Origin of the sequence: Mycobacterium sp. KBS0706 (assembly GCF_005938675.2) — a bacterium.
Taxonomy (GTDB): domain Bacteria; phylum Pseudomonadota; class Alphaproteobacteria; order DSM-16000; family Inquilinaceae; genus Inquilinus.
On record NZ_VCCH02000060.1, the window covers coordinates 1 to 54,497 of the forward strand.

Annotated in this window: 50 protein-coding genes; 29 read left to right on the plus strand and 21 right to left on the minus strand. The window is 67.1% G+C overall.

The window, feature by feature from the left end; genetic code table 11:
- The 3 genes from FFK22_RS43225 to FFK22_RS27210 form a co-directional block, all read left to right on the plus strand.
- The coding region (locus FFK22_RS43225; RefSeq protein ID WP_186002676.1) for a PHP domain-containing protein at positions 1 to 650 on the plus strand (650 nt) is incomplete at its 5' end.
- A 45-nt stretch (positions 651 to 695) separates the two neighbouring features.
- On the plus strand, positions 696 to 968 hold the full coding sequence (locus FFK22_RS27205) for a hypothetical protein (protein WP_138890915.1): 273 nt from the start codon (positions 696 to 698) through the stop codon (positions 966 to 968).
- 14 nt (positions 969 to 982) lie between these two features.
- Positions 983 to 2,329 (plus strand): nicotinate phosphoribosyltransferase, encoded by a 1,347-nt coding sequence (locus FFK22_RS27210; protein WP_221938887.1) that lies wholly within the window; start codon positions 983 to 985, stop codon positions 2,327 to 2,329.
- Between the two features lie 19 nt (positions 2,330 to 2,348).
- On the opposite strand, the gene FFK22_RS27215 is transcribed toward FFK22_RS27210, so the two are convergent.
- Complete coding sequence (locus FFK22_RS27215) at positions 2,349 to 3,170, minus strand: universal stress protein (RefSeq protein WP_138890914.1); 822 nt, start codon at positions 3,168 to 3,170, stop codon at positions 2,349 to 2,351.
- 285 nt (positions 3,171 to 3,455) lie between these two features.
- Here FFK22_RS27215 and FFK22_RS27220 point away from each other — a divergent pair, with 285 nt between their 5' ends.
- The 4 genes from FFK22_RS27220 to FFK22_RS27235 all read left to right on the plus strand — a co-directional run bounded on the left by FFK22_RS27220 (position 3,456) and on the right by FFK22_RS27235 (position 6,217).
- Complete coding sequence (locus FFK22_RS27220) at positions 3,456 to 4,322, plus strand: RMD1 family protein (RefSeq protein WP_138890913.1); 867 nt, start codon at positions 3,456 to 3,458, stop codon at positions 4,320 to 4,322.
- Between the two features lie 24 nt (positions 4,323 to 4,346).
- A complete protein-coding gene (locus tag FFK22_RS27225) occupies positions 4,347 to 4,880 on the plus strand; it encodes a Spy/CpxP family protein refolding chaperone (RefSeq protein WP_138890912.1) in 534 nt (177 codons plus the stop codon).
- Between the two features lie 81 nt (positions 4,881 to 4,961).
- Entirely contained in the window at positions 4,962 to 5,399 is a 438-nt protein-coding gene (locus FFK22_RS27230; RefSeq protein ID WP_138890911.1) for a universal stress protein, read from the plus strand.
- Between the two features lie 221 nt (positions 5,400 to 5,620).
- On the plus strand, positions 5,621 to 6,217 hold the full coding sequence (locus tag FFK22_RS27235) for a chemotaxis protein CheB (RefSeq protein ID WP_186002677.1): 597 nt from the start codon (positions 5,621 to 5,623) through the stop codon (positions 6,215 to 6,217).
- Positions 6,218 to 6,300: 83 nt separating this feature from the next.
- Here the strand turns inward: FFK22_RS27235 and FFK22_RS27240 are convergent, their stop codons facing one another.
- The 5 genes from FFK22_RS27240 to FFK22_RS27260 form a co-directional block, all read right to left on the minus strand.
- On the minus strand, positions 6,301 to 6,537 hold the full coding sequence (locus FFK22_RS27240; protein ID WP_138890909.1) for a hypothetical protein: 237 nt from the start codon (positions 6,535 to 6,537) through the stop codon (positions 6,301 to 6,303).
- 327 nt (positions 6,538 to 6,864) lie between these two features.
- Positions 6,865 to 7,281, minus strand: a complete 417-nt coding sequence (locus tag FFK22_RS27245; protein ID WP_138890908.1) for a hypothetical protein — start codon at positions 7,279 to 7,281, stop codon at positions 6,865 to 6,867.
- A 105-nt stretch (positions 7,282 to 7,386) separates the two neighbouring features.
- Positions 7,387 to 8,061, minus strand: a complete 675-nt coding sequence (locus FFK22_RS27250) for a phosphoribosyltransferase (protein ID WP_138890907.1) — start codon at positions 8,059 to 8,061, stop codon at positions 7,387 to 7,389.
- A gap of 78 nt (positions 8,062 to 8,139) precedes the next feature.
- Positions 8,140 to 10,221 carry an NAD(+) synthase gene (locus FFK22_RS27255; RefSeq protein ID WP_138890906.1) on the minus strand — a complete coding sequence of 694 codons (2,082 nt, stop codon included), beginning with the start codon at positions 10,219 to 10,221 and terminating at the stop codon, positions 8,140 to 8,142.
- Positions 10,222 to 10,363: 142 nt separating this feature from the next.
- Positions 10,364 to 11,317 carry a 1-phosphofructokinase family hexose kinase gene (locus tag FFK22_RS27260; RefSeq protein WP_221938888.1) on the minus strand — a complete coding sequence of 318 codons (954 nt, stop codon included), beginning with the start codon at positions 11,315 to 11,317 and terminating at the stop codon, positions 10,364 to 10,366.
- A 317-nt stretch (positions 11,318 to 11,634) separates the two neighbouring features.
- Here FFK22_RS27260 and FFK22_RS27265 point away from each other — a divergent pair, with 317 nt between their 5' ends.
- Positions 11,635 to 12,000, plus strand: coding sequence for a hypothetical protein (locus FFK22_RS27265; RefSeq protein ID WP_138890905.1), 366 nt, complete (start codon positions 11,635 to 11,637; stop codon positions 11,998 to 12,000).
- Between the two features lie 66 nt (positions 12,001 to 12,066).
- On the opposite strand, the gene ftsH is transcribed toward FFK22_RS27265, so the two are convergent.
- Positions 12,067 to 13,941, minus strand: a complete 1,875-nt coding sequence (gene ftsH, locus FFK22_RS27270; RefSeq protein ID WP_138890904.1) for an ATP-dependent zinc metalloprotease FtsH — start codon at positions 13,939 to 13,941, stop codon at positions 12,067 to 12,069.
- A 203-nt stretch (positions 13,942 to 14,144) separates the two neighbouring features.
- On the opposite strand from ftsH, the gene FFK22_RS27275 reads away from it, so the two are divergent.
- Positions 14,145 to 14,573 (plus strand): universal stress protein, encoded by a 429-nt coding sequence (locus FFK22_RS27275; RefSeq protein WP_138890903.1) that lies wholly within the window; start codon positions 14,145 to 14,147, stop codon positions 14,571 to 14,573.
- Here the strand turns inward: FFK22_RS27275 and FFK22_RS27280 are convergent, their stop codons facing one another.
- Both FFK22_RS27280 and FFK22_RS27285 read right to left on the minus strand, forming a co-directional pair.
- Entirely contained in the window at positions 14,574 to 16,310 is a 1,737-nt protein-coding gene (locus FFK22_RS27280; protein ID WP_186002678.1) for an ABC transporter ATP-binding protein/permease, read from the minus strand.
- Positions 16,307 to 17,074, minus strand: a complete 768-nt coding sequence (locus FFK22_RS27285) for a dienelactone hydrolase family protein (RefSeq protein ID WP_138890901.1) — start codon at positions 17,072 to 17,074, stop codon at positions 16,307 to 16,309. The genes FFK22_RS27280 and FFK22_RS27285 overlap by 4 nt, the downstream gene beginning before the upstream one ends.
- A gap of 101 nt (positions 17,075 to 17,175) precedes the next feature.
- Here FFK22_RS27285 and FFK22_RS27290 point away from each other — a divergent pair, with 101 nt between their 5' ends.
- A complete protein-coding gene (locus FFK22_RS27290; protein ID WP_221938889.1) occupies positions 17,176 to 17,859 on the plus strand; it encodes an Hsp20/alpha crystallin family protein in 684 nt (227 codons plus the stop codon).
- Between the two features lie 28 nt (positions 17,860 to 17,887).
- Here the strand turns inward: FFK22_RS27290 and FFK22_RS27295 are convergent, their stop codons facing one another.
- The 7 genes from FFK22_RS27295 to FFK22_RS27325 all read right to left on the minus strand — a co-directional run bounded on the left by FFK22_RS27295 (position 17,888) and on the right by FFK22_RS27325 (position 24,565).
- On the minus strand, positions 17,888 to 18,985 hold the full coding sequence (locus tag FFK22_RS27295; protein WP_138890900.1) for an ABC transporter ATP-binding protein: 1,098 nt from the start codon (positions 18,983 to 18,985) through the stop codon (positions 17,888 to 17,890).
- A gap of 62 nt (positions 18,986 to 19,047) precedes the next feature.
- Positions 19,048 to 19,428, minus strand: coding sequence for a hypothetical protein (locus FFK22_RS27300; RefSeq protein WP_138890899.1), 381 nt, complete (start codon positions 19,426 to 19,428; stop codon positions 19,048 to 19,050).
- A 58-nt stretch (positions 19,429 to 19,486) separates the two neighbouring features.
- On the minus strand, positions 19,487 to 20,206 hold the full coding sequence (locus FFK22_RS27305; protein WP_138890898.1) for a helix-turn-helix domain-containing protein: 720 nt from the start codon (positions 20,204 to 20,206) through the stop codon (positions 19,487 to 19,489).
- Between the two features lie 373 nt (positions 20,207 to 20,579).
- Positions 20,580 to 21,587, minus strand: coding sequence for a zinc-dependent alcohol dehydrogenase family protein (locus FFK22_RS27310; protein WP_138890897.1), 1,008 nt, complete (start codon positions 21,585 to 21,587; stop codon positions 20,580 to 20,582).
- Positions 21,588 to 21,635: 48 nt separating this feature from the next.
- Positions 21,636 to 22,499 carry a PPK2 family polyphosphate kinase gene (locus FFK22_RS27315; RefSeq protein WP_138890896.1) on the minus strand — a complete coding sequence of 288 codons (864 nt, stop codon included), beginning with the start codon at positions 22,497 to 22,499 and terminating at the stop codon, positions 21,636 to 21,638.
- Between the two features lie 16 nt (positions 22,500 to 22,515).
- Positions 22,516 to 22,944 (minus strand): hypothetical protein, encoded by a 429-nt coding sequence (locus FFK22_RS27320; RefSeq protein ID WP_221938890.1) that lies wholly within the window; start codon positions 22,942 to 22,944, stop codon positions 22,516 to 22,518.
- Positions 22,945 to 22,972: 28 nt separating this feature from the next.
- Positions 22,973 to 24,565 (minus strand): bifunctional aminoglycoside phosphotransferase/ATP-binding protein, encoded by a 1,593-nt coding sequence (locus tag FFK22_RS27325; RefSeq protein WP_138890895.1) that lies wholly within the window; start codon positions 24,563 to 24,565, stop codon positions 22,973 to 22,975.
- A 224-nt stretch (positions 24,566 to 24,789) separates the two neighbouring features.
- Here FFK22_RS27325 and FFK22_RS27330 point away from each other — a divergent pair, with 224 nt between their 5' ends.
- The 5 genes from FFK22_RS27330 to FFK22_RS27350 all read left to right on the plus strand — a co-directional run bounded on the left by FFK22_RS27330 (position 24,790) and on the right by FFK22_RS27350 (position 28,875).
- The gene (locus FFK22_RS27330; protein WP_143956878.1) at positions 24,790 to 26,367 is read left to right on the plus strand and encodes a cytochrome ubiquinol oxidase subunit I; all 1,578 of its coding nucleotides are present in this window, start codon (positions 24,790 to 24,792) and stop codon (positions 26,365 to 26,367) included.
- A gap of 18 nt (positions 26,368 to 26,385) precedes the next feature.
- The gene (gene cydB / locus FFK22_RS27335; protein WP_138890893.1) at positions 26,386 to 27,525 is read left to right on the plus strand and encodes a cytochrome d ubiquinol oxidase subunit II; all 1,140 of its coding nucleotides are present in this window, start codon (positions 26,386 to 26,388) and stop codon (positions 27,523 to 27,525) included.
- 12 nt (positions 27,526 to 27,537) lie between these two features.
- Complete coding sequence (cydX, locus tag FFK22_RS27340; RefSeq protein WP_138890892.1) at positions 27,538 to 27,663, plus strand: cytochrome bd-I oxidase subunit CydX; 126 nt, start codon at positions 27,538 to 27,540, stop codon at positions 27,661 to 27,663.
- 113 nt (positions 27,664 to 27,776) lie between these two features.
- A complete protein-coding gene (locus FFK22_RS27345) occupies positions 27,777 to 28,331 on the plus strand; it encodes a cytochrome b (protein WP_186002679.1) in 555 nt (184 codons plus the stop codon).
- A 91-nt stretch (positions 28,332 to 28,422) separates the two neighbouring features.
- The gene (locus tag FFK22_RS27350; protein WP_138890890.1) at positions 28,423 to 28,875 is read left to right on the plus strand and encodes a host attachment protein; all 453 of its coding nucleotides are present in this window, start codon (positions 28,423 to 28,425) and stop codon (positions 28,873 to 28,875) included.
- A gap of 69 nt (positions 28,876 to 28,944) precedes the next feature.
- On the opposite strand, the gene FFK22_RS27355 is transcribed toward FFK22_RS27350, so the two are convergent.
- From FFK22_RS27355 to FFK22_RS27365, 3 genes are all read right to left on the minus strand, one after another.
- Positions 28,945 to 29,328, minus strand: coding sequence for a response regulator (locus tag FFK22_RS27355; protein ID WP_138890889.1), 384 nt, complete (start codon positions 29,326 to 29,328; stop codon positions 28,945 to 28,947).
- A 66-nt stretch (positions 29,329 to 29,394) separates the two neighbouring features.
- Positions 29,395 to 30,045, minus strand: a complete 651-nt coding sequence (gene fixJ, locus FFK22_RS27360; RefSeq protein ID WP_138890888.1) for a response regulator FixJ — start codon at positions 30,043 to 30,045, stop codon at positions 29,395 to 29,397.
- A complete protein-coding gene (locus FFK22_RS27365) occupies positions 30,038 to 31,429 on the minus strand; it encodes a sensor histidine kinase (RefSeq protein ID WP_221938891.1) in 1,392 nt (463 codons plus the stop codon). Before FFK22_RS27365 ends, fixJ begins: the two co-directional genes overlap by 8 nt.
- A gap of 488 nt (positions 31,430 to 31,917) precedes the next feature.
- Between FFK22_RS27365 and FFK22_RS27370 the strand changes: the two genes are divergently transcribed.
- From FFK22_RS27370 to FFK22_RS27385, 4 genes are all read left to right on the plus strand, one after another.
- Complete coding sequence (locus tag FFK22_RS27370; RefSeq protein WP_138890886.1) at positions 31,918 to 32,955, plus strand: zinc-dependent alcohol dehydrogenase family protein; 1,038 nt, start codon at positions 31,918 to 31,920, stop codon at positions 32,953 to 32,955.
- 391 nt (positions 32,956 to 33,346) lie between these two features.
- The gene (locus FFK22_RS27375; RefSeq protein WP_138890885.1) at positions 33,347 to 34,450 is read left to right on the plus strand and encodes a calcium-binding protein; all 1,104 of its coding nucleotides are present in this window, start codon (positions 33,347 to 33,349) and stop codon (positions 34,448 to 34,450) included.
- Between the two features lie 69 nt (positions 34,451 to 34,519).
- A complete protein-coding gene (locus tag FFK22_RS43230; RefSeq protein WP_186002680.1) occupies positions 34,520 to 35,239 on the plus strand; it encodes a hypothetical protein in 720 nt (239 codons plus the stop codon).
- 157 nt (positions 35,240 to 35,396) lie between these two features.
- Entirely contained in the window at positions 35,397 to 38,030 is a 2,634-nt protein-coding gene (locus FFK22_RS27385) for a calcium-binding protein (RefSeq protein ID WP_138890884.1), read from the plus strand.
- Positions 38,031 to 38,311: 281 nt separating this feature from the next.
- Here the strand turns inward: FFK22_RS27385 and ppsA are convergent, their stop codons facing one another.
- Entirely contained in the window at positions 38,312 to 40,678 is a 2,367-nt protein-coding gene (gene ppsA, locus FFK22_RS27390; protein WP_306770180.1) for a phosphoenolpyruvate synthase, read from the minus strand.
- A 332-nt stretch (positions 40,679 to 41,010) separates the two neighbouring features.
- Positions 41,011 to 41,166 carry a hypothetical protein gene (locus FFK22_RS43235; RefSeq protein WP_186002681.1) on the minus strand — a complete coding sequence of 52 codons (156 nt, stop codon included), beginning with the start codon at positions 41,164 to 41,166 and terminating at the stop codon, positions 41,011 to 41,013.
- A 182-nt stretch (positions 41,167 to 41,348) separates the two neighbouring features.
- Between FFK22_RS43235 and groL the strand changes: the two genes are divergently transcribed.
- From groL to FFK22_RS44860, 10 genes are all read left to right on the plus strand, one after another.
- Positions 41,349 to 42,977, plus strand: a complete 1,629-nt coding sequence (gene groL / locus FFK22_RS27395) for a chaperonin GroEL (protein ID WP_138890918.1) — start codon at positions 41,349 to 41,351, stop codon at positions 42,975 to 42,977.
- 86 nt (positions 42,978 to 43,063) lie between these two features.
- Entirely contained in the window at positions 43,064 to 43,783 is a 720-nt protein-coding gene (locus tag FFK22_RS27400) for a CBS domain-containing protein (protein WP_138890882.1), read from the plus strand.
- An 18-nt stretch (positions 43,784 to 43,801) separates the two neighbouring features.
- Entirely contained in the window at positions 43,802 to 46,327 is a 2,526-nt protein-coding gene (gene mgtA / locus FFK22_RS27405; RefSeq protein ID WP_221938892.1) for a magnesium-translocating P-type ATPase, read from the plus strand.
- Positions 46,328 to 46,457: 130 nt separating this feature from the next.
- Complete coding sequence (locus tag FFK22_RS27410; RefSeq protein WP_138890881.1) at positions 46,458 to 49,160, plus strand: bifunctional acetate--CoA ligase family protein/GNAT family N-acetyltransferase; 2,703 nt, start codon at positions 46,458 to 46,460, stop codon at positions 49,158 to 49,160.
- 106 nt (positions 49,161 to 49,266) lie between these two features.
- Positions 49,267 to 50,115 carry a universal stress protein gene (locus tag FFK22_RS27415; protein ID WP_186002682.1) on the plus strand — a complete coding sequence of 283 codons (849 nt, stop codon included), beginning with the start codon at positions 49,267 to 49,269 and terminating at the stop codon, positions 50,113 to 50,115.
- A 166-nt stretch (positions 50,116 to 50,281) separates the two neighbouring features.
- Positions 50,282 to 50,935 carry a BON domain-containing protein gene (locus FFK22_RS27420; protein WP_138890879.1) on the plus strand — a complete coding sequence of 218 codons (654 nt, stop codon included), beginning with the start codon at positions 50,282 to 50,284 and terminating at the stop codon, positions 50,933 to 50,935.
- Positions 50,936 to 51,002: 67 nt separating this feature from the next.
- Positions 51,003 to 52,592, plus strand: coding sequence for an MBL fold metallo-hydrolase (locus tag FFK22_RS27425; RefSeq protein WP_138890878.1), 1,590 nt, complete (start codon positions 51,003 to 51,005; stop codon positions 52,590 to 52,592).
- 55 nt (positions 52,593 to 52,647) lie between these two features.
- Positions 52,648 to 53,466 (plus strand): Crp/Fnr family transcriptional regulator, encoded by an 819-nt coding sequence (locus FFK22_RS27430; protein WP_221938893.1) that lies wholly within the window; start codon positions 52,648 to 52,650, stop codon positions 53,464 to 53,466.
- A complete protein-coding gene (locus tag FFK22_RS27435) occupies positions 53,445 to 54,305 on the plus strand; it encodes a universal stress protein (protein ID WP_138890877.1) in 861 nt (286 codons plus the stop codon). Before FFK22_RS27430 ends, FFK22_RS27435 begins: the two co-directional genes overlap by 22 nt.
- Positions 54,306 to 54,335: 30 nt before the next feature.
- Positions 54,336 to 54,497, plus strand: a 162-nt coding sequence (locus FFK22_RS44860; protein WP_143956879.1) for an ATPase inhibitor subunit zeta, incomplete at its 3' end; no start/stop codon positions are given.

Genomic DNA, 54,497 nt, shown 5'->3' on the forward strand with positions numbered 1-54,497 from the left:
AATACATCGCCATCACCGACCACTCGCGCCGACTGACCGTCGCCCGCGGTCTCGATGCCGCAGGACTGAGGCGACAGATCGCGGAGATCGACCGCCTGAATGCGGAGGGGCTCGGCATCCGCATCCTCAAGGGCATCGAGGTCGACATCCTTCGCGACGGATCCCTCGACCTGCCCGACCATGTGCTGGCTGAGCCCGACCTGGTGGTCGCGGGCGTCCACGGCGCCTTCCATCTGGACCGGGAGGTGCAGACGAGACGGGTCGAGCGGGCCCTCGCCCATCCCCTTGTCACCATCCTGGCTCATCCGACGGGACGCCTGATTGGCGAGCGCGACGCGTATGACGTCGACATGGACCGGATGGTCCAGGTGGCGCGCGCCCATCGGACGATCCTCGAGATCGACAGCGATCCGGAGCGCCTCGATCTGCAGGACGTCGATTGCCGCAGGGCAAAGGCCACCGGAGTTCTAATGTCGATCGACTCCGACGCCCACCAGGTTGGCGCCTTCGCAAATCTCGCCTACGGCGTCTCGCAGGCGCGACGCGGTTGGGTCGAAGCCGCCAACGTCGTCAACACGCGATCGCTCGATGCGCCGCGGCTCCTCGCGGAAGGGCGAACAGGGCGGCGTGTCACCCTCACTGCGGCCTGATCCGTCGAGAGCGTAGCGGATCCAAATGATTGAAGGAGGTTCGATATGTCCCAGATCTGCCATCTGACCTATGTGGTGGAACCGAGACGCGATGGATGGACCGTGGTGTTCGGGCGGGAGGGTTTCGGCCACTTCGAGACCCGTCGCGAGGCGCTCCGCTCGGCGGGGCACGACGCCAGCTTCTGCCGCTCCCTCGGCCATGATGTCGAGCTTCACGCCCGGCGGCGGGATGGCCGGCTTCGCCGGATCCGCATCCCATGCTGGGACTCGGTGTGCGAGGCTTCCAGCCATGCATCGGGCTCGCGCGGTCCTGTCTGACCAGGGAGCGACCGATGCGCACGATGGAGAGTCCGCTTCTCCTCGATCTCTACCAGTTCACCATGATGGCCGCCTACATCGATCACGGCATGACGGCCTCGGCGGTGTTCGAGTTCTTCGTCCGCAAGCTGCCGGCCCGGCGCGGTTTCCTGATGGCCGCCGGACTCGAGCAGGTGCTCGACTATCTCGAAGGGCTGCGCTTCGGCGAGGATGATCTGCAATACCTGGCGCAGACCGACCGCTTCTCTGCCGGGTTCCTCGACTATCTCGCCGGCTTCCGGTTTTCCGGCGACGTCGACGCCATGCCGGAGGGCACGGTCTTCTTCCCCGACGAGCCGGTGATCCGCGTGACGGCACCGCTTCCTGAAGCCCAGATGGTCGAGACCCGTCTGGTCAATCTGCTGCAGTTCCAGGCGATCGTGGCGTCCAAGGCCGCCCGCATGGTGCTCGCAGCGCCCGGCAAGCGGCTGGTGGATTTCGGCTTGCGGCGTGCCCATGGCGCCGAGGCCGGGCTGCTGGCGGCGCGCGCCGCCTATCTCGCCGGCTTTGCCGGCACGGCCACGCTGGCGGCCGAACAGCGCTTCGGCATTCCCGTCTTCGGCACCATGGCGCATTCCTTCATCCAGGCTCATGACGACGAAGTCCTGGCCTTCGAGCGCTTCGCCCGGGCGCGGCCGCGCGACCTCGTCCTCCTGATCGACACCTATGACACCGAACGTGGCGCTCGGCGCGTCGTCGAGCTGGCGCCCCGTCTGGCGCAGGACGGAATTGCCATCCGTGGCGTGAGAATCGATAGCGGTGACCTGGCCGAGCACGCCCGGCGGGTGCGGGCAATCCTCGATGCCGGCGGGCTCGGCAAGGTGCAGATCTTCGCCAGCGGCGGCCTGGACGAGGACGATCTGTCGGCGTTTACGGCTCGGGCCGTCCCGATCGACGCCTACGGGATCGGCACCAGCCTGACGACCTCCTTCGATGCCCCCGCCCTCGATTGCGCCTACAAGCTGCAGGAGTACGACGGGGTGCCTCGCCGAAAGCGGTCGGAAGGCAAGGCGACCTGGCCGGGACGGAAACAGGTGTGGCGGCAGCAGGACGCCGGCGGGCCGATCGCGGCCGACGTCGTCGCGCTGGAAGCGGAACAGGAAACCGGCCGGCCCCTGCTCGAGCCGGTCATGCGCGGCGGGCGGCGGCTACCGGGGCTGCCGACGCTGGCCGAAGCGCGGCAGCGTGCGGCCCGCGAGCTCGCCTCCCTGCCCGCCGCACTCCGGCAGTTGGGGACAGCGGCGCCCGCCGTCCGGATCAGCGATGGGCTGCAAAGGCTGGCCGAGGCTTGCGATCGCAGCGACCCGCTCCCGCCACGGTGAGGGAGCAGGTCCCGCCGGCTCAATGCGACATCAGGACCGGCACGGTCATGGACCGCAGGATCGACCGCGTGGCGCCGCCGAAGATCATCTCATGGAAACGCGCGTGTCCGTAGCAGCCCATGACCAACAGGTCCGCGCTCCGGTCGGAGATGAAATTGAGGATCTCCGTCGGGACGTCCGGGGCAGGGAGCTCGCGGACCACCACATCGGCGCGGACATCGTGGCTGGCCAGGTGCCGCGCGATATCCATGCCCGGGACCTGGTCCTGCTTCGGCGGCGTGACGGCCAGGACGTCGACCTGCCGTGCGCGCTGCAGCAGCGGCATCGCGTCGGCGACCGCACGCGCGGCCTCGCGGCTCGCGTTCCAGGCGACCACGACATGCTCGCCCGGGACGGTCGTCGCCGCACCGGTTCGAGGAATGATCAGGATCGGCCTGCCGCTGGTCAGCGCCAGTTCTGGCGCCAGCCCGAAGGAGGTGGGCTCCCGTTCCGGATCGCTCTGGTCAACCACGACGACGTCGGCATAGCGCCCGTGGATCGAGATCGTGTCGATGAGGTCGCCACGGCCGGACCGCCATTCGCTGTGCCCGGCGTAGCCATAACGTTCGATCGTCGTGTCGAACCGGCGCTTCGCGTCGGCTAGATCCTGGTCGTTGGCCCGCTCCAGCGCCTCGATCGCCGACGCCGGAAGCGCCTCCATGCCGACGAGGCCGGTCCAGACGTCACGGCGGATGCCAAGTCCGATCAGCCGGGCATCCTGGCGGCGGGCAAAGTCGATGGCCGCGGCAAGGGCGGGGGTGTCTTCGCCGCCGACGTGAACCAGAACATCGCGATAGGGCATGATCTCCTCCTGAGGTCCAGGCGAGGGCGGCGCCGGCAGGGTGCTCGGCCGTCCCAGCACGCACCACCATCGGAAGTTCCGGGGCCTGATTCCTTGATCGGGATCAAAACGGGGCCTCGATGTTCGCACGGATGCCGGGTGCCCATGGGACAGGGCTCATCCGGGCCGATACCGGCTCGCTTGATCTGGCGCAAAGCGGCTGGGCCGCCGCTCGTGTAGCCGGAAGAACGACGCGGGCGGCGGAGACAACTCGTGTCGATCCGGGGCAAAGTTCGGGCGGGACAGATGGACGATCGCTTCGGGAGGCCGGCACCGCCCGGCGCGTCGGAGGAATCGGCGACGGTCCGTGAACCCGCGCTCGCAAGCGAGCAAAGTGGCGGAATTCTGGCGCGAGCGCTTCTGCTCGGCGAACGGCTCGATACCCGAGCGCTCAGGCTTGCGGAAACGACCGCGCTGCTGCTGCCGATGACGGTCCGGGTCGGGGATGGCTGGGTGATGCTGTTCCGCTACGGCGTGATTGTCGCCTTCGGCCTGTCGCAGGCGGCCGAGGCCGCGTTCCTCGCATCTGTGGCGCACGCGGTCCGCGAGCCGCTGCCGGCGCCGGAATGCGAAGAGGTTCGCATCCAGGTGGATGGTGCGCGCGAGGAAACGCTCGATGCAGCCGGGGCGATTGTCGTGCGGCAGGCGTCTCCCGATCGCTTGCGGGCGACCGCGGAGATCCTGGCGCGGAACGCTCTGCTGTCACATCATGAAGCGACCATCGCGGAGCTGTTCGACCGGATCGAGCCGCTCGCGATCGCGCTGCGCCGCGAGGGCCGTATCGGCTGGCGCGACCGGGACTTGTTGCGCCAGATCGGCGACGTTCTGTTTACCCAGCACAAGATGGTCGGCCGGGCCGAGGCGATGGAAAAGCCGGAGCTGCTTTGGGAGTATCCCGAGCTCGAACGCCTGTATGCCCGGCTTGAAGCGGAATACGAGCTTCGCGATCGCGCCAGGGTGCTCGACACCAAGCTCGACCTCCTGTCGCGCAGTTGCGAGACGATGATCGGCCTGGTCCAGGCCCGGCGCAGCCTGCGCGTCGAATGGTATGTGGTCCTCCTGATCGTGGCCGAGCTGTGCCTGTCGATCTTCGCCCTGTTGCGGGCGGGCTAGGCCGGATGGCGGAGCGAAGACGTCTTGATCCAGGTCAAGGAAGACGTCGGAACCGGGTGGAACAGTGGTCCGGCGCGTCCTCGCGAGAGGGGCGGGTGGATCGTCGGAGAAGCCTGCGTGTCGATCGAGCATACTGTCCGAATTCTGGGGGCGGCGGCCCTTTCGGCGACGGCTTTGCTGGCCAGCGCGCCGATCGCGATCGGATCCACGGCGGTTCCAGGTATCCGTGCTGAAATCGCGCGAGACGCCTATGATCAGGCAGCGTGCGGCTACTGGCTGGGCGACGGCGCCTCTCGGGACCTGGCCTGGATTGAGGAGACCGTCAGGCCGACGGAGAGTCAGCGTGCTTCCTTCGACGCGTTCAGGGCGGCGGTGCAGCAGGCCCAGGAGACGATGCGGGCGGCCTGCCGGGCCGGTCCGTCGGACGAACCGGAGGTGGTGCCCAGAGAGATCGAGGCAATGCTCATGGCATTCGCGATCATCTGCCCCGCCTTCGACGCCCTCTACGCCCAGCTGACTGATTATCAGAAGGTCCATCTCTACGAAGCCATGGAATGAGGCGGCGAGCGTAGCGACCAGCCTTGCGGTCCGAAGGGCCGCCGGACGGAGCGGGCCGAACCCCGTAGATCGGAGGCAGACATGTTCGAGCACATCCTCATCCCGACGGACGGATCGCCGCTGGCCGAGCGCGCCGTCGATCGCGGCCTTCGCCTGGCTGCAGCTTTCCGCGCCAGCGTCACGCTGTTGACGGTTTTCGAGCCTTTCCACGTGTTCAGCCTGAGGCCTGCCCAGCTGTCGGTGACCGAGGCCGACTACGAAGACGCGATGAGGCAGCGCGGGCATGAGCTTCTGACCGGCGGCATGACCCTGGCACGGGACCTGGGCGTGACCTGCGAGCCGGTGGTGGTTGGGGACGAGCAACCCTATCGCGCCATCATCGATGTCGCCACGGAGCGGCGCTGCGACCTGATTGCGATGGCGTCCCACGGGCGACGGGGCGTCTCAGCCCTCGTTCTCGGCAGCGAGACCCAGAAGGTGCTGACGCACTCGAAGATCCCGGTCCTGGTGTTCCGCTGATCGGGGGCGGCCGTGACCCCCGAGGCGAATCGGCACTCCTGCGATCTTCCCGGCCGACGCATTCGCGTGATGGACCCTGCCTGCCTCCAGGAATCCTGGCTGGGCGGGCTATGGCCACGCGCCAAATCTGCTTGCCTTCGCCGAATGCGCCGACTTGGCTTTGGCTTCGAGAACCCGTACTGGCGTATGACGTCCCGACGACATATCGCGGAGCCGGCATCATGACGGGCAGCCACCGCACGACGGCACCGAAGATCGTAGCGATCGGCGCGTCTGCGGGCGGTGTCGATGCGATATCGCGCCTGCTGGGTGGCTTGCCCCGAAATCTGCCTGCGGCGGTACTCGTCGTTTTGCGCCGACCGCTCGAGAGAGTCAGCCACCTTCCGGGAATATTATCGCGGAAGACAAATTTGGACGTCCGAGTGGCCGAAGATGGTGATCGACTAGAATCCGGCGTTTGCTTCATCGGGATGCCGGATCGACATCTGGTCCTGGAGCAAGATCTGCACGTGAGTACCTGGCCCAACAGCTTCTACAGATCTCACAACATCGACATGCTGTTCGAGTCGTTAGCCAGGCATGCGGCAAGACGCACTATCGGCGTCATTCTCTCCGGACTCCTGAAAGACGGGGTGTTGGGCCTGAAAGCCATCAAAGAGGCGGGTGGATTGGCCCTTGTCCAAGATCCAGGCGAAGCAGAGTATCCCGAGTTGCCAGAGAATGCGATCAGGTATGCCGGGCCGGTCGATCTGATCGATACTGCCGCAGGTCTGGCCAAGGGCATCGAGCGCCTGATCTCGCGTCACCCTGACGCTTGACAAGCCGGGTTGCAATCGGTGTTGGTCTCGGCAACGACGGTCGGTATGCGCAGCTTCGGCCAGCCGACCGAATCGGCTTCTTGTCATCCAGTCTCGGCAAGAGAAAGAAATTTGGTCAATGCCTCTTGAGACTGTCGCAGGAGGCTGAGTGTTTTTTCGGCAATCGAGATGTCTCCACCGTTTTTATGTATTCTCTCGATAATCTCGCTTTGCTTCTCGATCAGAACCAAACCGCGCGTGATTTTGCGATTCACTGCGTCAATTTTTTCCTGCCGGCTGCCGAATTTGTTTTCCTCTTCAACGAGCAGGCGCAGCAGCATGTCGCGGATTTCCGGGTCCTCCTCGAAGAGGAATCGTGAATGGAAGTGATCGATATTCTGTTCGATGATGAACCGTTGTGGGCATATCGATCTTCCCTGCCCTCCGACGCGCCGGCATATCCGAGTATTCTGGCTTAAAGCCGCGGACTTCTGCCGGAAACCGCCTGAGGATACCGCTATGGTGAACCACACACGATGGGAGAGTTTTCATGGTTTCGCGATCGGCGAGATCCGGTGCTCAGGTCGGTGGGTAAACGCGGCGACGAGATCGGAGGGGCTGGCAAAGCTCGATTGCCCACAGACGGGGCTAGGATCGAACGACGGCCGCTACCGACCGGTCGTCTGATCCTTGCCTTGCCAGATCAGATAGGCCGCGATCAGGAAGCCAGCCGCGAGAACCGTGACGGCGAGTCCAAGCACGCCGGAGGCGACGGCGAACCGAAACGCGCTAGCCGTCGGGATCCCGGCGTCGGGAATAGGTTCGGCAGGAGGCATCGGGTCGCCGACGGTCGCGTATGATCCGGTGAGGGCCACCGCCAGCACGGCAACGAGGATGCCGATGCAGACGACGGCGTTGACCAGGCACAACCATGCCCAGGCGCCCCGTTCCGTCTTGGCCACGGCGAAGGGAATCAGCGCGGCGAGGATCACGGCGACCGTCCAAGCCGTCCAGGCATACTTCCAGCCAATGGCAAGGCCGGCGGCGGCGGCTGATTGAAGTTGTCCCGACAGGATCACGAGCATGAATCCAAGGGCACAAGATGCGAGCCATCGCTGACCCATCTCATCCTCTCGACATTCACTCGATCGCAAACTTATGCTTTCCTCCCGGCTGTGGATTGACCGAGATCAATTTGAGGCCGGATCGACTTCGGCTGATGGCGCGGACGAAAAGCGCCCGAGAAGATCGATCACCTCCTGGTCGGTGATCTGGCTGAAATCCCGGTAGACCGCACCGACTGCCCCATATGGCTCGATGTCCTCGAGGCAGACGACCTCATCGGCCAAGCCCTGGAAATCCGAGATCATCCCGAGCGGGCCGACCGGTACGGCCAGCACGGACCGCTTCGGCTGCCGGCGTCGCAGGGCCTCGAGCGCCGCCCGGACGGTGGCCCCGGTGGCGATGCCGTCGTCGATCACGATCGCAACGCGTCCCGCAATGTCGATCGTCGAACGACCATCCAGGTAGAGGCGGCGGCGCCGTTCGATCTCTTTGAGCTCGCGGCGGCAGAACTCCAGGAACCGGCTCTCGGAAATCGCGGCATGACGGATGACAGGGTCGTTGCGAACGATGACGGGCTTGGATCCGTCGACCACCGCTCCCATGGCCAACTCCGGGTGGGATGGCACGCCGATCTTGCGGACCAGGATCAGATCCAGCGGCGCCTCGAGGGCCGCGGCCACCTCGGCTGCCACGGGAACGCCTCCGCGCGGCAGCGCCAGGATCACCGGCCGCAGCGCCTTGTACGGGGCGAGCGCACTGGCGAGGCGGCGGCCGGCATCCGATCGATCAGCATAGGGCATAGGAGCCTCCCAATTCTGCCCGATATCCGAGGATGGCGGAAATCTGTTCAGCACCGCCCGCATTGTCTTTGGGCGGGGTCAATCCGGTCTGGTTGCGGTCCTTGGCGTCGGAGCGTTGCGGTGCAGCTCATCGGTCCAGGCGTGGGCGCCGGCATCGCTCGGCGCTCGCCAGTCTCCACGCGGAGACAGCGATCCGCCCGACCCGATCTTCGGTCCGTTGGGCATCGCCGACCGCTTGAACTGACTCGACTGGAAGAAGCGCAGGAGGAACAGCTCCAACCACTTCAGGATCGTCGCCAGATCGTATTCCCGGCGTTCGCCGGCCGGCACCCAGTCGGGCCACTCCCCGGCGTCAATTTTCCCCCAGGCGCATTCTGCCAGGAAGGCGACCTTGCTCGGCCGATAGCCGTACCGGCTGAGATAGTAGAGGTTGAAGTCCTGCAGCGCGTAGGGGCCGACGGTTTGTTCCGCCAGCTGTGCCGGGAGGTCGCCGCTGCCGGGCACCAGTTCCGGCGAGATCGGAGTGTCGAGGATCGACCGCAGCGCGTCCCGGGCGTCGTCGCCGAAGGCCCGGGTTTCTGCCGACCAGCGGACAAGATGGCGGATCAAGGTCTTCGGCACCGAGACATTGACGGCATAGTGCGACATCTGATCGCCAACGCCGTAGGTCGTGTAGCCGAGCGCCAGCTCGGACAGGTCGCTGGTTCCGATCACGATCGCGCCATGGCGATTGGCCAGACGGAAGAGGTGCGAGGTCCGCTCCCCCGCCTGGACGTTTTCGAAGGTGATGTCGTGGATCGCCTCGCCGCGTGCGAAGGGATGGTCGATGTCCTTCAGCATCTGCAGCGCCGAAGGCTTAATGTCGATCTCGCCGGCGGTCACGCCCAGCGCCGCCATCAGCCTTTGGGCGCTGTCCTGGGTTCTGCGGGTGCTCGCGAAACCCGGCAGGCTGAAACCGAGGATGTTGCGGCGAGGCAGGCCGAGCGCATCGAAGGCCTTCGCCGTGACGAGCAGGGCCTGGGCGGAATCGAGGCCACCCGACACACCGATCGCCGCCTTGTCGATGCCTGTCGCCCGGAGCCGCTGGGCCAGTCCCTGGACCTGGATCTCGTAGGCCTCCAGGCAGCGCTCGTCTCGTCGCGCCGGATCCGCGGGCACGAACGGAAAGCGATCGACCCGCCGGATGGTCGGAACCTCGCCTGTCGGCGGGTCGAGCCGGAAGGGGATGCGGCGCAGGGCCGCGAGGCGCGGGCGGTGCGTCGCGGCGCAGTCGTTGAAGCTGGTTGTCCGAGCCCGCTCCTGGCGAAGGCGATCGAGATCGAGATCGGCGAGAAGCAGCCGGGCTCCTCCGGGGAAGCGCTCGCCCTCGGCCAGGAGCGCGGCGTTCTCATAGATCAGCGCGTGACCGTCCCAGGCCAGATCCGTGGTCGACTCGCCGGGGCCCGCGGCGGAGTAGAGATAGGCCGCGATGCAGCGGCCGGATTGCGAGGCGCACAGGAGCCGCCGATAATCCGCCTTGCCGATCGTGGCGTTGCTGGCCGACAGGTTCACCAGAACAGTGGCGCCGGCGAGTGCCGCGTCGGTGCTGGGCGGAACCGGAACCCAGAGGTCTTCACAGATCTCGGCGTGGATCGCGAGGCCGTCATGGTCGGTGGCGGTGAAGAGGAGGTCGCGGCCGAAGGGGATGTCTTCGCCGCTGATCCGGATTGTCCGGGTGACGGCGGCGTCGCCCGGGGTGAACTGCCGCCTCTCGTAGAACTCGCGATAGTTCGGCAGATATGTCTTCGGCACGACACCGAGGATCCCGCCACGGTGCATGACGAGGGCGCAGTTGAAGAGCTTCGCCTCGTGCCGCAACGGGGCTCCGGCGATGATGAGGGGACGAAGGGCCCGGCTCGCCTCGACGAGCTCGGCCACAGCCGACTCGATCGCGTCGAGAAGCGCGTCCTGGAGGAAGAGGTCGTCATTCGAATAGGCGGACAGCCCGAGCTCAGGGAAGACCGCGATCACGGCGTGATGCGCCTCGGCCTGGCGGGCGAGATCCAGCGTGCGCCGTAGATTCTCCGCCGGCGAGGCGATCGCAGACTGCGGCGTGCACACTGCGGCCCGTACGAAGCCATGGGCATAGATCGAGCGGAACGGCAGACGGTCATCGGACATGGCGTCGCGCGGCCTTCGCATCATCCTCGTCCCTCGGCCAGAGGGACCATTCGCAGGATCCGTCGAATTGGCCGGCGCTGTCTTGACGCAGGTCAAGATCGGCGATGCGTTCCGGAGCTCGATTCTCTCCGCCCGATGGCGGCTAACCGGAGGCCAGGGCGGTGTCCGATTCCGTCAGCGTCGAGTAGAGCCGGTTCGTCGTCGCGCGATCGCAGAGCGTGGTCCCGGGGGCGAGAAGCGTGGCGCCGGCGGCGGCCATCCCGTAGCCGAAGGCCTCCTCGACGGTCCAGCCGCGGGCGATTCCCGTCAGCATGCCACCGACCAGGCTGTCGCCCGCCCCGACGGTGCCTCCCACCGTCACTCGCACGGCCGGCCGGTGTCGGCAGGCTTGGTCCGTCACCAGGATCGCGCCGGCGGCGCCCAGCGATACCACCACGATTTCGGCGGCATGGCGGGCCACCAGTTCGCGGGAAAACGCGACTGCCTCGTCATGAGAACGGAGGGGCCGGCCCGCGACGGATTCGAGCTCACGCAGGCTCGGCTTGACCAGGTAGACGCCCTGGCGGAGCGCCGCTGCGAGAGCACCGCCCGAGGTGTCGAGGACGAAGCTGGCATGCCGCTGGGCCGCGATGCAGGCGGCGCGACCGTAGAAGTCTTCCGCAAGGCCCGGCGGCAGGCTGCCGCTTCCGACAGCGAGCGCCCGCCCCGAGACGAGATGGTCGAAGCGCTCGAGGATCAGGCGCGCCTCATGGTCCGAGATCGTCGGGCCGGGCAGCACGAACTGGTACTGGCGGCCGCTGCCCTTGTCACGGGCGATGAAGCTGAAGCGCGTCGAGCCGGCGGTCGGAACGGCTTCCCTTAGGACACCCTCGGCATCGAGGAGGGCGCTGAGCCGTTCGCCATAGGGGCCTCCGACCGGGTAGAGGGCGATCGCATCTCCTCCCAGCCGCCGGATGACGCGTGCGACGTTGATGCCGCCGCCACCCGGCTGCTCGACGCCCGGATCGCATCGCATCTTGTGCTGGTCCACCAGCTCGGCGACGGCGGTGGAGACATCGAGCGCTGGGTTCGGTGTCAAGCAGATGATCGGCTTCATGAGCATCCTGTCTTCGAAGCGGAGGCGCCCGACCATCGCGGCGAGGCCTCTCCCGCAGACGATATCCGCTGGCCTTCAACTCGGATTTGACGCGGATCAAGCGGGCGAACCTGCCCATCGGGTAGCCGGGAAGTCGGCCGAAGCCGTCGGATACGTAGATCTCCGTACGGAGAAAACCGGATCATCGAGCGGCCGGCGACACCCTAGGATCCTGGCGCGCCGACGCGGATGGACCGCTCTGCCATTTCACGACCGCGGCGTCGCACCGGCTCGAGTGTTTCGCGAGCCGATGTCCGGCCAGACCCCGGGATAGGGCTGTGCGCAAGCCCGGGGCTTGTTTCCGATATTTCCTTTTCGGCAGCGGGGGAGGCGAGCTGATGAGCAAGGCGGTAATGCTGGCGCAGAAGTGTCTGAAGCGGCTCGAGCAGCCGCTCGACGAGTGGGAGGCCGAATGCTTCCGTCGCGCCTGCGGCTTTCTGGAATTCGGGGCCGTCCGCGGCGCTGTGTCCAGCTGGAACGCGATGATCCTTCCGGCTGGACGACGATCGGAGGTCTATTCGGGGGAGGTGCCCGCGACGCCGATGACGCCGAAGGATGCCGATCACCTCCGGCGGCGGCTTGTCCGCCTGATCGAAACGCAGGTCCGCGCGGATGAGCGGCCGGCCGGGTATGGCTGCGCCTGACAGGCAGTCGCTGTCCTTCGGGCGACGCCGTCTCGCCGTCGCCTTACGATGTAAGGTTCATCGCCGTCACGGCGAAGCGACGGCAGCCATGGGTTTGGGTGTCGCTTCGTTCTGGGGTGCCGCTGTCACCTTCTTTGCGACAGCTTCGAGATCGTCGCCGTTGATGGTCTCCTTGGCCATCAGGTCGGCCGCCGCCTGGACCAGCAGGCCGCGATTGGCCATGAGGATCGATGTCGCCTGCCGGAAGGCCGTGTCGACCAGACTCCGGATCGCCGCGTCGATCGCCTCCGCGGTCGCCTCGCCGTAGCGGCGCGGTTGCCAGCCCACGCCCGCGGGGCCGCCGAGAAAGGTCGCCGGCTCGGTCTCGTAGGCGACCTGGCCCAGCCCCGCATCCATGCCGAACCGGGCCACCATGTTGCGGGCGATGTCCGTCGCCTTCGCCAGGTCGTCGGCCGCGCCGGTCGAGATCTCGCCGAAGACCAGGCTCTCGGCCGCCCGCCCGCCGAGCAGAACGGTCATGCGGTTGGCCAGCTCCGAGCGATCCATCAGGAAGCGGTCTTCGATCGGCCGCTGCATGGTGTAACCGAGGGCGGTGATCCCGCGCGGGATGATCGAGATCTTCTGGACCGGATCGACCCCGGGCAGCGCCATGGCGACGATTGCATGTCCCATCTCGTGATGCGCGACCACGGTCCGTTCATGCGGGTTGAGCAGCCGGTTGCGCTTCTCCAGCCCGGCGACGATGCGTTCGATCGCCTGGGTGAAGTCGTCGAAGGTGACGCAAGCCGCGCCGCGGCGGGTGGCCAGGAGCGCGGCCTCGTTCACGAGATTGGCGAGATCGGCGCCCGTGAAGCCGGGGGTCATAGCCGCCACCCCCTCCACCGGCACGTCCGTGGCGATTTTGATCTTCCTGATGTGGACCTGAAGAATGTCGATGCGGCCCTTCTTGTCCGGCCGGTCGACCAGGATCTGGCGGTCGAAGCGGCCGGCGCGGAGGAGGGCGGGGTCGAGGATCTCCGGCCGGTTAGTGGCCGCCAGCAGCACCACGCCGACGCTGGGGTCGAAGCCGTCGAGTTCGGCCAGCAGCTGGTTCAGCGTCTGCTCCTTCTCGTCGTGGCCGCCGCCGGGAAAGAAGGCGCCGCGAGCCCGGCCGAGTGCGTCCAACTCGTCGATGAAGACGATGGCCGGCGCATTCTGCCGGGCCTGCTCGAACAGATCCCGCACCCGGGCGGCGCCGACCCCGACGAACATCTCCACGAACTCCGAGCCAGAGATCGAGAAGAAGGGAACCTCCGCCTCGCCGGCGACGGCCCGCGCCAACAGGGTCTTTCCGGTTCCCGGCGGGCCGACCAGCAGCACGCCCTTGGGCACCCTGGCGCCGAGCCGGCCATGGCTCGCCGGGTCCTTCAGGAAGGCGACGACCTCGCGGAGCTCCTCCTTGGCCTCATCGACGCCGGCGACATCGGCGAAGCGGACCCCGACATCCTGCTCGACATAGACCTTCGCCCTGCTCTTGCCGATCGACAGCAGCCCGCCGGAGCCCTGGCCGAGCGCAAAGGGGCGCACCAGGAAGAGCCAAAGGAGAATGAAGCCGATCGTGGGCAGGAACCAGCCGAGGATCGTCTGCAGGAGACCGGGCTCGGGTTCGCCGGAGAAGCTGACATTGTGCCTGGCGAGCGTGTCCGACAGACCAGGTTCCACCCGGATGGTGGAGAAGTTCTGTGGCTTTCCATCTCCCGGCTCGCGATAGCTGCCGGTGATCCTGGTCGGGCCGACCACCAGATCCGTGACCTTGCCATCGCGGACGAGCTCGAGGAAGGTGCTGTACGGTATGGTCTCGACGCGGCCGGGCTGCGTCAGCAGGCTCTGGACCAGCAGCACCGCCAGGACCGAGCTGATCACATACCAGAAGTTGATGTGATGCTCCTTCTTGATTTCCATGACGGCGTCTCCGAGCCCTTCTCAGCCTCTGGCCGTCGAAGGATCCTCGCCGGGCGAAGGGGCGACCTTGATCCAGCGCAAACCCTCTCAGGCAAGCCCGGCCGCTTGACCTGGATCAAGGCCGTGGCCGTCTTCCCGGGACAGCGTTCGGCATCGCAGCCGCGGATGGCGGCCCTCACCGATCCGCAAGGGAGCGCAAGCGGATGTTCAAGCAGATTCTGATCGCGACAGACGGCTCGCCGATTTCGGAACGGGCGGTCGATCAGGGCCTTCGCCTCGCCGCGGAGGCTCACGCGCGGGTGTGCCTGCTGACCGTGACGGAGCCGTACCACCTCACCAGCAGCTGGCCATTGGTCGGCGCCGACGACTATGCGGAATATGCACGGCGGCAGGGACAGGAGCGATTGGCCTCGGGAGCCGCTTTGGCGAGGACGCTCGGCGTGGTCTGGGAGACGATCGTGGTCGAGCACGAGGCGCCCTATGCCGCGATCATCGATGCCGCGATGAGCCACGGGTGCGATCTCATCGCGATGGCGTCCCACGGCCGGCATGGGTTCTCGGCAGTGGTCCTCGGCAGCACGACGCAGCGGGTGCTGACCCACACGCGGATCCCGGTCCTGGTGTTCCGCTGATCAGGCGGCGGCATCGCTTTCCGAGCGAGAGGGCGACCGCGGTGCATGCGATTTTGCCGCCGGATACCGGCTCAGATGGAGGGTCCGAGCATAGAAGCCAGGGCGCGCGGCGCGCCGACCGATGCTGATCACGGCGGCGTCTGCAAGTTCCTTGCGGAAGATCGCGAGCACGATCCTGCGATGGTCTTCGTCGAGCAGGTCGATCGCCTCGTCGATGAAGACCCATCTCGGCTTGTGCAGCAGCAGGCGGGCGAAGGCGACACGCTGCTGCTCGTCCATCGACAGTTCCCTGTCCCATCGCCGGGTGCTGTCCAGATCGGGAACCAGATACCCCAGTCCGGTGCGGTCGAGAGCGGCCACCAGGGCATCGTCGCCGACACCCGCAGGATCGGCTGGATAGCTCAGGGCGGCGCGCAGCGGCCCGAGCGGCATGTATGGCCGCTGCGGCAGAAACATCATGCTGTCCCGCGGCGGCAGAAGGAGCCGGCCCGTGCCCCATGGCCAGAGCCCGGCGAACGCCCGGAACAGTGTGCTCTTGCCCGATCCCGGCCGGCCGAGGATGAGGATCCGGTCACCCGGTGCAATCTCGACCTGCGTCTCGGTGAGGGCGGCGCGGCCGGCGGCGGTCGTGACGGCAAGGTGATCGAAGGCAAGGCCCCCGGCCGGATGGTCCAGGATTTCGATGCGGTCCGTCTGCCCATCGTGGCCGTCGATCCGCAGCAATGCCTCCCGAAAATCCGCGATACGCCCCAGCGTGGCCCGCCAGTCGGCAATGCGGCCGAAATTGTCGACGAACCAGCGCAGCGCTTGCTGTACCTGCAGGAAGGCGCCGACCGCCATCATCAGGTTGCCGAAGGTCAGGCTGCCGGTGAAATACGCCGGTGCAGCGACGAGGATCGGCGCCACAAGAGCGAACCAGCCGTAGCCGGAGGTGACCCAGGTCAGCCTGGTGACCGCGCCGACGATGCGGCGCATCGCCGTCAGGACTTGGTCGAGCTCCTGCTGAAGCCGCTGCCGTTCGTCGGCCTCGCCGGCGCCGAGGGCGATTCCGTCGGCATTCTCGCTCACCCGGACGAGAGCGAACCGGAGCTCGGCCTCCTGGGCGTAGCGCTCGTCGTTGAGTCCAATCAGCGGGCGTCCGACACGCCAGCTGAGCCAGGACGCCGTCGCCGCGTAGAGCAACGCGCACCAGACCATGTATCCGGGAATCGCGAGGCTGCGCCCCTGGAGCACGAACACGACGTCCTCCGACAGCAGCCACAACACCCCGACGAAGCTGAGGAGAAGGAGACCGGATTGCAGCAGGCCGACACCGAGATCGGCAGAGAGTTCGGCCAGATGGCGAGAGTCCTCATGAAGGCGCTGGTCGGGATTGACGGCGACGCCCCCAGCCCAGACCAAGCGGTACGCGCGGCCCGGCTGCAGCCATTCGGCGATCAGGTCGCCGGTGAGCCAGCTGCGCAGGCGGACCTTGACCATTTCGTGCAGCCAGGTCTGGGCGACGTTCAGAGCCAGGAGGGGGCCGGCAATCATGGCGAACACCAGGAGCTGCCGGACGAAGTCCGCAGCGTTCCTTTGGGCGAGTGCGTCGTAGAATGGCTGGTTCCAGGCGTTCAGCCGGATCTGGAGGCCCGTCGTGGCGACGATCACAAGGACGATGCCTGCCGCGAGCAGCGCGAAAGCCTGCTTGTCCTTGGCCGCCCCCAGGGTCTGGAGGAAGAGTCCGATCTGGCTCATCGGTCGTTCTCTCGCCGTCGGATCTGTCGAAGACATTCGTGGTCACGCCCAAGCCGAACGCCTGGACGGACCTGCTGCGGTTGCGGGCGTGGAGAGCTGGCTTGGCCGAGATGGTCAGGAGGCTTCGCGGTTGTGATCGTGCTTGGGTGGAGATGATGATTGAACCAATCCACCGCCAAAACCGCGATCCCGGTGATGGCATCCGCTTCGTTCCAGGGCTGGCCCGCCCAGGGGATGATCCTGATCGCCTTGGGATCCTTCAACCGCCTGCAGGCAAGCTGGTTGTCCGTGGTCAGCGGACCGTGGCTCTCGGGAACCAGCAGCAGCACCGGGACATGAACATCGTCCAGGATCTCGTGGGCAAGGTCGGGACGCCCGGCATAGCTCACGATCGCCTGGATCGGCCTGCGCTTGGCGGCGACCAATGCCGCCGCGGCTGCAGTTCCGGTCGCGAACACACCGAGCGGCAGTTTGGCGAGGTTCGGCTGCCCCGCGGTCCAGTCGATCACTCCACTGAGCCGGATTGCGAGGAGGCCTATGTCGAGGATGTTCCAGCGGAGGCGTTCCTCGTGAATGGTCAAGAGGTCGAGCAGCAGCGTCGCGAAGCCTTGCTGGCTGAGGGCCGCTGCCAGAGCCGAGTTGCGAGAATTGAAGCGGTCGGAACCACTGCCATGAACAAGGGCGACAAGGCCCTTCGGGCTATGCGGCAGCCATAGCGTGCCAGGCAGCCCAGCCGGTGAAATGCGGATATGACGGAGGATCATGGGGGAATCCCGGAAGGCCTCTTCGAGTCACCCTATCCGGCGTGGCCGCCCACGGTTTTGATCAAGATCAATGGTTTCGGCCCTCCAGCCGGACTGCTGGTTTGACCCAGGTCAAAGCGCAGTCGCTTCGACTGCTCAATATCAGCAACCAGCGCGGTCGCCCTGCCGGACGGGGCCATGGCGCGAAGAGAGCAGCGGGAGGTCCGGATTCTCGCCAGTGCCCGGCCTGCTCGCCAGCATGGAGATTGAGGATGACACAGGTATCCAAGGTTCCGGTCAAATCCGAGCACACTTCGACCCCGGCGACGGTCCGAGGTGGCGATATGTTCCGCAGCCTGAGGCAGGAGATCGACCAGGTGTTCGACAGCTTTAACCGCGGTCTGAGCTTCTTCCCGTTCGGCCGGTCGCTGTTCGGCTCCGAGCCCGGATGGTCGCGGCAACTGCTCGAGGGGATCGCGCCGGCGGTCGATATCGCGGAGAAGGAGAAGGAATACACGCTTACCGCGGAGCTGCCGGGCCTGGGCGAGCACGATGTCGAGGTCAGGCTGTCAAACGGGATGCTCACCCTCAGGGGCCAGAAGAGCGAGGAGAAGGAGGAGCGGAAGCAGGACTACCATCTCTCTGAGCGACGGTACGGCTCGTTCCAGCGATCCTTCCCGTTGCCGACCGACGTCGACTGCGACAAGATCGTGGCGAGCTTCAAGAATGGCGTGCTGACTGTATCTCTGCCGAAGACGGCCGAAGCCCTGAAGTCCGAGAAGAAGATCGAGGTGAAGGCGGCCTGAAGCTATGGGCGGGCCGGAGGCGATGCCGTCAGTTCGTCGCTTGTCCCCGGCCCGCCATATCCTCGGACGCGAGCAATCGTGCGTTCGGGCCAGAGCTGGCACATCCTGGCGCGGCGACCGCTGGCTCGATCGGTCCACGAGCCTCGGAGTGCAACGAGCCGCGCATGCTTTTCTCCACGGCCTCGGCGATCAGTCGGTATTTCAGCCGTGTCACGGCCAGATCCCGGTACCAGGTGGCGAGATCTCCCCAAGGATCATTGATCTTCGAGAGGCCCGCCATGATCGCGACGATTGTGCCGACCTCGGCTTCCCCACGGATGACATACCAGCCGCCGAGAGCGAGAGCACTTGTCACTCCCAGATGGTAGAACATGTTCATCAAAAAATTCAGGGAAAATTTGAGTACAAAAATTCCCATGTTCAGTGTAAAAATGGTGTCAAACCGACGGCTTTGTTTTGCATTTCCTGCATCGGCGGGGGATTGGGCCACCGAGATGCTGATGCCGCGAAGAACTGCGATGCGCTGCGAGACGCGCTGGTTGATCCGGCTCTGCAGGGCCGGCACCAGCACGAGTTGTGGCAGGAACACGATGAGGCTCGCGAGCGCCATCGAGGGCTGAATGTAGAACATATAGGCGAAGGCGCTTGCGAGAATGCCGCCCTGCAACAAGGGCTCCGACAGGCACTCTCCGACGAAGCCGCCGATGTCATCGCTCTCGGCAATCATCATCGACAGGCCGACGCCGTCGGTCTCGCTGTCGTGCCTGTTCGAAGGGAGATCGTGCAAACCGAGCCGGATCGCTTCGCGCAGCATCCGTACGGCGCGTTCTCCGACCCAACCTCGATAGATGTTGCTGAACAGCTTGACTGCTCCCGCGAGCAGCGCGAGGCCGCCATAGGCCATCGCCATGAGCAGGATCGGGTGAAAGTCGTGGCCGTAAAGCGCGTCGTTGATGATGCGCCGCTGCAGGTCGATTGGCGCAATGGTGAGGAGGAACGTGCCGATCGAACAGGCGGCGAGGCCGAGCTGATGCCAGCTGCTTCCCCAAAGAACGAAGCCGAGCAGCGTACCAGGAAGGCCCTTTGTCGATGATTTGATCCGGGCCGCCGGGGCAGTGAAGAGCATATCCGTCTCCGTTACCGCAATCGGATTGGCCCTCCGGCAGAGGACGGGCCTCTTCCGCGTGTCTATGCTTTTCTGCCGCTGGCGATGGGATGGTCGGTGCCGGTTGAAGCGGCGACTTGAAGATTCGATGCGTGGAGGCTGCGGCAGAGATCGGCGAGATCCCGGACATCGAGTCCAAGGACGGAGGCGGTATAGCGACGAGTCTTCGGCTCGATCATGATGCTTCCGATCGCGGACCCGGCGTTTCTCAGGCAGGTCCACGCCTGCATGAGCAAATCCTCGTCGCGGGACACGACGGCATCGTGGAGCAGTCTCGTCGCTGAGCAGAACTTGGCCTGTTCTCGCGGGAGAAGGTCCTGGCCCGTGCGGAGAAAACGCTGATAGCGGCTTCGCATCGCTTCCAGGCAATCGGTCAGAAGCAGGATGGTTCGACTGCTGTGCATGGATGCCTCCCTCGGAACAGGATCGTTCTTCGGTGACGACGGACGTGATCGGCCAGGCTCACGCAGTCCCGAGCCGGACCGCGGGCTCGTCGCCTTCGGTCATCAGCTCGAGGGCCGGGCGGTCGAGCAACGACACGCGGTGGGCTCCCGTCATCTCGATCAGGCCATCGTGCTTGAGGGTCGCGAAGATCCTGCTGACGGTCTCGAGCGTCAGGCCGAGATAGTCCCCGATATCGCCGCGCGACATCGGCAGGCTGATTGTCTTGCCATCCGGCGCCTTGCGCGCCAGTTCGAGCAGGAAGCCGACGACCCGTTCGGTCGCGGTCCTTCGGCCCAAGGTCAGCAGCCTCTCATAGGCTGCGGTCAATGACCGGCAGGTGATCTCGCGGAAGCGATGACCGACCGCGCCATCGGTTTGGGCGAGATCCTCGGTATGCCGGCGGGGATACCGGATGACCACCAGGTCGGTCAGGGCCTCGGCGCCGAACCCGTGCTCGCCCAGCGCCTCGAAGCCGAAGAAGTCGCCAGCATGGAGGAAGGTGCCGATCTGGCGCCGGCCGTCGGGCAGCAGCTTGCAGGTGCAGCCAGTGCCGGAGACGACCCGGTACCAGTTCAGGGCAGGATCCCCCTCGCGATAGACGGCGCCGCCGCGTTGGACAGAGACGACGGTGCCGAGCGAGGCCAGGCTGGCCGGCGCATCGTCGCTGCGATGAGGCGGCAGGGTGGGAACGGGGCCTTGTCGCGGCCGGGACATCGGGAGGGCGCTGTGCGTCTGCATGGTTGCCTCGCTGCCGTCGATTGGACGTGCAGCTGTCGTACGCCTCGGCCACGCCTCGCATCATTCGGTTAGGTCCGTACGGAAAACTACTTACGCGGCAAAAAAAGGACCCGGCCGGGGCCGGGTCAGTGACTGCCGGTGCCCCGGTTGCAGAGCCGGGGCACCGTCCAAAGAGACGGGGCGCCGCTCTGTTCGTCTTTGATCCGGATCAATGAGGCATCGCCTCGGCGCAACCAAGCTGCCGATGTCGAAGATTGACGATCGGAGGCAGTCCGTGACCACCCTTGAATTCCTGATCCTTGGCGGGATTCTCGCCGCGTTCGTCTTGTTTGCGGCCAGCTTGGCTGTGGTGAGCTGGCGCGGGTGAGCCGCCTCAGCGGCTGTTGTCGGCGATCGATCCGGGAACCAGCACCGCGGCGCCGGTGAGACGGCCTTCGCGAAGCCGGGCCAGCGCCTCGTTTGCCTGGTCGAGAGGCATCGCCAGCGTCTCGGTCTGGATCGGCACCTCTGCGGCGATGGCCATGAAGTCCTCGGCGTCGCGGCGCGTCAGGTTGGCGATCGCGCGGATGGTCCGCTCCGGCCAGAGAAGGGCGTATGGGAAGCGCGGGATATCCGACATATGAATGCCGGCGCAGATGACGGTCCCACCCTTCCGGACCGCTTGCAGCGCTTTGGGAACCAGCTCCCCCACCGGCGCGAAGATGATGGCGGCGTCGAGCGGCGCCGGCGGCATCGCGTCGGACCCGCCGACCCAGGCGGCTCCGAGGCGCCGGGCGAAAGCCTGGGCTTCGGCGTCACCGGGCGCGGTGAAGACCGAGACCTCCTGGCCGCGGTGGCGGGCGATCTGGATGACGATATGGGCGGAGGCTCCGAAGCCGTAGAGGCCGAGCCGCGGCCCGGTGCCGGCCAGGCGCAGGGCGCGGTAGCCGATCAGTCCGGCGCAGAGGAGGGGAGCCGCCTCGACATCGCCATAGTGCTCCGGGATCGGCACGCAGAAGCGCTCGTCGGCCTTCGCATACTCGGCATAGCCGCCGTCCAGCTGATAGCCGGTGAAGCGCGCGTTCTCACACAGGTTCTCCTGGTCGCGGCGGCAGAATTCGCAAGTGCCGCAGGCCCATCCGAGCCATGGCACGCCGACCCGGTCGCCGGTCTTGAAGCGAGTGGCCTCGGTGCCGGCCGCAACCATCCGGCCAACGATCTCATGGCCCGGGACCAGCCACGGCTTAGGGGACGGCAGCTCGCCATCGACGACGTGCAGATCGGTCCGGCAGACGCCGCAGGCCGACACGCGGATGACGATTTCGGTCGGGCCCGGAGCGGGGTGCGGCAGGTCCGCGGGCTCGAGCCGCGTCCCCGGCTTCGTCAGGATCATGGCCTTCATGGACAAACCCTTTGCATTGGCTCCCGGCGAAAGACGGCCGATCGGAGTCTATTCGTTCTCCAACCTGACTCGCGCGGAGAGCAGTTGCTCCTGCAATTCGGGTCCGAGCACTGGAATGGCGAGGCCGAGCCCCTCTATCGCGTCGACGATGACGGACGCCACAGCCTGGTGGGCGAACCACCTGTTGTCGGCCGGAATCACGTACCAGGGCGCGTGCGACGTGGCCGTGGCCCGGATCATCTCCTCATAGGCCGTCATGTAGTCGTCCCAGCGCTGGCGTTCGGTCACCGAAGCCGGGTCGAATCTCCATCGCTCCCCAGGGTCATCGAGCCGCGCCAGGAGGCGCCGCCTCTGCTCTTCCTTCGAGACGTTGAGGAAGACCTTCAGGACCAGCGTGCCGTTGCGGGCCAGGTGGCGCTCGAAGGCATTGATATCCTCGAACCGCTCCGTCCAGATCGTCTTCGCCACCAGCTTCGGCGGCAGGTGCTGGCTGCCCAGCACGTCGGGGTGGACCCGGACGACCAGCACCTCCTCGTAGTAGGAACGGTTGAACACGCCGATCCGTCCGCGCTCCGGCAGGCGCCGGGCGGTGCGCCACAGGAAATCGTGGTCCAGCTCTTCCGCCGAGGGTTGCCTGAAATCGGTGACCCGGCAGCTCCGTGGATCCATCCTGGACATGACGTATTTGGCAGTGCTGCTCTTGCCCGCGGTATCCATGCCCTGGAGGATCAGCAGCACTGACCAATGGTCCTGAGCGTAGAGCCCTTCCTGGAGCTCCGTCAGCCGGGCGAGGTCCTGCATAGTGGCTTCGACGGTGAGGCCATTGGTATCGGTGGGGTCCCAGACGGCCAGCCTGAAGCCGTTGCCGTCATCGACCCGATAGTGCTTGGCCAGCCCGTTCAGCTTCGTCATCGATGGCCCCCGGGGCTCAGCCGAAGGCGGCCGGCCAGGGCCGGACCCGGACGATACGGAAGGGGCGAGTGACGCCGTCATGCTCGGTGACCGAGACGTACTCGCCTTCGACGAAGCGATGGTTGTCGAGCCGCCAGATGGGCTCGTCGTCATCCTCTCCCGGGGCGTAGGAGAAGGCCCAGCGGTGGTTGCGGAGATGGATCAGGCGGCCATGCTCGTCATCGGCGCCGGACCAGAAGCGGCGGACGCTGCATTCGCCCCGGCGGGCCCGCCAGGCCTCGGCATCGAGGTAGCCATCCGGATCGAGGGGGGCGATCAGTTCGTAGCCGCAGTCCGGCGCGCCCTGAGGAGCGTCCGGCGTCCGCGCCAGTTCCATGCGGATGCGAGAGAGGGATTTGGCGTGGGCTTTTGATCGGCGCCGGCTCTGAAGATCATAGGATGCCATGGAATGGCTCCTTTCGCTTATGAATGGCCTAGACCACACTGGCGTCGACCGGTGGCTGGGCCGCCGGGATCCCGACGAGCCAGCCGAGCCGGCCGAGATACCGCAGCGTCCGGAAGACCAGGGTCGAGACCGGAATGTCGGCCGCGAAGCCTGCCCAGTCCGGAGGCGCGGCGGCGTCGCTTCGCTGGAGCTTGAGCACGGCCGGGGTCGCATCCGAGGCATCGCCGGTCCGGGCCGACAGGCGGGCCGTCAGCACGGCGTCCGGTGCATCGAGCCAGATGCGCGCAAAAGGTACCTGCCGGCGATCGGCCACGGCCTGAATGGCTGCCCGCTCGGCCGGTTCCAGGAACGTGGCGTCGGCGATCACGGTGCAGCCGGCCGCCAGAAGCAGATCAGCCTCGCGGCACAGCGCATCGTAGACCCGGGCGGTCTGGTCGGACGTATAGGCGCTGTCGGGCAGGTGGTCCTCGGGTGCGAGGCCGTGCAGCCGCTTGCGGATGACGTCGGATCGCAGGATGCGCGCCCCCAGGGGCTGGCCGACATGGGGAGCGAGATGGGCCGCCAGCGTCGACTTGCCGGTGCCGCTGACACCGCCGATCGCCAGGAGGCGCGGCGGGCTGGCCTGGAACAGGTTCTCCGCCAGCGTGAAATACGACATTGCCCGCCGGCGCGCCTCCAGCCGCGCCGCGGCGTCGGTCGCGCTGCCGGCCACTGTGGCCTGGACATGGGCGCGGATGGCGGCGTGGATCGACAGGAAGAGCGGCAACAGGGCGGCGCCCTCGGCCTCGTCCGGCATGCGGTCGAGGTAGCGGTTGAACACAACGCTGGTGAGATCGCCCTGCGAGCGCTCGACCAGGTCCATCAACAGGAAGGACAGGTCGTAGAGGATGTCGACGCAGGCCAGACGGTCGGAGAACTCGATCGCGTCGAACAGCATCGGCGCACCGCGCCACAGCGCGATGTTGCCGAGATGAAGGTCGCCATGGCTCCGGCGCACATGCCCTGATCTCTGGCGCTGGTGCAGCAGCCCCTCGTGCCGGGACGCCTCGTCCAGCGAGCGCATGGTCAGCCGGCTGATCGCCGCGGGGTCGAACAGCCCGGTCCCGAAGCGCGCCAGGTTGCCGTCGTTCTCGACGATGATCTCGGCGATGGCCGCAGGTCCGCCGAACTGCTGTTCTTCCGGCAACGACCGATGAAAATCGGCGATCCGGTCCGCGAGGTCACGCATCATCGCGACGGTCAGCTGTCCGTGGCGGGCCAGCCGGTCGAACTGTCCGGACGCGTCGAAGCGCAACATGACGAGCAGCCAGTCGACGATCGTGCCGTCGCCGCCGAGCGACAACTCGCCCTCCGCGGTCTGGCACACCGGCAACACCCGCAGATAGAGGTCTGGCGCCGTCCGCCGGTTCAACGCCAGCTCTTTCTCGCAGGCTGCGCGCCGGAGCTCCGGGGTGGAATAGTCGAGATAGCTGAAGCGCACCGCCTTTTTCAGCTTGTAGGCATGCCCGCCGGCCAGGAAGACGACCGAGGCGTGGGTTTCCACTCGCTGGACACTGGTGACGCCGTAGGCCTCCGGTTGGGACAGAAAGGCGACCACCTCTCGCTGGGCATCTGCTGTCATCGTCCTCTCCTCCTTGATGAGGCTGATCGTGCCGATGCGCAAGGGAAGCGACCTTGAGCTAGATCAAGGGCGGCGCGTTCTGAAATCGCCTGGTTTATCCGAGCGACTGGCCGGGTTTGATCCAGATCAAGGCGGTCTCGCCTGGCCTGGCCGATAGCACCGGGGCCGCCGGAAGCGTGGGCCGCTCCGGCCCCGATATCAGACCGCCAGGGGGACCTTGCGCCGTGACCACAGCCCTCGACCTCGTGCAGCTCTCGCGGCTGCAGTTCGGCCTGACGGCCATGTACCACTTCCTGTTCGTGCCCCTGACGCTCGGCCTTGCCGTCCTGCTCGGCATCATGGAGAGCGTCTATGTCATGACCGGCCGTGAGGTCTGGCGCCGCATGACGAAGTTCTGGGGCACCCTGTTCGGCATCAATTTCGCCATGGGTGTCGCCACCGGCATCACCATGGAGTTCCAGTTCGGCATGAACTGGGCGTATTACAGCCAATATGTCGGCGACATCTTCGGAGCGCCGCTGGCGATCGAAGGGCTGATGGCCTTCTTCCTGGAGGCGACCTTCATCGGCCTGTTCTTCTTCGGCTGGGACCGGCTGTCGAAGGTCGGCCACCTGGTCGTCACCTGGATGGTGGCGCTCGGCTCCAACCTCTCGGCGCTGTGGATCCTGGTCGCCAATGGCTGGATGCAGCACCCGGTCGGCGCGCGCTTCAATCCCGATACCATGCGGATGGAGGTGACGGACTTCATGGCCGTCATCTTCAACCCGGTGGCGCAGGCGAAGTTCGTCCACACCGTCAGCGCTGGCTATGTGACCGGCGCGGTGTTCGTGCTCTCGATCAGCGCGCTCTACCTGCTGCGCGGCCGCCATGTCGATATCGCCAAGCGGTCGATGACGGTGGCGGCCAGCTTCGGCCTCGCCGCCGCCCTGTCGGTGGTCGTGCTCGGCGACGAGAGCGGCTACACCGCCGGCGAGAACCAGAAGATGAAGATCGCCGCGATCGAGGCGATGTGGGACACCGAGCCGGCGCCGGCCGCCTTCACCCTGTTCGGCCTGCCGGACCAGGAGGCTCGGCGGACCGCCTACGAGATCAAGGTGCCCTGGATGCTCGGCCTGATCGCCACCCGGTCGGTCGACGGCGAGGTGCCGGGCATCAACCAGCTGGTGGCCCACGCGCAAACCCGCATCCGCTCCGGCCTCGTCGCCTATGACGGGCTGCAGCGGCTACAGGCCGACCGTGCCGACGCCGAGGCCCGGGGCCGCCTGGCCGCCCATGCCGACGACCTCGGCTACGCGCTGCTCCTGAAGGCAATCCGCCCGGACATCCTCGCGGCCACCGACGCCGAGATCGAGCAGGCGGCCTGGAGCACGGTGCCGGGCGTCTCGCCGCTGTTCTGGAGCTTCCGGCTGATGGTCGGGCTCGGCTTCTTCTTCATCGGCCTTTTCGCCGTCGCCTTCACCCTGGCCTCGCTGCGCCGCCTGCACACGTCCCGCCTTTTCCTGCGGGTCGCGCTGTGGGCGCTGCCGCTGCCCTGGATCGCGGCGGAGCTCGGCTGGTACGTGGCCGAGGTGGGGCGCCAGCCCTGGGTGATCGAAGGCGTGCTGCCGACCTTCCTGGCGGTTTCCAACCTGTCGACGGGCAGCGTCCTGACCACGCTGCTGGGCTTCGTCGCCGTCTATTCGGTCCTGCTCATCGTCGACGTCTATCTGATGACCAAGGCCGTCCGCCTTGGCCCCGCGCCGTCGGGGCCGGACCTCTCGGCCGAACCCGGCCTGGCCGCCGCCCCGGCCGCGGCCGAATAGCCCCGCAAGGATCCCGCCATGTTCGACTATGAAACCCTGCGCCTGATCTGGTGGGCGCTGCTCGGCATCCTCCTGATCGGCTTCGCCGTCATGGACGGCTTCGACCTCGGCGCCGCGACGCTGCTGCCCTTCATCGGCCGCAACGACGCCGAGCGGCGGATCGTCATCAACACCGTCGGCCCGGTCTGGGAGGGCAACCAGGTCTGGTTCATCCTGGGTGGCGGGGCGATCTTCGCCGCCTGGCCGCCGCTCTACGCCGTCGCCTTCTCTGGCTTCTACCTCGCCATGTTCCTGGTGCTGTTCGCGCTGATCCTGCGGCCGGTGGCGTTCAAGTTCCGGTCCAAGCTCGAACACCCGACCTGGCGCCGAACCTGGGACTGGGCGCTGTTCGTCGGCGGGTTGGTGCCGTCGCTGATCTTCGGCGTCGCCTTCGGCAATGTGCTGCAGGGCGTGCCCTTCCGGTTCGACGAAGCGCTGCGCATGACCTATGAGGGCACGCTGCTCGGGCTGCTCAACCCCTTCGCGCTGCTCTGCGGCCTGGTCAGCATCGCCATGCTGGCGATGCACGGCGGCGCCTGGCTGGCGCTGAAGGCGGCGGAGCCGGTGGCGGCGCGGGCGGTCACGTTCATGCACTTGGCCGCGATCGCCCTGATCGCGCTGTTCGCCGTTGCCGGCCTCTGGGTGACGATCGGCATCGACGGCTACGCGATCACCAGCGAGTTGGCGCATGCGGGGCCGTCGAACCCCCTGCTGAAGCAGGTGACGCGGGAGTCCGGCGCCTGGCTGGCCAACTATGGGACACATCCCTGGACCCTGGCCGCGCCAGTTCTCGCCTTCCTCGGTGCGTTCGGCGTGATTGCCCTGTCCGGTCTGCAACGGCCCGGCCTCGCCATTCTGGCGAGCGCGCTGAGTGTGGCCGGCGTGATCGCGACGGCGGGGTTCAGCGCGTTCCCCTTCCTGCTGCCGTCCTCGCTCGATCCGAACGCCAGCCTCACGGTGTGGGATGCCTCGTCGAGCCGCCTCACCCTCGCGATCATGCTGGGCGCGACCGTGGTCTTCCTCCCCCTCATTCTTGCCTACACGGCCTGGGTCTACCGCGTGCTGCGTGGCCGCGTGACCCTGGCCTATGTCTCCGACAACCCGACCAGCACCTACTGAAGGAAACGACCGATGTGGTACTTCGCCTGGGTCCTCGGCGTCGGCTTCGCCTGCGCCTTCTCGATCCTCAACGCCATGTGGCTCGAGCTGTATGAGGACGGGACCGCCGCGGCGACCCGCGGTGGCCGGCGGACCTGACCCGGCCCGCATGGTTGTCGATTTGTAACTGGATTCGAGAGACCCGGACGATACCAATGGTCGGCGTCGGCCTGGGGACGGCCGAACATTCGATGTCAAGAGAAGGGGGCATCATGCTGAAAACGAAGCATGATCGGCTGGCCTATGATCTGGTCGCGCAGATGCTGCACTGGCTGACCCTGCTGCTGCTGGGGCTGCAATTCGGGCTGGCCTGGTCGGCACCGGAGCGGCTGGCGTCGCCGGATGCGCTGATCAGCCTGCACCTATCTTTCGGGGTTGTAGTCCTCATCGTCGCTCTGGTCCGGCTGGCCTGGCGAGTGATCCGGCCGGCCCCGGCGCTTCCAGCCGATCTCCCCGACTGGCAGCGGCTCGGCTCGCACGCTCTGCAGGTCCTGCTCTATGTGCTGCTGATCGCCCTGCCGATCCTGGGATGGCTTTGGGCCGGCGAGCGGGGATGGCCCGTGAGCCTATTCGGCTTCGCAGCGCTGCCGGATCTGGCCTCTCGGGGCTCATCCTTCGGCCGGCTGGCCGGCGACCTGCATGGCTTGCTGTCTAACGTCCTTCTGGTGCTTGTCGGCGTCCACGTCCTGGGCGCGCTGTACCACGCCGTCGTCCGGCGCGACGGGGTGATGCAGCGCATGCTGCCGGCGCCCCGGCGCCCTACCTGATCCTCCGGTGCCATGGCGTCTGCCTGATCCAGATCAAAGCGGAGAGGCCGGCGCTGCCGTGTGATGGGCGTCTTCCAGATGGGGAGCAGCCATGACCGCCCTTCACCTGTCCCATGATGCGTGGATCGTCGTCTGCGATGCCACGAAGGCCCTGTTCCTGAGAAATTCCGGCGACACGCGTCTCCCGGATCTCCGCGTGGTCGAGCGCATGGACGCCCCCGACCGCGGCCGGACCTCGGACCAGGGAACAGACCGGCCCGGACTTCTGCAGAACCGGCCGGCGCCGGCAAGTACGATCGAGCAGACCGATTGGCATGGCCAGGAGAAAGACGCCTTTGCGATGCGAATTGCGGGCAGGCTCGACCAGTTGCATCGAGAGGGACCTGCCAGCTCCATCATTCTTGTCGCACCGCCGCGCATCTTGGGCTCGGTGCGCCGGGCGCTGGGACTGGCCGCCTCGGCCGCGGTCGTGGCGGAAATCGCGAAGGATCTGACGAAACATCCGGTCCATGAGATCGAGCGGCTGCTGACCACTGAAGGATGAAGAGGGCGAGCCGAATCCGGCGTCGGCCGGCGTCCGGCCCCCGCAGTGCGGCCGGAGCAGGCCAGCCGATCACGTCGGCGAGAGGGCCGTGCGGATCGTCAGGATCAGGTCCTCGCAGTCGAACGGCTTCTCGATCACCGCCGCTGCTCCCAGTGCCTGCGCCGCCTCGCGCATGCCGGCCGCCTTCTTGCCTGTGATCACGATGCAGGGGAGGGAGGTCCCGCGCAGGCGAAGACGGCGCAGCAGTTCCAGGCCGCCGATCCCCGGCATGTCGTAGTCGACCAACAGGCAGCCCGTCACGGCCGGCGTGGCGAGAAACCCGGTCGCCGATGCGTGAACGCAAACCGTGAATGATGCGGCTTCGAGCAGGAAAGCGAGCGACCGGCGCACCGCCACGTCATCATCCACGACATGAATGGTCGGGCGGTCGGCCGGGGCAAGGGGTGTGGACATTCGGAGCCGGGGTTTGGCGCAGGAGGCGTACCGTAACGTGCCACCAAGCGTCCGCCTTGATCTGGATCAAGGCCCCCGTGCCGAGTGGACCTGATCGCGCGAGTCGTCCTCGGGGCGGAGCGCCAGCCACATCCGGACGAGATCTGACAGGTTCCGGGCCTGCATCTTTTCCATCACCCGGGCGCGGTGCACCTCGACCGTGCGGGCGCTGATGCCGAGATCATAGGCGATGGTCTTGTTCGGATCGCCTTTGACCAGGGCCGCCAGGACCTCCTGCTCGCGCGGAGTCAGCGCCACCAGCCGCGAGGACAGCACGGCGGTCTCGCTCTGCCGGCCTCGGTCGCGCTGATTGCGCTCCAGCGCCGTCCGGACGGCGCTGATCAGCAGCTCGTCGTCGAACGGCTTTTCGAGGAAGTCGACCGCCCCGGCCTTCAACGCCTGCACGGCGATGGGGATGTCGCCATGGCCGGTCATCACGATTACCGGCAGCGCGATCCCGCGCTCGACCAACTTCTGCTGGAGCGTCAGCCCGTCCATTTCCGGCATCCGGACATCGGTGACGATGCAGCCCTGCGTCGGGATCCCGGACCGATCCAGGAAGGCGACGGCCGAATGATGGGTTTCCACCCGAAAGCCTGCCGTTTCGAGCAGGAAGCTCAGCGAGAGGCGCACCGCCTCGTCATCGTCGACGATATGGACGACCGGTGCATCAGTCATGATCGCCGTTCCCATTCGCTGCAGCGGCCGGCAGGGTGAACCGGAAGGTGGCGCCGCCGCCCGGCGTTGGCTCGGTCCACAAGCGTCCGCCATGCGCCTCGACGATGGTCCGGCAGATCGACAACCCGATGCCCATGCCCTGTCGCTTGGTCGTGACGAAGGGCTGGAACAGCTGGGCCTCGACCTCCGGCGCCAGGCCCGGGCCTGTGTCGATCACCGCGAACTCTATTGTGTCTCCCCGGGCCGACGCGGCGATCTCCAACTCGCGCCTGGCGCTTCCGTCCATTGCTTCGATAGCGTTCCGCATCAAGTTCAAGAGCACCTGCTGAATCTGGATCTTGTCGACGACGACGTGCCGCGGCTTCGCGTCGACCGCGAGATTCACCCTGACGCCGTGCTCCTTGGCGCCGACGAGCGCGAGCGCGCTGGCTTCTTCGACCATCTTGGTGACGGTCTCGACATGCTTTTCCGTCTCGCCGCGGGCCACGAAGTCGCGCAGCCGGCGGATGATCTGCCCGGCGCGCAGCGCCTGCTCGGCACTGAGCTCGACCGCCTCGCGCAGCTTCGCCAGGTTGGGTTGATCCCCCCCGGCGAGCATGCGCCGCATCGCCTGGCAATAGTTCGTCACGGCGGTCAGCGGCTGGTTCAGCTCATGCGCCAGGGTGGCTGCCATCTGTCCCATGGCGCTGAGGCGCGAGACATGCAGCAACTCGCTCTGCAACTCCTGCAGGCGTGCCTCTGTCTTCTGGCGCTCGGTCAGATCGCGGATGAAGCCGGTGAACACCCGATGACCCTCGCGTGAGACCTCTCCGACGGCGAGCTCCATCGGGAAGGTACCACCGTCCTTGCGACGGCCGACGACCACCCGGCCGATGCCGATGATGCGGCGTTCGCCGGTCGCGAAATAGCGCGCCAGATAGCCGTCATGCGCCTCCCGGTAGGGCGAGGGCATCAGCATGTTGACGTTGCGGCCCTGGACCTCATCCCGCGCGTAGCCGAACAGGCGTTCGGCGGCATTGCTGAAGGACTGGATCAAGCCCTGCGCGTCGATCACCACCATCGCGTCGGGGATGGTCTCGAGGATCGAGCGCAGATGGGCTTCCCGGGCCTCAGCGGTCGCCTGGGCAGCCCGCGCGTCGGTGACGTCCGCATGCAGGACGACGATTCCGTCTTGCGAGCCTCCAGCCGGCCGGGCGCCGGTGCAGCGGAACCACAGCTCTCCGCTAGGCCCGGGGAACGAGTAGTCCAGCAGCAAGCCTTCGCTTCGATGAGAGAGCATCAGGCGAAGCTCGGCGGCCAGACGCCTGGCATCCGGATGGCCCGTTTCGGCGCGGTGGTCGCAACTCGCGACGTAGTCCGTGCCGACGGCGGCGCCGGCCAGCACGTTGCCGGAAGCGTTGGCGCTCCAGCTGCGGTTGGTCGAGAGGATGATCCCATGGCGGTCGAGCAACGCGATCTGCCCGGGCAAGGCGTCGAGGATCGCCGCGCTGTGCTCGGAATCGGGCGATGCCGTCACCATTCAGTCCCCAACGGCCGCTCCGGCCGGATCAAGACGTCACCTCGCTGCGCCGCGCAGAATTGACGACAGCCACTCTGCTGACGCCGCTCGCCGCCTGCGTCGAGAAAGTCTGAGCGTAGCAGTGGTCCGAAACCCTGACAATCCGAAGGTGCGGCGTGGTTCCATGGGCGTCGCCCGGGCGCAAGGGGCCGGCCCTCCGACAGGCGGTCTCTCGACGAGCGGTGCAACGCGATCGTCCGGCGCGCTTGACGCAGATCAAGGCGGTGGGCCGAGCCGCGCTGTCTTCTGTCCTCGGATGTCCCGAGAAACATGGGTTCATCCAGCGGTCTGACCTTCGGATGCAGGAGGACGGAATGAAGGCGCTCGTCTATCGCGGGCCCGGGATGAAGACGGTCGAATACCGGCCGAAGCCCGAGATCGAAGCGCCGGGCGACGCGATTGTCCGGATGGTCAAGACCACGATCTGCGGCACCGACCTGCACATCCTCAAGGGCGACGTCGCCACCTGCGTGCCGGGGCGCGTCCTCGGCCATGAAGGCGTCGGCGTCGTTGAGACCGTCGGCCCCGGCGTCGCGACCTTCCGGCCGGGCGACCGGGTTCTCATCTCCTGCATCTCGGCCTGCGGCACATGCGAGAACTGCCGCCGCGGCATGTATTCGCATTGCCGGACCGGCGGCTGGATCCTCGGCCACCGGATCGACGGCACGCAGGCGGAATTCGTCCGCACGCCGCATGCCAATACCAGCCTCTACCGCATCCCCGACGGCGCGGATGAGGAGGCGCTCGTCATGCTGAGCGATATCCTGCCGACCGGCTTCGAGTGCGGCGTGCTGAACGGCAAGGTCGCACCGGGCTCGACCGTCGCCATCGTCGGGGCCGGCCCGATCGGGCTCGCGGCCCTGCTGACGGCCCAGTTCTATTCGCCCGCCCAGATCATCGTGATCGATCTCGACGACAACCGGCTCGAGGTGGCCCGGCAGTTCGGCGCCACCCATGTGGTCAACAGCCGCGGCGGCGGTGTGGCCGAGGACATCAGGGTCCTGACCGATGGGCACGGGGTCGACACCGCCATCGAGGCGGTCGGCGTGCCCGCGACCTTCCTGCTCTGCCAGGACATCGTCAATGCCGGCGGCACCATCGCCAATGTCGGCGTCCACGGGCAGAAGGTCGACCTGCATCTGGAGCGTCTGTGGTCGGAGAACATCACGATCACGACCCGGCTGGTGGATACCGTCAGCACGCCCATGCTGCTGAAGACGGTGCAGTCCGGGAAGATCGACCCGGCGCGCCTGATCACGCACCGCTTCCCCTTCGACCGGATCCTCGACGCCTACGACACCTTCGGCCGCGCCGCCGACACCAGGGCGCTGAAGGTGATCATCGCCATGTGAGGTCGGGATTGCCGCCCGCCTCGCAGGAACCAGGGAGAAGATGATGTCGACTTCGAAAACGGTGTGCAGCCCGGACGCGAGAACGGTCGAAATGACCTGGCCGTTTCGGGATGTGCCGCTGCGCGGTTCCCGGCCTCGCCGAAAGGTGAAGCCCGACGCTGGGCCGACGGAACAGAGGAGTGTCGGCCCGCGGAGAAAACGTCGCAGCACGACGGCGCAACCGCTCGCGACGTGACGGATCGGCTTCGAATGCCGGAAGAGGGCTTCCCGTATCCGGAATGCCCCTTTTCCAGACATTCGCGGGCCGCCCACCTCAGGGCTCCTGCGTTGAAAGCGCCGTGCCGGAGGAGTCCGAAAAAGTCATTCGGTTTGAACAGGAGGCATAATTACTATGGCGATCATTACAGGGACCTCCGGCAGCGATACCTTAGACGGGACCGCCGATGCCGACACGATCGACGGCCTGGCAGGTGATGATCGGCTCTGGGGACAAGCCGGCAACGACACCATCACAGGGGCGGCGGGCAACGACCGACTCTACGGCCAAGGAGGCGACGACAAGATCTACGGCGGTGACGGCGACGATTGGATCGAAACCGCCGACGGCGCGGATGTCGTCGATGGCGGTGCCGGGTTCGACACGCTTTATGTCAACCATTATAACGCTCCCTACGGCTTCAGCTTCACCCTGAATGGCGCCGCAGGCAGCGACGGCAGCCGGGCGATCAACATGGAAAAGATGTTCTATGATGGCGGGGAGGGCAACGATGTCATCACCGGGGCGGATGGCGACGACAATATCTCTGGAGCCTACCGGAATGATATCCTGAACGGGGCGGCCGGCAACGACCTTCTCTTCGGGGGCACCGGCGACGATGTCCTGCGGGGTGGTGCGGGGGCCGACTATCTTGGTGGCGACGACGATCCCTGGGCGGCCCCTGGCACCGATACTGCAAGCTACTACACCTCCGCGGTCGGGGTCGTAGTCGACCTGACAACCGGCATTGGCGCGGGGGGGGATGCTCAAGGCGACAGGTTGGACCGCATCGAGACTGTCAGCGGCAGTCAGGGCAATGATAGCCTTGCCGGGAATTCCGGCGCCAACACTCTGCAGGGTTGGAATGGCAACGACGTGCTCGCAGGCGGCGCCGGCAAGGACACGCTCTTCGGCTACGCCGGGGCCGATCGTTTCGTCTTTGGCAGCATCGGCGACAGCGTGGTCGGGGCCAATGCCGACCGGATCACCGACTTCAGCCACGCCCAGGGCGACAGGATCGATCTGTCGGCGATCGACGCCAAAACCGGCGTGGCCGGCGACCAGGCCTTCACCTTCATCGGCACCGCCCTCTACACCGGGGTCGCGGGGCAACTCCGCTGCGCCTCGGACGGCGTGATCACCGCCATCGGCGGTGACGTCGATGGTGACGGGGTCTCCGACTTCCACATCCGGCTGACCGGCCAGATCGGGCTGACGGCGGCCGACTTCGTGCTGTAGCCGCCGAGGACAGAGGATGCTCGCTCCGAGGAGGGCCGGCATCCTCCTGCCCGCCCGGACGGTCGGCTCGTGGATATGGAACTCGTCGGGGTCGACCTGGCTCTGCACGATGATCAGCGCATCGACGCCACGGACATCGTGGAAGCGCTCGCGGTCGCCGTCGGGCTGACGGCCGATGCCTCTCGCGCCAATGTCAAGGTGCCAGCGGCCCGGCACCGCGACAATCTCGGGCTGCAGCGTGGATCTCCGGAATTGACGCAGATCAAGGCCGTCCGTCGCGCCGCGTTGTCTTCTTGCCCCCGCGGACACCCCGGAACGAATGCGACCCCGGCCGACGGGCAAGTCCGCTTTCCTCGGTCGCAGGAGGAGGGGATGAAGGCGCTGGTCTGTCGCGGACCCGGGATCAAGGCCGTCGAAGATCGGCCCAAACCTGATCAAGGCACCGGCGCGCCTGATCACGCACCGCTTCCCCTTCGACCGGATCCTCGACGCCTACGACACCTTCGGTCGCGCCGCCGACACCAGGGCGCTGAAGGTGATCATTGCGATGTGAGGGTCGGGATTGCCGCCGGCCTCGCAGGAACCAGGGAGAAGATGATGTCGACTTCGAAAAAGGTGTGCAGCCCGGACGCGAGAACGGTCGAAATGACCTGGCCGTTTCGGGATTTGCCGCTGCGCGGTTCCCCGCCTCGCCGAAAGGTGAAGCCCGATGCCGAGCCGGCGGAACAGAGGACTGTCGGCCCGCGGAGAAAAGGTCGCAGAACGACGGGCCAGCCGCTCGCGAAGTGACGGATCGGCTTCGAATACTGGGAGAGGGTGTTCCCGTATCCGGAATGCCCCTTTTCCAGACATTCGCGGGCCGCCCACCTCAGGGCTCCTGCGTTGAAAGCGCCGTGCCGGAGGAGTCCGGAAGAGTCATTCGGTTTGAACAGGAGGCATAGTCACCATGGCGATCATTACGGGAACCCCCGGCCACGACGAGCTTTACGGGACCTCGGGAGACGACATTATCGACGGTCTGGCAGGCACCGATATGCTCTACGGCTATGCCGGCAACGATATTCTCCGAGGCGGTCTGGACTCAGACTATCTGTATGGCGGCGACGGTGATGACCGGATTGAGACAGGGGGAGGTGGCGGCGCTTACGGGTACGGCGGCGGCGGCAATGACATCCTGATCGGATCGATCGACAGCGACGAGCACCTCTACGGCAATGATGGAAACGATACCATCTCCGGGGGCGCCGGCGTCGATGACATCAGTGGCGGCGCCGGCAACGACACTATCAACGGCGGCGAAGGCGACGACTTCATCGACACCGGCATCGGCATCGACGTCGTCGATGGCGGCGCCGGGATCGACGAGCTCTATGTCGATCGCAGCAGCACCATCACGGGTGTCAGCTTCACCCTGAACGGCGCCGCCGGCAGCGACAGCAGCCGGGCGATCAACATGGAGCGGATGACCTACCTTGCCGGGTCCAGCAACGACACCATCGCCGGGGCGGCCGGCGACGATGTGATCAACGGCGGTGCCGGCAACGACAATATCAACGGTGGCGACGGCAATGACGATATCAGCACCGGCATCGGCGTCGATCTCGTCGACGGCGGCGCCGGGATCGACAAGCTTTATGTCGACCGCAGCACCACCACCACGGGCGTCAGCTTCACCTTGAACGGCCCCGCCGGCAGCGACGGCAGCCGGGCGATCAACATGGAGTGGATGAACTATCAAGCCGGGTCGGGCAACGACACCATCGCCGGGGCGGCCGGCAACGATGTGATCAATGGCGGTGCCGGCAACGACACTATCAACGGCGGCGACGGCGACGACCTCATCGCCCCCGGCATCGGCGTCGACGTCGTAGACGGCGGCGCCGGAACCGACGATCTCTATGTCGAGCGCAGCGCCACCACCACGGGCGTCAGCTTCACCCTGAATGGTGCCGCCGGCAGCGACGGCAGCCGGGCGATCAACATGGAGTCGATGATCTATTTTGCCGGGTCGGGCAACGACACCATCACCGGGGCCGGCAGCAACGATAGGATCCATGGCAATGACGGCGCCGACGTTCTGAGCGGAGCGGCCGGCCACGACCACGTCGAGGGTGGTATGGGCAACGACACCATCGACGGTCTGGCGGGCAATGATTGGCTCTGGGGACAAGCCGGCAACGATATTCTCCGCGGCGGCACCGGTGAGGACTCCATGTTTGGCGGCGAGGGTGATGACCGGATTGAGACCGGGGGAGGCAGCGGCGACTCCGGAGAGGGTGGAGACGGCAATGACACCCTGATCGGATCGGCGGACACCGAAACCCTGTACGGTGATGCCGGCAACGACAATATCGCCGGAGGGGGCGGCAACGACGTCCTCTATGGCGGTGTCGACAACGATATAGTCTACGGCGGAGCCGGCGACGACTGGCTCGATCCCGGAATCGGCGTGGATGTCGTCGACGGCGGCGCCGGGATCGACAAGCTTTATGTCGACCGCAGCCGCACCACCGCGGGCGTCAGCTTCACCCTGAACGGCCTCGCCGGCAACGATGGCAGCCAGGCGACCAACGTGGAGTCGATGATCTATTATGCCGGGTCGGGTAACGACATCATCACCGGGGCCAGCGGCAGCGATTCGATCCGCGGCAGCGATGGCGACGATGTCCTGACGGGGGCAGCCGGCGACGACTATCTCGACGGAGGCAACGGCAACGACACTTGCATGGGCGGTGACGGCAACGACGGGATCCGCATCGGCATCGGCGTCAGCATCGTCGACGGTGGTGTTGGCATCGACAAACTGGAAGTCGAGCACACCTGGACCACCCCGGACGTCAGCTTCACCTTGAACGGTGCCAGCAGCGACGGCAGCCGGACGATCAACATGGAGTCGATGATCTATTGGGCCGGGTCGGGCAACGACGTCATCACCGGAGCCGGCGGCAATGACTGGATTTCCGGTTGGGATGGTACGGATGTCCTACGGGGCGGTGCAGGGGCCGACAATCTCATTGGTGGCGCCGGCACCGACACCGCCAGCTACTATACCGGCGTGGTCGGGGTCGTTGTCAGCCTGGTGAACGGGACCGCCACGGGTGGGGACGCCCAGGGCGATACCCTGGTCGCAATCGAGAACATCTCCGGCAGCCAGGGCAGTGACAGCCTGGTCGGGAATTCCGGTGCCAACACTCTGCAGGGTTGGAATGGCAACGACGTGCTCGCGGGCGGCGCCGGCAAGGACACGCTCTTCGGCTATGCCGGGGCCGATCGCTTCGTCTTTGGCAGCATCGGCGATAGCGTGATCGGCGCCAATGCCGACCGGATCACCGACTTCAGCCACGCCCAGGGCGACAGGATCGATCTGTCGGCGATCGACGCCAAAACCGGCGTGGCCGGCGATCAGGCCTTCACCTTCATCGGCACCGCCCTTTATAGCGGCATCGCGGGGCAGCTCCGCTGCGCCTCGGACGGCGTGATCACCGCCATCGGCGGCGACGTCGATGGCGACGGGGTGTCCGACTTCCACATCCGGCTGACCGGCCAGATCGGCCTGACGGCGGCAGATTTCGTGCTATAGTCGCCGAGGACGAGGATGCCCACCCAAGCAGGGTCGGCATCCTCCTGGCCGTCCGAGATCGCTATTGCGGCGAGAGGGACAAGCGGACGTCCGCGCGGCGTCGTTGCGAAGCGTCGAAGCTCATGCGAAGCCAGGGACATTGCCCGCGTCCCGAAGTCGTCAAGGACGGTTGCAGGGACGGGGCGATAGGCCTGCAGCGCAGCGGTTCGGCCATCCCGGTCCGGAGTCCGTCGCGGTCAGGCTGGACCCCGGCGTCGGTCAGATTGTTCTTGCACCGCCTGTCAGTCGGAGGGATTCGCGAGGTCGGCTTCAGCCTCCTGGACCACAATGATGGTCCGCAGCAGGCTGGACGGGTTGACGCTGATCGCATCGATGCCAAGGCGGGTGAGATATCGGGCGATATCCGGATAATTGGCCGGCGCCTCGCCGCAGATCCCGACGTGCCGACCGTTGCGCTTGGCGCCCGTGACGGCCAGGCGCAGCATATCCAGCATGCCCGGATCGCGTTCGTCGAAATCGAAGGCGACGCTCTCGGAATCCCGGTCGACGCCGAGCGTCAGCTGGGTCAGGTCGTTGGATCCGATGGAGAAGCCGTCGAACAGGGCAGCGAAGGCGTCGATCCGTATGACGTTGTTCGGGATCTCGCACATCAGATGGATCTCGAGGCCGTCCTTGCCGCGTTCGAGCCCGTGGCCTGCCATGGCTGCCAGCACCCGGCGGGCTTCCTCCTCGCGCCGGCAGAACGGCACCATGACATGGAGGTTGGCCAGCCCCATCTCTTCCCGGACGCGGCGGATGGCATGGCATTCCAGGGCAAAGCCGTCGGCATAGGCCGGATGCGCGTAACGCGAAGCGCCGCGGAAGCCGATCATCGGATTGGCTTCCGCAGGCTCAAAATCACGACCGCCCGTCAGGCCAGCATACTCGTTTGTCTTGAAATCGGAGAATCGCGCGAGCACGGGCTTGGGATGGAAGGCGGCCGCCAGCGTTCCCAGGCCTTCTGACAACCGCTGGACGAAGAAGTCGGAAGGGTGGGAATAGCCGCGCGTCAGCCGCTCGATGGCTCGGCGGGCGGCCGCCGAGGTGACGCGCTCCGGGTGGGCGAAGGCCATCGGATGGGCGCCGATGTGCTCGCTGATGATGAACTCCATCCGTGCCAGGCCGACGCCGGCATTCGGCAGCATCGCCGTGCGGAAGGCGAGCTCCGGCGTGCCGAGATTGACCATGACGGCCGTGCGCGGCATGTCAATCCGGTCGACCTCCGTTCTGACCACGTCGAACGGCAGGGCGCCCTCGTAGACGCGTCCCGCTTCGCCCTCGGCACACGAGACGGTGACGGTCGTGCCCGCAGCCAGAGTCGTTGTCGCGTCCGTCGTGCCGACCACGGCCGGGACGCCCAGCTCTCGGGCGACGATCGCGGCATGGCAGGTGCGCCCGCCCTGGTCGGTCACGATCGCGCCGGCGATCTTCATCACCGGCTCCCAGTCCGGACTGGTCGACCGGGCGACCAGGATCTCCCCCGGCTGGAAGCGCTCGAGGTCCTGCGCGTCGGCGACGATGCGCACGGATCCCGCGGCGATCCGCTCACCCACGGCGCGGCCGGTCGCGAGGAGGCGGCCCTTCTGATGCAGAAGGTGGGTCTCCAGGGTCCCCGGTAAGCGCTGGGACGCCACCGTCTCCGGGCGCGCCTGGACGATGTACAGACGCCCGTCCTCGGCATCCTTCGCCCATTCGATGTCCATCGGCATCGGCTTGCCGGCGCGCCGCGAATAGTGGTCCTCGATCCGCATGGCCTGATCGGCAAGCGCGAGGACCTCCGCGTCCGAGACGCAGAAGCGCGCGCGGTCCGATGGTTTCACCGAAACGCTTCGCGTCGCCTCGGCCGAGGCCCGTCCGGCATAGATCAGCTTGCGCTGCTTGCGGCCGAGCCTGCGGCTCAGAACGGCGCGATGGCCGGCGCGGAAAGTCGGCTTGTGGACGTAGAACTCGTCGGGGTCGGCCTGGCCCTGCACGATGGTTTCGCCGAGGCCGTAGACGCCGGTGACGAACACCACGTCCCGGAAACCGGATTCCGTATCCAGCGTGAAGATGACGCCGCTCGCGGCCCGGTCCGACCGGACCATCTTCATGATCCCGACCGAGAGCGCCACCTGGAAATGGTCGAAGCCGTTGTCATGGCGGTAGACGATGGCGCGGTCGGTGAAGATCGAGGCGAAGCACCGGCGGCAGGCTTCGATCAGCGCCTCCGTGCCGCGGACGTTGAGGAAGCTCTCATGCTGGCCGGCGAAGCTGGCGTGCGGCAGATCCTCGGCGGTCGCGGAGCTGCGAACGGCGACCGAAACCCGCGGGCCGTACTGGTCCTCGAGCCGGCGGTAGTTCTCGCCGATGAGCCGGGCGATCTCGGCGCCGCCCGTTGCCTCGTAGACGATCGACCGCGCTTCGGCGGCTCGCTCAGCCAGGAGGTCGACGCGGCGAGGATCGAGCCCGTCGAGAACCTGGTGGAGCCGATCCCACGCTCCGGCACGCGCCAGCGCGTCCCGATATGCCCGAGCCGTGAGGACGAAGCCGTTGGGGATGTTGATCCCCTCCCGGGACATCGCCGAATAGAGCTCTCCGAGCGAGGCGTTCTTTCCCCCGACCAGGGACACGTCGTCGAGACCGACGGTCTCGAACCAGCGGACATGGAACTCCGGCTGCGACGCGGGTTGCTCTTCGGCGCGGCTTCCGGCTTCGGGCGGGACCGCCGGGGCAAGGAATGAACGACCCATGGAGTGCTCCTTCGCAAGCCGTCCCGATGTCGGGGCAGGCCATCAGGGAGGCGGCTGCCGGCTGTCGGGCCGCCGTGGTGGAAGGCGACGGGCCGGGGCGGCAAAGTCGTCAGCTCCCGGATGCAGCCAGGTCGCGACGACGAGGCCGAAGGGGACGAGGAGGGCGACCGTCGCGGCCCAGACGAAGGTCCACACAAGGCATCTCCCGTGTGTCAGCGGCGCAGCCAGGCGAGCAGGCCGACCACCGCGACGATCAGGAGCATGCTGATGAAGGCCTGCAACACCCCGAAATTCGGCACATCCCGGGCGACGAAGACCACGGCGATCGCCCCCGCGACGGCCAGCAGCAGACGAATTGGAAGCGACATGTCCACCTCCCCGTGTCGCTGCCCATGCTGCGGCGACCGGCGCGGTCGATCCTTGATCCAGATCAAGACCCCGCAAGCCTGCCAGTTGATCCGGATCAAGGCCAGGGCACGGGCGACGCCTTCACTCTCTGGCTCGGAGGCCGCCCTGACGAGCCGGTGGCCGCGAGAAGAGGAGCATGGCTATGACCTACAAGCGGGTTCTGTTCCGGTCGGCGGCGCGGGAGAAGATCCTTCAGGGCGTCACCCAGCTCGCCGACGCCGTGCGGGTCACGCTGGGGCCGAAGTCGAAATCCGTGCTGATCCAGAGGCATTGGGGAGCGCCCGTCATCTGCAATGACGGCGTGACCATCGCCAAGGAATTCGAGCTCAAGGAGCCGGAGGAGAATCTCGGGGCGCAGATGCTGCGCCAGGCGGCCGAAAAGACGGGCGAGGCCGTGGGCGACGGCACCAGCACCGCGACCATCCTCGCGCATGCGCTGTTCGCCGACGGGCTTCGCAACGTCGTCGCCGGCGCCAGCGCGATCGACATCAAGCGCGGGCTGGACGTGGCCGCCAAGGCCGCCATCCAGGCGCTGGCGGAGATGTCGCACCCGGTCGCCGCACGGAAGGAGAAAGAGCAGGTTGCGACCATCTCGGCGCACAACGACCCGGTGATCGGCCAGCTGGTGGCCGACGCCATGGAGAAGGTGGGAGGGGAGGGGGTCATCACGGTCGAGGAGTCGAAGACCACCGAGACCACCCTCGATGTGGTCGAGGGTTTGCGGTTCGACCGCGGCTACATCTCGCCCTACTTCATGACCAATGCGGAAAAGCTGTCCGCCGAGCTCGAGGACGCCTTCATCCTGCTGCATGAGAAGCGGCTGGCCAATCTGCAAGGCCTTCTGCCCCTGCTCGAGGCCGTGGTGCAGTCTGGGCGCCCTCTGGTGATCATCGCAGAGGATGTGGAGGGGGAAGCGCTGGCCACGCTCGTGGTCAACAAGATTCGCGGCGGCTTGCGCGTGGCCGCGGTCAAGGCGCCCGGCTTCGGCGACCGGCGCAAGGCGATGCTCGAGGACATCGCGGTGCTGACGGGCGGACAGGTGGTCGCCGAAGAGCTCGGGATCAAGCTCGAGAACGTAAGCCTAGACCGGCTCGGGCGCGCCAAGCGGGTGATCATCACGGGCGAGCACACGACGATCGTTAGCGGTGGCGGCCGTAAAGAGGATATCGAGGCTCGCATGAAGCAGATCCGGCAGCAGATCGCCGACACGACCTCGGACTACGACCGCGAGAAGCTCCAGGAGCGCCTGGCGAAGCTGTCCGGCGGCGTCGCCGTGATTCGAGTGGGGGCGCCCGCCGAGACCGAAATGAAGGCGCGAAAGGAGGCGCTGGACGATGCGATCAGCGCCACCAAGGCGGCGGTGGCCGAAGGCATCGTGCCGGGCGGCGGCCTCGCGCTCCTGCGCTGCATCGACGCGGTCACCAAGGTCGAGGAGACGCTCGAGGGCGACGAACGGACCGGTGCCCAGATTCTGAAGCGGGCGCTCGAGACGCCGGCGCGCCAGATCGCGGAGAATTCGGCGGTCGAAGGCGGCGTGGTGGTCGAGCGGATGCGCAACGGCGACGGGGCGATGGGGTTCGATGCGGCACGGAAGATCTATGTCGACCTGGTCGACGCCGGGATCGTCGATCCCACCAAGGTGGTCCGGGTCGCGTTGGAGAATGCAGTGTCGGTCGCAAGTACGCTGCTGCTGACCGAAGCGACCATGACCGAGGTCCCCGAGACGAAGGCGGACGCGAAGCAGCCCCTCGACATGTCGATGGACGTGTAGATCGCGCCATCACGGATTTGATCAGGATCAAAGCTGCGGGGGGCAGGACTGGCCATCGTCCTGCCACACCTTCGAGGAGACATCCGATGAACGCCGTCGACATCATGACCAGAAAGCCCGTGACCGTGCGCTCGGACCTGCCGATTCTGGCCGCGATCCGGATCATGCTCGGGCGCGGGATCAGCGGCCTGCCCGTCGTCGACGAAGAGGGCGACCTGGTCGGCATGATCACCGAGGGCGACCTGCTGCGCCGGACCGAGATGGGCACCGAGAAGCGCCGGCCCGACTGGCTCGCCTTCTTCACCGGCACCGACCGGCTGGCGCGCGAATACGTCCAGTCGCACAGCCGCAACGTGGCCGACGTGATGACAAGGGAGGTGGTCTCGGTCTCCGAGGACGCGCCGCTCGAAGAGATCGTGGAACTGATGATCGGCCGGCGGATCAAGCGCGTGCCGGTGCTTCGCGGAACCAAGCTCGCGGGCATCATCACCCGCGCCAACCTTCTGCGGCTTCTGGGCGACCTGCTGGACGTCCGGGCCGAGAGCGGCAATGACGACAAGGCAATCCGCGAACGGATCTTCGCCGAGCTGAGCGAACAGCTTTGGGCCCGCGTCGAGGGAATGCGGATCGAAGTGAAGGGTGGCGCGGTGACGCTGGGCGGCGTGATCACCGACGAGTGCGTCCGCGATGCGCTGCGCGTGGCGGTCGAGAACGTGCCGGGCGTCAAGGCGGTGAAGGACGACATGGTCCTGCTCGAGCCTTTCACCGGCACCGTGCTCGATCCCGTTTTCGAGCGGCAGCTCTGAGAGCATCGAGGCCGGGCCATGCGCAGCCTCGAGGGCACCATCGACTGGTCCGGCCCGATGGAAGGGGTGCACGGCCAACCGGGTGCGACGGCGTCCGGGCTCAGCTCCGAGCAGGCCGCCGCCGCCCGCCGGCGCTGGGGCCCGAACGACGTTCTGGCCCATCGCCGCGCCTCCGTCATCGGGCTCTTGCTCGACCGGCTACGGAATCCTCTGATCCTGCTGCTGCTCCTAGCCAGCTTTCTGTCCGTCGCGGCGGGAGAGACGCACAGCTTCGTGATCGTCCTCGGCATCCTGTCGATCAGCGTGGCGATCGACTTCGTGCAGGAGTTGCAGGCCCATCGGACGGTCGAGGCGCTCCATCGGTCGGTGGCGCCGCGGGCCCGGGTGCGACGCGACGGGGTGGACCGGGATGTGCCGGTCGACGAGCTCGTGCCGGGCGATGTCGTCAGCTTCTCGGCCGGTGACATCGTCCCGGCCGACTGCCGGCTGATCGAGAGCCGTCACCTCTTTGTCAACCAGGCCTTGCTGACCGGGGAGTCGTACCCGGTCGAGAAGAGCGCCGACGATCGGCGGGTCACGGGCGAAGGCCCGGCGGGGGCCGCGGATGCGGTGGCGATGGGCAGCTCGATCGTCAGCGGCTCGGCCATGGCTCTCGTCTGCCGGACGGGACGGGAGGCGATGCTTGGCACGGTCGCGACCAGCCTCGGCCGCCAACGCCCGCCCGATGCCTTCGAGATCGGCGTGCGCCGCTTCGGCTTCCTGATGCTCCGCCTGACCGTGTTCCTGGTCCTGTTCGTCCTGGCGGTGAACCTGACCTTCCACCGCCCCTGGCTCGAGGCGCTGATGTTCGCCCTGGCGCTGGCGGTCGGGCTGACGCCGGAGCTCCTGCCCATGATTGTCACGGTGACGTTGGCACGGGGCGCCCGGCGCATGGCCGACCGGCGCGTCATCATCAAGCGCCTCGCCGCGATCCACGACCTCGGGGCGATGGACGTGCTGTGCTCCGACAAGACCGGCACCCTCACCGAGGCGAGGATCCGCCTCGTCGGACACGTCGATCCCGCCGGTGCCGAGAGCGAGGAGGTACTGCGCCTGGCCGTCCTCAACAGCGCTTTCGAGAGCGGCATCAGGAGCCCGCTGGACGACGCTATCCTCGAGCATGGACGGCCCGACGTCTCGGCGTGGCGCAAGCTCGACGAGGTGCCGTTCGACTTCGATCGCCGCCGGGTCTCGGTCCTGGTCGAGCCAGCCGGCGGCGGCGCCCGCCTGCTCGTGGTCAAGGGCGCTCCCGAGGACATCCTGCGGATCTCTTCCGCCACGGCGACGGCCTCCGGCGGGACACGTCCGCTCGACGCGGCCGAACGCACCCGGCTCTCAGCGATGTTCGAGCGGATCGGCGCCGATGGCCTCAGGGCGCTGGGAATAGCGTTCAGGGAGGTAGGGGCCAGGCAGGACCATGCCGCTCTCCGGGACGAGGATGAGCTGATCTTCGCCGGCTTCGTGACCTTCGTGGACCCGCCGAAGCCGGACGCTGCTGCCGCGATCCGCACCCTCGGCGAGGCCGGGGTCGCGGTCAAGATCCTGACCGGCGACAACGAGCGGGTGACGCAGCATGTCTGCGCTGAGCTGGGCATCCCGGTCACGGGCCTGCTGACCGGTGCTGAGATCACGGCGATGTCCGACGAAGCACTGCTCGGCCGTCTGGCGACGGTCAACCTGTTCTGCCGCGTGACGCCCCAGCAGAAGCGCCGGGTCATCGCGGCGTTCCGGCGGCTCGGGCACGTGGTCGGTTTCCTCGGCGACGGCGTGAACGACGCTTCCGCGCTGCACGAGGCCGATGTCGGCATCTCGGTCGAGACCGCGACGGATGTGGCGAAGGAGGCGGCGGATCTGGTGCTCCTGGACCACGATCTCTCCGTCGTCCATGCCGGCGTGATGGAGGGACGCCGCACCGTGGCCAATGTCACGAAATACATCCTGATGGGCAGCAGCTCGAATCTCGGCAACATGATGAGCATGGCCGGCGCCGCGCTTTTCTTGCCGTTCCTGCCGATGCGGCCGGTCCAGGTGCTGCTCAACAACCTGCTCTACGACCTGTCCGAGCTCGGATTGCCCTTCGACCGGATCGATGCCGAAGCGCTGCAGCGACCGGTGCGCTGGGATCTGGGCCGGATCACCCGGTTCATGCTGGTGCTCGGTCCGATCAGCTCGCTGTTCGACTTCCTCACCTTCGGAATCCTGCTCGCTCTCTTCGCCGGCGACGAGGCCGCGTTCCAGACGGGCTGGTTCGTCGAATCGCTGCTGACGCAGGTGCTGGTGATCTTCGTGATCCGCACCCGGGGAACTCCTTGGGCGGACCGGCCGCATCCGCTCTTGTCTGCGCTGTCCCTCGGCGTCGCAGGTATCGCGATCGTCCTGCCGTTCACGGGGCTCGGCGTCCTGCTCGGCATGACTGCCCTGCCGCCGGCCTTCTTCCTGTTCCTGGCGGTCGCAGTCCCGACCTATCTGGCAATCGTCGAGATCGCCAAGCGACGCCTGAGCTGAGACAGGGCCGGCCGAAGCGCTTGATCTGGATCAAGGCCGGCGTCGAGGCCGGCCATGAGGATCCCGCGAGCACCGGCGATGGGCTCGGCCCGGAGGCCCGCCCCGGCTTGGCGGCAGACGAGAGGATACGATGTCGGTCCGCAACCTCGACGCCCTGTTCCGCCCGAGCTCGATCGCGGTGATCGGGGCCAGCCGCCGCGCCGGCTCGGTCGGAGCGGTCGTGGCCCGCAACCTGTTCGCCGGCGGCTTCGATGGGCCGGTGATGCCGGTCAATCCCAATGCGCAGTCGATCGGCAGCACCCTGGCCTATAGGTCGGTCGCCGAGCTGCCGGTCACCCCGGACCTGGCGGTGATCGCCACCCCGCCCGCGACGGTGCCGGGCCTCATCGCCGAGCTCGGCGCCCGCGGCACCCGCGCCGCCGTCGTCGTCACCGCCGGCTTCGGCGAGGGCGACAGCCAGGCCGAGGGCGCGGCGTTGCGCCAGGTGATGCTGGACGCGGCGCGGCCCCATCTGCTGCGCGTCCTCGGCCCCAATTGTCTCGGCCTGATGGCGCCGCACCATGGCGTCAACGCCAGCTTCGCCCATATCGCGCCGCTGCCGGGCGTCATCGCCTTCGTCAGCCAGTCCGGCGCCATCGCGACCGCGGTGCTGGACTGGGCGACGCATCGCGGCATCGGCTTCAGCCACGTCGTGTCGCTGGGAGACATGGCCGATGTCGATTTCGGCGACATGCTCGACTGGCTGGCCGCCGACGGCCGCACCCGGGCGATCCTGCTTTACGTCGAGGCCGTGACCCATGCCCGCAAATTCATGTCGGCGGCCCGCATCGCCGCTCGCACCAAGCCGGTGGTGGTGATCAAGGGCGGCCGCACCGAGGCCGCGGCTCGGGCGGCCGCCAGCCATACCGGGGCGCTCGCGGGATCGGACGCCGTCTACGACGCCGCGTTCCGCCGCGCCGGGATGCTGCGGGTCTTCGACCTGGCCGAGCTGTTCGATGCAGTCGAGACCCTGGCCAGCCGCCTGCATGTCGAGGGCGACCGGCTGGCGATCCTGACCAATGGCGGCGGCACCGGCGTCCTGGCGACCGAGGCGCTGGATGATGCCGGCGGCACCATGGCGGCCCTCACGGCCGAGACCATGGCGCGGCTCGAGGTGGCGCTGCCGCGGACTTGGAGCCGCGGCAACCCGGTCGACATCATCGGCGACGCGACGGGCGAGCGCTATGCCCGCGCGCTCGATGCGATGCTGGCCGACCCCGGCAAGGACGCGGTGCTGGCGATGAACTGTCCGACCGCAGTCGCCGATCCGATCGATGCGGCGCAGGCGGTGGTCCGCTCGGTGGAGGCGGCAGCGACGCGCGACGGCCGCCGGCCGCCGGTCCTGACCTGCTGGCTCGGCGAGGGCGCCGCCGCGGCCGCGCGACGGCTGTTCGCCGAGCATCGGATCCCGAGCTATGCCACCCCAGGCCAGGCCGCGCGCGCCTTCATGCATCTGGCCCGCTACCGCCGGAACCAGGCGCTGCTGATGGAGACGCCGCCGGCGCTGCCGCAGGATTTCGCGCCCGATCCGGCCGCGGCCAGGGCGGTGATCGCCGCGGCGCTGGCCGAGGGACGGGCGATGCTGACCGAGCCGGAATCCAAGCAGGTGTTGGAGGCTTATCGCATCCCGGTCGTGCGGACCTGCAGCGTCGCCGCGGATCCGGACGCCGCGGCGGATGCCGCGTCCGGCTTCCAGGGACCGGTGGCACTGAAGGTCCTGTCGCCCGACATCACGCACAAGTCCGATCTCGGCGGGGTGAGGCTCAACCTCGAAGGGGCGGAGCAGGTGCGGGCCGCGGCGCGAGAGATGCTCGTGACGATCGGCAAGGCCGCGCCCGAGGCCCGACTGCTCGGCTTCACCGTGCAGGACATGGCGCGCAAGCCCGGCGCGCATGAGCTGATCCTCGGCATCGGCCAGGACAGGCTGTTCGGTCCGACGATCCTGTTCGGACATGGCGGCACCGCGGTCGAGGTGCTGCGCGACACTGCCGTCGCCCTGCCGCCCCTGAACGCCGTGCTGGCCCGCGACCTGATGGCGCGCACCCGGGTCTGGCTGCTGCTGCAAGGCTACCGCGCCCGCCCCAGGGCCGATCTCGACGCGGCGGCGTTCACGCTGGTGAAGCTGTCGCAGCTCGCCGCCGACCTGTCCGAGGTGGTGGAGCTGGATATCAACCCGCTCCTGGCCGACGAGGACGGGGTGGTGGCGCTCGACGCCCGCATCCGAGTGCAGCCGCCGCTGCCGCCCGGGACGCCGCGCTTCGCGATCAGGCCCTATCCGCAGCATCTGGTGCAGCATCTGGCGCTGCGCGACGGCAGGACCTTCACGCTGCGGCCCGTGCGGCCGGAGGACGAGCCGGCGATGCGCGAGATGCTGCAGCGGTCGAGCCCGGAGGACATCCGGCTGCGCTTCTTCGGCCCGATGCGGCTCGACCACGACTTCGCCGCCCGGCTGACGCAGATCGACTACGACCGCGAGATGGCGCTGGTGGCGGAGGAGGCGGAGGACGGGCGCCCCGTTCTCCTCGGCACAGTGCGCATCGTCGCCGATCCGGACAACGTCGCTGCCGAATACGGCATCATGGTGCGTTCGGACCTGAAGGGGCAGGGGCTCGGCTACCGGATGATGACCGAGGTTATCGCCTATGCCCGGAGCCGGGGATTGGCACGGATCTCCGGCGAGATCCTGCGCGAGAACGCCACTATGCTGCGCATGGCTGAGGAGCTGGGCTTCAAGCGCGAAACCGTGCCGGACGAGCCCGGGCTGGTACGGGTGACGATCTCCCTCGGCGCTTGATCCACCTCAAAGTCGGGAGGCGGGGCTGGCAGCAGGATGCTGTCCGCGACCGGCGGCAATCCTCCGACAGACCGCGCGGCGCACCCTTGGAATGCAGGAGATGGCCATGCCAATCCGTAAGATCCTGGTGCCCGTTGCGGGCAAGCTCAATGACGACAGCCTGCTCGACGCAGCGCTGGCAATCGCGCGGGAGCAGACGGCCGCGGTCGAGCTGCTGTATCTGCGTCCCTCAATCATCGGCAATGTTCCCGCCTGGGAGTTCGACTACGGCGCCTGGAGCGAAAGGTACCAAGCGGAGATCGAGGCTTCGGTGACCGAGGCCGCCAAGGCCGCCCATCGCTACTTCGACGGCTGGTGCCACCGCAACCGCGTCGCCGGCGAAACCGATACGCCGAAGATCACCTGGCGGGAGGAGGCCGGCGTCAACTCCGACGTGATCGGCGCCGCCTGCCGGGTGTCCGATCTGATCGTCACCCGGGGTCCCGAGAATACCGCGACGGCCTGGTCGCGAGAGATCTTCGAGGATGCGCTCCTAGCCTCAGGCCGACCGGTCCTGATGGTGCCCGACACGCCGTTCCTCAGCCGCGTCGACACGGTCCTCATTGCCTGGAACGACAGCGTCCAGTCGGCCCGGGCGGTCGCGGGGGCGCTGCCGCTGCTGCGCGACCGGAAGTGGATCAAGGTGGTCACCTTCCTGGACGAGGCCGGGCAGGAGGTGAAGCTCGATGCGATCCAGGCCTATTTCCAGAGGCACGGGATCCTGGTCGAGTGCGAGCCCAAGCCCCTCGACAATCGCACGGTCGGCCAGGCGCTGCTCGACGAGGTGGACCGCATGCAGGCGGGGCTCCTGGTCATGGGCGCCTACACCCACAGCCGGGTCCGGGAAGCGATCCTCGGCGGCACCACCCGCGACGCGGTCGAGCAGGCGCGCGTCGGCGTTCTCCTGGCCCATTGATCCCGAGGCATCCCGGACGCAGGCCCGCGCTGCCGGCGCGGGCCTGATCCTGTTGCGAGGCTTCCGCTGGCGCCAGGCCACCGACGGCCGAGTTGATCTGGGTCAAAGCCGTGCCGCGGCGGTGGGATTACGCACTGTCTGTCGACCCTGACAAAGGAGGCTGGTGATGACCGGCAAGAACGAGGACCTTCGGCGCAATGTGCTCAACGAACTGGCGTGGGATCCGACCTTCGACGCCACTCATATCGGCGTCGCCGCGGACAACGGTGTCGTGACCCTCACCGGGCACGTGACGACCTATGCGGAGAAGCTGGCGGCCGAGCGGGCGGCCCAGCGCGTGACGGGCGTGCGCGGCATCGCGGAGGAGATCGAGGTGCGCCCGCCCTACGCCAAGAAGACCAAGGACGACGAGATCGCCGAGCGGGCGGTGCGCATCCTGCAATGGGATGTGTCGGTGCCGACCGGCCGGATCTCGGTCAAGGTGGAAAAGGGATGGGTGACCCTCTCGGGCACCGTCGACTGGGACTATCAGCGCGGCGCGGCGGCAGCGGACATCCAGAAGCTCAGCGGCGTCATGGGCCTGATCAACCTGATCAAGGTCCAGCCGGCGGTCCGCGCCACGGATGTCAAGCACAAGATCGAGGAGGCGTTCCGGCGGAACGCAGCCCTCGATGCGGGCGAGATTCGGGTCTCGGCTGTCGACGGCACCATCACCCTGAGCGGCCGGGTGCGGAACTGGGCAGAGCGCAACACGGCGGAGCGGGCCGCCTGGTCCGCGCCCGGGGTCACTGCGGTCGAGGATCACCTGCTGGTTGGCTAGATCTGCCGTTCGACGGCAACTGCGACGCGCCGATCACGGTCGGCGTGTCGTCCATCCCCGAGGCGTCATGGCTCCCACCCTGCATTTCCACGGCGCGGCCGGCACCGTCACCGGTTCCTGCCTCCTGCTCGAGGCCGACGACCGCCGCATCCTGATCGACTGCGGCTTGTTTCAGGGAACGAAGACGCTGAAGGGGCTCAACTACATCCCCTTTCCCTTCCGGCCGAATCAGATCGACTGCGTCCTGCTGACCCATGCCCATATCGATCACAGCGGCCTGATCCCCAGGCTCGTGCGCGACGGCTTCCGCGGGCCGGTCTACGCCACCCGCGGCACGATCGATCTCTGCGGTGTGATGCTGCCCGATGCGGGACATATCCAGGAGTCGGAAGTGCTCACGCTGAACCGGCGGAACCAGCGCCGGGGCCGGGCCAAGGTGACGCCGATCTACACCGTGGCGGATGCAGAGGCGACCCTCGCGGCCTTCCGTCCGGTCGGATACGAAGCGTGGTTTGAACCGATTCCCGGCATCCGCGCCCGATACTGGAACGCGGGGCATATCCTGGGATCAGCATCGATCGAGATCGAGCTCGCAGGCGGGGAGGGCAGGCCCCTTCGCCTTCTGGTGTCCGGCGATCTCGGTCCCGATGCCAAGATGCTCCAGCCCGACGCCCGGGCGCCGAGGGACATCGACATCCTGGTCTGCGAGGCGACCTATGGCGACGTGGACCGGCCGGAGGTCACGCCTGAGACACGGCGCGGCCACCTGGCGGCCGAGATCCGGGAGGCCATGACGCCCCAGGGCGTGCTGATCATCCCCGCCTTCGCGGTGGAGCGGACCCAGGAGCTCATCCTCGATCTCGTGCGGCTGATGGGCGACGGCGTCGTGCCGGCATCGCCGATCTATGTCGACTCACCCCTCGCCATCCGCGCCACTGACGTGTTCCTGCAGAATCACAAGGCGCTGGAGGGCGGCCCGGATTTTGCCCGGGCGCTGAAGTCGAAGCAGATCCATTTCGCCGAGACGCCGGATCAGAGCCGGGCGATCAATGGCGTGGACGGGTTCAGGATCGTCATTGCCGCGAGCGGCATGTGCGATGCGGGCCGCATCCGCCACCATCTGAAGCAGCATCTCTGGAACCCGGCCGCCACCGTGCTGTTGACGGGCTTCCAGGCGCAGGGCACGCTCGGCCGATTGCTGCAGGACGGCGCCAAGGCGGTGCGGATCCAGGGCGAAGAGCTGCAGGTCCGCGCGCGGGTCCGGATGATCGAGGATTATTCCGGGCACGCCGACGGGCCGGAGCTGGCCCGGTGGATCGCCGATCGCGGGCAGGTCCGCGGCGCGGTGTTCCTCGTCCATGGCGAACGGCCGGCGCTCGGGGCGCTGCGGGAACGGGTGATCAAGAGCCTCGATCCTGCGCCGACGGTGATCGTGCCCCAGCTCGACGACGGCTACACGTTCCGCGCAGGCCTGCCCGAGCTCATCCCGATGCCGCAGCGGCCGCGCATCCTGCCGGAGGCCGTCGCGGCCCTCGACTGGCACAACGAACGGGCGCGGCTTCTCCTCGACATCGACGCCCGTCTCGAGGCCGCCGGCCATGCGCGCGCCCGAAGCGCGATCCTGCGACATCTCCGACATGCCCTGGACGAGGGCTGATTGATCTGGATCAAAGTCGCGGCGGCGCGCCGGTGATGAATTGCCCGGGGAAGAGATGGCACTCATCGGGGAGCGTTCGATGGTAGCCGGCGTATTGAGGCTTCTGGTTCCGGCGACACGATCGGCGCTCGAAGATTGCCACACTTGCGAGGCGCGTTGCCGAAGCCTCTGCGGCAGCGTGTCGGATGAACACCTGACGGAATTCGCCGACATCGCGGAAACGGTCCGGCTGCGTCCGCACCAGCGCATCGTCACCGAGGGCGACCCTGCGGACCATACGTTCAACATCGTGTCCGGCGCGGCGAAGCTGGTGAAGGCGCTGCCTGACGGCCGGCAGCAGATCGTGGGTTTCCTTCTCTGCGGCGACTTTTTCGGGCTCCCCGTCCAGGGCGCCTACCCCTATGGCGTCGAAGCGATCGGAGAGGCCCGGCTGTGCCGCTTCGAGCGCACCCGCTTCGAGGCGCTGCTGCGTCGTCTCCCGGCCGTCGAGACCGCCCTTCGCGAGCGGCTGATCGGAGATCTGGCTTCGGCCCAGGAGCACATGCTGTCGCTCGGCCAGAAGTCGGCGTTGGAGCGCCTGACGGGCTTCCTGCTGCAGCTCAGCGGCCGGGCGGGGGGGCTCGGCCTTTCGTCCAACCCTGTGCAGCTGCCGATGACCCGGGCGGACATCGCCGACTATCTCGGCCTGACCCTGGAGACGGTCAGCCGATCCTTCGGCCGATTGAGGGATCAAGGGCTGATCGCCGTCCGCGGCCGGCACGAGATTGCGCTCGAGGCGATCGACCGCTTGAAAGAGCTCGCCCAGGGCGATGACGAGACCGTGAGGGTCCGTCCGACAGAAGGAGAACCGAGATGTCGATCCGCCGGATACTGACTCCCTTCGCGGGTGCTCCGCGGCACGACATGCTCGATATCGCGGCCATGATCGCGCGACGGCAGGGGGCGGAGCTCGAATGCCTCTACTTTTGCCGGCCGGGGGATCTGTCCGACCGTTTCCTCGGCGAGATCTTCGCTCCCGGATGGACCGAGGACTTCACCGAGTCGCTGAGCACGGAGGTGCGCGCGTCAGCCGACCGCGCCCACGCTTGGTTCGAGCAGTGGCGGGAAAGGGACCGGATCCAGTGCCGGCACAGCCACGACCCGGTGGAGCCGGCTCCCGTCCACTGGACGGAATGTCCGGAGCCGTATGGCGAGGCGATCGGCCCGGCCGGCCGTACCGCGGACCTGATCGTGGTGGCGAAGGCTGAGCGCAGCCGTCCTTCGATCGCCGACCGGATCTTCGAGGCGGCGCTGCTGACCACCGGGCGCCCCGTGCTTCTGGTGCCTGGCCGAACCATCCTGAACCGGTGCGGGTCGGCCGTGATCGCCTGGAACGATACTCCCCAGGCGGCCAGGGCCGTCGCGGGCGCCCTGCCTCTTCTCGATGCGTGCCGGAAGATCACAGTGCTCGCGGTCGAGGAGCATGGCGCGACCCCACCGCTCGAGCCCGTGCAGGCGTACCTCGCGAGACATGGCCTCAGGGCCGAGGTGGAGGTTCGGAAGCCGATCGGCCTGTCGGTCGGCGAGACATTGATGATGGCCACCGACGAAGCCTGTGCGGATCTGCTCGTCATGGGCGCCTATTCGCACGATCGGACGCAGGAGCGGATCTTCGGCGGCACCACGCGCGATGTGATGCGGGACCCGCGCATGCTCGTTCTCTGGTCGAGTTGACCGGCCGGCGTAAGCCCGGATGGAGGAAACATGACGTTCCTGGATTCGAGGGAAAAGGCGATCGAGGCTGCCTTCCAGCACGATCAGGAGATGACGCTTCGCATCCGGACACGCAGGAACCGGTTGCTGGGCCTCTGGATTGCCGAGTTGACTGGGCTGAGCGGGGCTGCCGCCGACGCCTATGCCGGCAAT

Excerpts from the sequence above, each read along its gene's own strand:
- FFK22_RS27205 (WP_138890915.1), top strand. The coding sequence starts at position 696 with ATGTCCCAGATCTGCCATCTGACCTATGTGGTGGAACCGAGACGCGAT.
- FFK22_RS27210 (WP_221938887.1), top strand. The coding sequence starts at position 983 with ATGCGCACGATGGAGAGTCCGCTTCTCCTCGATCTCTACCAGTTCACC.
- FFK22_RS27215 (WP_138890914.1), bottom strand. The coding sequence starts at position 3,170 with ATGCCCTATCGCGATGTTCTGGTTCACGTCGGCGGCGAAGACACCCCC.
- FFK22_RS27220 (WP_138890913.1), top strand. The coding sequence starts at position 3,456 with ATGGACGATCGCTTCGGGAGGCCGGCACCGCCCGGCGCGTCGGAGGAA.
- FFK22_RS27230 (WP_138890911.1), top strand. The coding sequence starts at position 4,962 with ATGTTCGAGCACATCCTCATCCCGACGGACGGATCGCCGCTGGCCGAG.
- FFK22_RS27235 (WP_186002677.1), top strand. The coding sequence starts at position 5,621 with ATGACGGGCAGCCACCGCACGACGGCACCGAAGATCGTAGCGATCGGC.
- FFK22_RS27240 (WP_138890909.1), bottom strand. The coding sequence starts at position 6,537 with ATGCTGCTGCGCCTGCTCGTTGAAGAGGAAAACAAATTCGGCAGCCGG.
- FFK22_RS27245 (WP_138890908.1), bottom strand. The coding sequence starts at position 7,281 with ATGCTCGTGATCCTGTCGGGACAACTTCAATCAGCCGCCGCCGCCGGC.
- FFK22_RS27250 (WP_138890907.1), bottom strand. The coding sequence starts at position 8,061 with ATGCCCTATGCTGATCGATCGGATGCCGGCCGCCGCCTCGCCAGTGCG.
- FFK22_RS27255 (WP_138890906.1), bottom strand. The coding sequence starts at position 10,221 with ATGTCCGATGACCGTCTGCCGTTCCGCTCGATCTATGCCCATGGCTTC.
- FFK22_RS27260 (WP_221938888.1), bottom strand. The coding sequence starts at position 11,317 with ATGAAGCCGATCATCTGCTTGACACCGAACCCAGCGCTCGATGTCTCC.
- ftsH (WP_138890904.1), bottom strand. The coding sequence starts at position 13,941 with ATGGAAATCAAGAAGGAGCATCACATCAACTTCTGGTATGTGATCAGC.
- FFK22_RS27275 (WP_138890903.1), top strand. The coding sequence starts at position 14,145 with ATGTTCAAGCAGATTCTGATCGCGACAGACGGCTCGCCGATTTCGGAA.
- FFK22_RS27280 (WP_186002678.1), bottom strand. The coding sequence starts at position 16,310 with ATGAGCCAGATCGGACTCTTCCTCCAGACCCTGGGGGCGGCCAAGGAC.
- FFK22_RS27285 (WP_138890901.1), bottom strand. The coding sequence starts at position 17,074 with ATGATCCTCCGTCATATCCGCATTTCACCGGCTGGGCTGCCTGGCACG.
- FFK22_RS27295 (WP_138890900.1), bottom strand. The coding sequence starts at position 18,985 with ATGCTCTTCACTGCCCCGGCGGCCCGGATCAAATCATCGACAAAGGGC.
- FFK22_RS27300 (WP_138890899.1), bottom strand. The coding sequence starts at position 19,428 with ATGCACAGCAGTCGAACCATCCTGCTTCTGACCGATTGCCTGGAAGCG.
- FFK22_RS27305 (WP_138890898.1), bottom strand. The coding sequence starts at position 20,206 with ATGCAGACGCACAGCGCCCTCCCGATGTCCCGGCCGCGACAAGGCCCC.
- FFK22_RS27310 (WP_138890897.1), bottom strand. The coding sequence starts at position 21,587 with ATGAAGGCCATGATCCTGACGAAGCCGGGGACGCGGCTCGAGCCCGCG.
- FFK22_RS27315 (WP_138890896.1), bottom strand. The coding sequence starts at position 22,499 with ATGACGAAGCTGAACGGGCTGGCCAAGCACTATCGGGTCGATGACGGC.
- FFK22_RS27320 (WP_221938890.1), bottom strand. The coding sequence starts at position 22,944 with ATGGCATCCTATGATCTTCAGAGCCGGCGCCGATCAAAAGCCCACGCC.
- FFK22_RS27325 (WP_138890895.1), bottom strand. The coding sequence starts at position 24,565 with ATGACAGCAGATGCCCAGCGAGAGGTGGTCGCCTTTCTGTCCCAACCG.
- cydB (WP_138890893.1), top strand. The coding sequence starts at position 26,386 with ATGTTCGACTATGAAACCCTGCGCCTGATCTGGTGGGCGCTGCTCGGC.
- cydX (WP_138890892.1), top strand. The coding sequence starts at position 27,538 with ATGTGGTACTTCGCCTGGGTCCTCGGCGTCGGCTTCGCCTGCGCCTTC.
- FFK22_RS27345 (WP_186002679.1), top strand. The coding sequence starts at position 27,777 with ATGCTGAAAACGAAGCATGATCGGCTGGCCTATGATCTGGTCGCGCAG.
- FFK22_RS27350 (WP_138890890.1), top strand. The coding sequence starts at position 28,423 with ATGACCGCCCTTCACCTGTCCCATGATGCGTGGATCGTCGTCTGCGAT.
- FFK22_RS27355 (WP_138890889.1), bottom strand. The coding sequence starts at position 29,328 with ATGTCCACACCCCTTGCCCCGGCCGACCGCCCGACCATTCATGTCGTG.
- fixJ (WP_138890888.1), bottom strand. The coding sequence starts at position 30,045 with ATGACTGATGCACCGGTCGTCCATATCGTCGACGATGACGAGGCGGTG.
- FFK22_RS27370 (WP_138890886.1), top strand. The coding sequence starts at position 31,918 with ATGAAGGCGCTCGTCTATCGCGGGCCCGGGATGAAGACGGTCGAATAC.
- FFK22_RS27375 (WP_138890885.1), top strand. The coding sequence starts at position 33,347 with ATGGCGATCATTACAGGGACCTCCGGCAGCGATACCTTAGACGGGACC.
- FFK22_RS27385 (WP_138890884.1), top strand. The coding sequence starts at position 35,397 with ATGGCGATCATTACGGGAACCCCCGGCCACGACGAGCTTTACGGGACC.
- FFK22_RS43235 (WP_186002681.1), bottom strand. The coding sequence starts at position 41,166 with ATGTCGCTTCCAATTCGTCTGCTGCTGGCCGTCGCGGGGGCGATCGCC.
- groL (WP_138890918.1), top strand. The coding sequence starts at position 41,349 with ATGACCTACAAGCGGGTTCTGTTCCGGTCGGCGGCGCGGGAGAAGATC.
- FFK22_RS27400 (WP_138890882.1), top strand. The coding sequence starts at position 43,064 with ATGAACGCCGTCGACATCATGACCAGAAAGCCCGTGACCGTGCGCTCG.
- mgtA (WP_221938892.1), top strand. The coding sequence starts at position 43,802 with ATGCGCAGCCTCGAGGGCACCATCGACTGGTCCGGCCCGATGGAAGGG.
- FFK22_RS27410 (WP_138890881.1), top strand. The coding sequence starts at position 46,458 with ATGTCGGTCCGCAACCTCGACGCCCTGTTCCGCCCGAGCTCGATCGCG.
- FFK22_RS27415 (WP_186002682.1), top strand. The coding sequence starts at position 49,267 with ATGCCAATCCGTAAGATCCTGGTGCCCGTTGCGGGCAAGCTCAATGAC.
- FFK22_RS27420 (WP_138890879.1), top strand. The coding sequence starts at position 50,282 with ATGACCGGCAAGAACGAGGACCTTCGGCGCAATGTGCTCAACGAACTG.
- FFK22_RS27425 (WP_138890878.1), top strand. The coding sequence starts at position 51,003 with ATGGCTCCCACCCTGCATTTCCACGGCGCGGCCGGCACCGTCACCGGT.
- FFK22_RS27430 (WP_221938893.1), top strand. The coding sequence starts at position 52,648 with ATGGCACTCATCGGGGAGCGTTCGATGGTAGCCGGCGTATTGAGGCTT.
- FFK22_RS27435 (WP_138890877.1), top strand. The coding sequence starts at position 53,445 with ATGTCGATCCGCCGGATACTGACTCCCTTCGCGGGTGCTCCGCGGCAC.